Source organism: Flavobacterium sp. CFS9 (assembly GCF_041154745.1).
Taxonomy (GTDB): Bacteria; Bacteroidota; Bacteroidia; order Flavobacteriales; family Flavobacteriaceae; genus Flavobacterium.
In genome coordinates this window covers 1,038,089-1,095,759 of sequence record NZ_AP031573.1, presented here as the reverse complement: position 1 = coordinate 1,095,759, position 57,671 = coordinate 1,038,089, and the positions used below count along the sequence as shown (strand labels likewise).

Annotated in this window: 54 protein-coding genes and 2 tRNA genes (1 of these 56 cut by a window edge); 39 read left to right on the top strand and 17 right to left on the bottom strand. The window is 34.2% G+C overall.

Annotated elements, in window-relative coordinates; translation table 11 throughout:
- From neuC to ACAM30_RS04680, 18 genes are all read left to right on the top strand, one after another.
- Positions 1–581 carry the 3' portion of a UDP-N-acetylglucosamine 2-epimerase gene (gene neuC, locus ACAM30_RS04765; protein ID WP_369617467.1) on the top strand. The gene continues 547 nt to the left of window position 1, outside the view, so only the last 581 of its 1,128 coding nucleotides appear in the window; its start codon lies off the left edge, out of view; the stop codon is at positions 579–581.
- Complete coding sequence (locus tag ACAM30_RS04760) at positions 581–1,522, top strand: polysaccharide deacetylase family protein (protein WP_369617466.1); 942 nt, start codon at positions 581–583, stop codon at positions 1,520–1,522. The genes neuC and ACAM30_RS04760 overlap by 1 nt, the downstream gene beginning before the upstream one ends.
- Positions 1,516–2,310: a hypothetical protein gene (locus tag ACAM30_RS04755; RefSeq protein WP_369617465.1), complete on the top strand. Its 795-nt coding sequence runs from the start codon at positions 1,516–1,518 to the stop codon at positions 2,308–2,310. The genes ACAM30_RS04760 and ACAM30_RS04755 overlap by 7 nt, the downstream gene beginning before the upstream one ends.
- A 66-nt stretch (positions 2,311–2,376) precedes the next feature.
- Positions 2,377–3,285 carry a polysaccharide deacetylase family protein gene (locus ACAM30_RS04750; RefSeq protein ID WP_369617464.1) on the top strand — a complete coding sequence of 303 codons (909 nt, stop codon included), beginning with the start codon at positions 2,377–2,379 and terminating at the stop codon, positions 3,283–3,285.
- On the top strand, positions 3,282–4,118 hold the full coding sequence (locus ACAM30_RS04745) for an N-acetyltransferase family protein (RefSeq protein ID WP_369617463.1): 837 nt from the start codon (positions 3,282–3,284) through the stop codon (positions 4,116–4,118). Before ACAM30_RS04750 ends, ACAM30_RS04745 begins: the two co-directional genes overlap by 4 nt.
- A 6-nt stretch (positions 4,119–4,124) precedes the next feature.
- On the top strand, positions 4,125–5,513 hold the full coding sequence (locus ACAM30_RS04740) for a hypothetical protein (protein WP_369617462.1): 1,389 nt from the start codon (positions 4,125–4,127) through the stop codon (positions 5,511–5,513).
- On the top strand, positions 5,510–6,571 hold the full coding sequence (locus ACAM30_RS04735; RefSeq protein ID WP_369617461.1) for an acyltransferase family protein: 1,062 nt from the start codon (positions 5,510–5,512) through the stop codon (positions 6,569–6,571). Before ACAM30_RS04740 ends, ACAM30_RS04735 begins: the two co-directional genes overlap by 4 nt.
- Positions 6,564–7,652, top strand: a complete 1,089-nt coding sequence (locus tag ACAM30_RS04730) for a glycosyltransferase family 4 protein (protein ID WP_369617460.1) — start codon at positions 6,564–6,566, stop codon at positions 7,650–7,652. The genes ACAM30_RS04735 and ACAM30_RS04730 overlap by 8 nt, the downstream gene beginning before the upstream one ends.
- An 18-nt stretch (positions 7,653–7,670) precedes the next feature.
- Positions 7,671–9,104, top strand: coding sequence for an MBOAT family protein (locus ACAM30_RS04725; RefSeq protein WP_369617459.1), 1,434 nt, complete (start codon positions 7,671–7,673; stop codon positions 9,102–9,104).
- Positions 9,104–9,985 (top strand): hypothetical protein, encoded by an 882-nt coding sequence (locus ACAM30_RS04720; RefSeq protein WP_369617458.1) that lies wholly within the window; start codon positions 9,104–9,106, stop codon positions 9,983–9,985. Before ACAM30_RS04725 ends, ACAM30_RS04720 begins: the two co-directional genes overlap by 1 nt.
- A gap of 3 nt (positions 9,986–9,988) precedes the next feature.
- Positions 9,989–11,140 carry a glycosyltransferase family 4 protein gene (locus ACAM30_RS04715; RefSeq protein ID WP_369617457.1) on the top strand — a complete coding sequence of 384 codons (1,152 nt, stop codon included), beginning with the start codon at positions 9,989–9,991 and terminating at the stop codon, positions 11,138–11,140.
- Positions 11,141–11,144: 4 nt separating this feature from the next.
- Positions 11,145–12,683, top strand: a complete 1,539-nt coding sequence (locus ACAM30_RS04710) for a glycosyltransferase family 2 protein (protein WP_369617456.1) — start codon at positions 11,145–11,147, stop codon at positions 12,681–12,683.
- 3 nt (positions 12,684–12,686) lie between these two features.
- Positions 12,687–13,682 carry a glycosyltransferase family 2 protein gene (locus ACAM30_RS04705; protein WP_369617455.1) on the top strand — a complete coding sequence of 332 codons (996 nt, stop codon included), beginning with the start codon at positions 12,687–12,689 and terminating at the stop codon, positions 13,680–13,682.
- 9 nt (positions 13,683–13,691) lie between these two features.
- On the top strand, positions 13,692–14,246 hold the full coding sequence (locus tag ACAM30_RS04700; RefSeq protein WP_369617454.1) for a serine O-acetyltransferase: 555 nt from the start codon (positions 13,692–13,694) through the stop codon (positions 14,244–14,246).
- Positions 14,246–15,364, top strand: coding sequence for a glycosyltransferase (locus ACAM30_RS04695; protein WP_369617453.1), 1,119 nt, complete (start codon positions 14,246–14,248; stop codon positions 15,362–15,364). Before ACAM30_RS04700 ends, ACAM30_RS04695 begins: the two co-directional genes overlap by 1 nt.
- Positions 15,361–16,446 carry a glycosyltransferase gene (locus tag ACAM30_RS04690; protein ID WP_369617452.1) on the top strand — a complete coding sequence of 362 codons (1,086 nt, stop codon included), beginning with the start codon at positions 15,361–15,363 and terminating at the stop codon, positions 16,444–16,446. The genes ACAM30_RS04695 and ACAM30_RS04690 overlap by 4 nt, the downstream gene beginning before the upstream one ends.
- An 18-nt stretch (positions 16,447–16,464) precedes the next feature.
- Entirely contained in the window at positions 16,465–17,814 is a 1,350-nt protein-coding gene (locus tag ACAM30_RS04685) for an O-antigen ligase family protein (protein ID WP_369617451.1), read from the top strand.
- Positions 17,815–17,870: 56 nt separating this feature from the next.
- Entirely contained in the window at positions 17,871–19,265 is a 1,395-nt protein-coding gene (locus ACAM30_RS04680; protein WP_369617450.1) for a sugar transferase, read from the top strand.
- 1 nt (position 19,266) lies between these two features.
- On the opposite strand, the gene ACAM30_RS04675 is transcribed toward ACAM30_RS04680, so the two are convergent.
- Both ACAM30_RS04675 and ACAM30_RS04670 read right to left on the bottom strand, forming a co-directional pair.
- Positions 19,267–20,403, bottom strand: coding sequence for a DUF4105 domain-containing protein (locus ACAM30_RS04675; protein WP_369617449.1), 1,137 nt, complete (start codon positions 20,401–20,403; stop codon positions 19,267–19,269).
- Positions 20,404–20,440: 37 nt separating this feature from the next.
- Entirely contained in the window at positions 20,441–21,424 is a 984-nt protein-coding gene (locus tag ACAM30_RS04670; protein WP_369618640.1) for a PorV/PorQ family protein, read from the bottom strand.
- Positions 21,425–21,720: 296 nt separating this feature from the next.
- Here ACAM30_RS04670 and ACAM30_RS04665 point away from each other — a divergent pair, with 296 nt between their 5' ends.
- Complete coding sequence (locus tag ACAM30_RS04665) at positions 21,721–22,437, top strand: phosphatidylcholine/phosphatidylserine synthase (RefSeq protein ID WP_369617448.1); 717 nt, start codon at positions 21,721–21,723, stop codon at positions 22,435–22,437.
- Positions 22,438–22,448: 11 nt separating this feature from the next.
- The gene (locus ACAM30_RS04660) at positions 22,449–23,309 is read left to right on the top strand and encodes a glycoside hydrolase family 25 protein (RefSeq protein WP_369617447.1); all 861 of its coding nucleotides are present in this window, start codon (positions 22,449–22,451) and stop codon (positions 23,307–23,309) included.
- An 86-nt stretch (positions 23,310–23,395) separates the two neighbouring features.
- On the opposite strand, the gene lptB is transcribed toward ACAM30_RS04660, so the two are convergent.
- From lptB to ACAM30_RS04640, 4 genes are all read right to left on the bottom strand, one after another.
- Positions 23,396–24,136: an LPS export ABC transporter ATP-binding protein gene (lptB, locus tag ACAM30_RS04655; RefSeq protein WP_017494919.1), complete on the bottom strand. Its 741-nt coding sequence runs from the start codon at positions 24,134–24,136 to the stop codon at positions 23,396–23,398.
- 87 nt (positions 24,137–24,223) lie between these two features.
- A complete protein-coding gene (locus ACAM30_RS04650; protein ID WP_369617446.1) occupies positions 24,224–24,577 on the bottom strand; it encodes a carboxymuconolactone decarboxylase family protein in 354 nt (117 codons plus the stop codon).
- Positions 24,570–25,385, bottom strand: coding sequence for a twin-arginine translocase subunit TatC (gene tatC / locus ACAM30_RS04645; protein ID WP_369617445.1), 816 nt, complete (start codon positions 25,383–25,385; stop codon positions 24,570–24,572). The genes ACAM30_RS04650 and tatC overlap by 8 nt, the downstream gene beginning before the upstream one ends.
- Positions 25,385–26,350: an SIS domain-containing protein gene (locus ACAM30_RS04640; RefSeq protein ID WP_369617444.1), complete on the bottom strand. Its 966-nt coding sequence runs from the start codon at positions 26,348–26,350 to the stop codon at positions 25,385–25,387. Before ACAM30_RS04640 ends, tatC begins: the two co-directional genes overlap by 1 nt.
- Before the next feature lie 87 nt (positions 26,351–26,437).
- Between ACAM30_RS04640 and recQ the strand changes: the two genes are divergently transcribed.
- On the top strand, positions 26,438–28,633 hold the full coding sequence (gene recQ / locus ACAM30_RS04635) for a DNA helicase RecQ (protein ID WP_369617443.1): 2,196 nt from the start codon (positions 26,438–26,440) through the stop codon (positions 28,631–28,633).
- 74 nt (positions 28,634–28,707) lie between these two features.
- Here recQ and ACAM30_RS04630 read toward each other — a convergent pair whose 3' ends face one another.
- Positions 28,708–28,947 carry a hypothetical protein gene (locus tag ACAM30_RS04630; protein WP_369617442.1) on the bottom strand — a complete coding sequence of 80 codons (240 nt, stop codon included), beginning with the start codon at positions 28,945–28,947 and terminating at the stop codon, positions 28,708–28,710.
- A gap of 338 nt (positions 28,948–29,285) precedes the next feature.
- Between ACAM30_RS04630 and ACAM30_RS04625 the strand changes: the two genes are divergently transcribed.
- Positions 29,286–30,845 (top strand): NAD(P)/FAD-dependent oxidoreductase, encoded by a 1,560-nt coding sequence (locus tag ACAM30_RS04625; protein ID WP_369617441.1) that lies wholly within the window; start codon positions 29,286–29,288, stop codon positions 30,843–30,845.
- 124 nt (positions 30,846–30,969) lie between these two features.
- Positions 30,970–32,058, top strand: a complete 1,089-nt coding sequence (locus ACAM30_RS04620) for a hypothetical protein (RefSeq protein WP_369617440.1) — start codon at positions 30,970–30,972, stop codon at positions 32,056–32,058.
- Positions 32,059–32,118: 60 nt separating this feature from the next.
- Here the strand turns inward: ACAM30_RS04620 and ACAM30_RS04615 are convergent, their stop codons facing one another.
- Both ACAM30_RS04615 and ACAM30_RS04610 read right to left on the bottom strand, forming a co-directional pair.
- Positions 32,119–33,078 (bottom strand): quinone oxidoreductase, encoded by a 960-nt coding sequence (locus ACAM30_RS04615; protein ID WP_369617439.1) that lies wholly within the window; start codon positions 33,076–33,078, stop codon positions 32,119–32,121.
- Between the two features lie 141 nt (positions 33,079–33,219).
- Positions 33,220–33,597 (bottom strand): cupin domain-containing protein, encoded by a 378-nt coding sequence (locus ACAM30_RS04610; RefSeq protein ID WP_369617438.1) that lies wholly within the window; start codon positions 33,595–33,597, stop codon positions 33,220–33,222.
- Positions 33,598–34,197: 600 nt separating this feature from the next.
- Here ACAM30_RS04610 and ACAM30_RS04605 point away from each other — a divergent pair.
- Positions 34,198–34,635: an META domain-containing protein gene (locus tag ACAM30_RS04605; RefSeq protein ID WP_369617437.1), complete on the top strand. Its 438-nt coding sequence runs from the start codon at positions 34,198–34,200 to the stop codon at positions 34,633–34,635.
- A 57-nt stretch (positions 34,636–34,692) separates the two neighbouring features.
- Here ACAM30_RS04605 and msrA read toward each other — a convergent pair whose 3' ends face one another.
- Complete coding sequence (gene msrA / locus ACAM30_RS04600) at positions 34,693–35,319, bottom strand: peptide-methionine (S)-S-oxide reductase MsrA (RefSeq protein WP_369618639.1); 627 nt, start codon at positions 35,317–35,319, stop codon at positions 34,693–34,695.
- A 7-nt stretch (positions 35,320–35,326) separates the two neighbouring features.
- Positions 35,327–35,881 (bottom strand): peptide-methionine (R)-S-oxide reductase MsrB, encoded by a 555-nt coding sequence (gene msrB, locus ACAM30_RS04595; RefSeq protein ID WP_369617436.1) that lies wholly within the window; start codon positions 35,879–35,881, stop codon positions 35,327–35,329.
- 292 nt (positions 35,882–36,173) lie between these two features.
- Here msrB and idi point away from each other — a divergent pair, with 292 nt between their 5' ends.
- The 7 genes from idi to ACAM30_RS04560 all read left to right on the top strand — a co-directional run bounded on the left by idi (position 36,174) and on the right by ACAM30_RS04560 (position 39,100).
- The gene (idi, locus tag ACAM30_RS04590; RefSeq protein ID WP_369617435.1) at positions 36,174–36,701 is read left to right on the top strand and encodes an isopentenyl-diphosphate Delta-isomerase; all 528 of its coding nucleotides are present in this window, start codon (positions 36,174–36,176) and stop codon (positions 36,699–36,701) included.
- Positions 36,702–36,723: 22 nt separating this feature from the next.
- Entirely contained in the window at positions 36,724–37,137 is a 414-nt protein-coding gene (locus ACAM30_RS04585; protein ID WP_017494907.1) for a 6-carboxytetrahydropterin synthase, read from the top strand.
- Complete coding sequence (locus ACAM30_RS04580; protein WP_369617434.1) at positions 37,138–37,596, top strand: peroxiredoxin; 459 nt, start codon at positions 37,138–37,140, stop codon at positions 37,594–37,596. It begins immediately after the preceding gene.
- Positions 37,597–37,740: 144 nt separating this feature from the next.
- Positions 37,741–38,007, top strand: coding sequence for a hypothetical protein (locus ACAM30_RS04575; RefSeq protein WP_202702468.1), 267 nt, complete (start codon positions 37,741–37,743; stop codon positions 38,005–38,007).
- A gap of 76 nt (positions 38,008–38,083) precedes the next feature.
- A tRNA-Thr gene (locus ACAM30_RS04570) sits at positions 38,084–38,157 on the top strand.
- A gap of 106 nt (positions 38,158–38,263) precedes the next feature.
- Positions 38,264–38,337 (top strand) — tRNA-Thr (locus ACAM30_RS04565).
- Between the two features lie 304 nt (positions 38,338–38,641).
- Entirely contained in the window at positions 38,642–39,100 is a 459-nt protein-coding gene (locus tag ACAM30_RS04560) for a hypothetical protein (protein ID WP_369617433.1), read from the top strand.
- Between the two features lie 66 nt (positions 39,101–39,166).
- Here ACAM30_RS04560 and ACAM30_RS04555 read toward each other — a convergent pair whose 3' ends face one another.
- The 3 genes from ACAM30_RS04555 to htpG form a co-directional block, all read right to left on the bottom strand.
- A complete protein-coding gene (locus tag ACAM30_RS04555; RefSeq protein ID WP_369617432.1) occupies positions 39,167–39,883 on the bottom strand; it encodes a DUF4369 domain-containing protein in 717 nt (238 codons plus the stop codon).
- Positions 39,884–40,014: 131 nt separating this feature from the next.
- On the bottom strand, positions 40,015–40,848 hold the full coding sequence (locus tag ACAM30_RS04550) for a hypothetical protein (RefSeq protein WP_369617431.1): 834 nt from the start codon (positions 40,846–40,848) through the stop codon (positions 40,015–40,017).
- A gap of 176 nt (positions 40,849–41,024) precedes the next feature.
- On the bottom strand, positions 41,025–42,908 hold the full coding sequence (gene htpG / locus ACAM30_RS04545) for a molecular chaperone HtpG (protein WP_369617430.1): 1,884 nt from the start codon (positions 42,906–42,908) through the stop codon (positions 41,025–41,027).
- 203 nt (positions 42,909–43,111) lie between these two features.
- On the opposite strand from htpG, the gene ACAM30_RS04540 reads away from it, so the two are divergent.
- The 4 genes from ACAM30_RS04540 to ACAM30_RS04525 all read left to right on the top strand — a co-directional run bounded on the left by ACAM30_RS04540 (position 43,112) and on the right by ACAM30_RS04525 (position 46,225).
- Entirely contained in the window at positions 43,112–43,615 is a 504-nt protein-coding gene (locus tag ACAM30_RS04540) for a hypothetical protein (protein WP_369617429.1), read from the top strand.
- 18 nt (positions 43,616–43,633) lie between these two features.
- Positions 43,634–44,329, top strand: coding sequence for an OmpA family protein (locus tag ACAM30_RS04535; protein ID WP_369617428.1), 696 nt, complete (start codon positions 43,634–43,636; stop codon positions 44,327–44,329).
- 105 nt (positions 44,330–44,434) lie between these two features.
- Entirely contained in the window at positions 44,435–45,385 is a 951-nt protein-coding gene (locus ACAM30_RS04530) for an ABC transporter ATP-binding protein (RefSeq protein WP_369617427.1), read from the top strand.
- 111 nt (positions 45,386–45,496) lie between these two features.
- Positions 45,497–46,225: a hypothetical protein gene (locus ACAM30_RS04525; RefSeq protein ID WP_369617426.1), complete on the top strand. Its 729-nt coding sequence runs from the start codon at positions 45,497–45,499 to the stop codon at positions 46,223–46,225.
- Positions 46,226–46,376: 151 nt separating this feature from the next.
- Here ACAM30_RS04525 and ACAM30_RS04520 read toward each other — a convergent pair whose 3' ends face one another.
- Positions 46,377–48,788 (bottom strand): prolyl oligopeptidase family serine peptidase, encoded by a 2,412-nt coding sequence (locus tag ACAM30_RS04520; protein ID WP_369617425.1) that lies wholly within the window; start codon positions 48,786–48,788, stop codon positions 46,377–46,379.
- A gap of 264 nt (positions 48,789–49,052) precedes the next feature.
- On the opposite strand from ACAM30_RS04520, the gene ACAM30_RS04515 reads away from it, so the two are divergent.
- The 4 genes from ACAM30_RS04515 (at position 49,053) to ACAM30_RS04500 (ending at position 52,144) form a co-directional block, all read left to right on the top strand.
- Complete coding sequence (locus ACAM30_RS04515; protein WP_017494896.1) at positions 49,053–50,060, top strand: 3-oxoacyl-ACP synthase III family protein; 1,008 nt, start codon at positions 49,053–49,055, stop codon at positions 50,058–50,060.
- A 299-nt stretch (positions 50,061–50,359) separates the two neighbouring features.
- Positions 50,360–50,683, top strand: coding sequence for a GIY-YIG nuclease family protein (locus tag ACAM30_RS04510; protein ID WP_369617424.1), 324 nt, complete (start codon positions 50,360–50,362; stop codon positions 50,681–50,683).
- 312 nt (positions 50,684–50,995) lie between these two features.
- Positions 50,996–51,667 (top strand): copper homeostasis protein CutC, encoded by a 672-nt coding sequence (locus ACAM30_RS04505; protein WP_369617423.1) that lies wholly within the window; start codon positions 50,996–50,998, stop codon positions 51,665–51,667.
- Between the two features lie 249 nt (positions 51,668–51,916).
- Positions 51,917–52,144, top strand: coding sequence for a SymE family type I addiction module toxin (locus ACAM30_RS04500; protein ID WP_369617422.1), 228 nt, complete (start codon positions 51,917–51,919; stop codon positions 52,142–52,144).
- Between the two features lie 94 nt (positions 52,145–52,238).
- Here ACAM30_RS04500 and ACAM30_RS04495 read toward each other — a convergent pair whose 3' ends face one another.
- Complete coding sequence (locus ACAM30_RS04495) at positions 52,239–54,656, bottom strand: TonB-dependent receptor (RefSeq protein ID WP_369617421.1); 2,418 nt, start codon at positions 54,654–54,656, stop codon at positions 52,239–52,241.
- A 381-nt stretch (positions 54,657–55,037) separates the two neighbouring features.
- A complete protein-coding gene (locus ACAM30_RS04490) occupies positions 55,038–57,452 on the bottom strand; it encodes a TonB-dependent receptor (protein ID WP_369617420.1) in 2,415 nt (804 codons plus the stop codon).
- Between the last annotated feature and the right edge of the window lie 219 nt (positions 57,453–57,671).

Below are 57,671 nucleotides of genomic sequence, written 5' to 3'. Positions count from 1 at the left end.
CGGATTTAGTTACGGTAAAAGAATATTATAAGATTGATTTCGAAAATTATGCAATCGTAATGTTTCATCCTGTAACTACAGAAATCAAAGAAATGCAAAAATATGCCCAAAATTTTGTGTCCTCTTTATTACAGGACGACCATAATTATGTTGTCATTTTTCCGAACAACGATCTGGGAAGTCAGTTTATTATTGAAGCTTATAAGAGTTTAAAAGAAAATCAGAGATTCAGAATTTTTCCGTCTTTGCGATTCGAGTATTTTTTAACCCTATTAAAAAATAGCCAATTTATTATTGGCAATAGCAGCGCTGGAATCAGAGAAGCTCCGTATTACGGAATTCCAATTATTAATATTGGAACCCGCCAGCAAAACAGAGCTGTTCATGCCGATATAATCAACACAGATTATTCTGAAGAAGGTATAATAGAATCACTAGCTGTTATTGATTCGCATAAAATTCAAAATATAGAGGATGATTTTGGAAAAGGAAATAGTAATGTATTGTTTCTTGAATGTCTTCAAAAAGAAGATATTTGGCTATTGAACCACCAAAAACAATTTAGAGATTTATCTAATTAATGAAAGCTAAACTTAAAAGTATATATTATAAGTTGAATAAACTCAAAAACCGATTGCTCTATGGTAAGCCGGTTTTAGTTGCCATGTATCACAGAACCAGTAATGAAGTTAGAAGTGAGTTACAGTATTTAACGGTTGATTTGGTTAGTTTTGAAAAGCAACTTCATTATTTTAAGGAAAATTATCAGATTCTTAGATTATCAGACGATTGGAGCTCATTAAAAAAAACAGGAATAGTCATTACATTCGATGATGGATACGCAGATAATTTAGCGAATGCTTTACCCCTATTGGAGAAGTATGAAATACCGGCTACAATTTTTGTAACGACATTAAATATAAATACTAAAAAAGAGTTTTGGTGGGATCGTTTTGTATTTGACTATAACTTCTGTGATCAGTTTTTCTATCTTCCTGATGTAAAAGAAAAAGCATCAAAAGAAACACATTCGTTTAGCGATTTAAACAAACTTATTGGCAAACTATCAAATGAAGAAAAGGAAATTTGGTTTTTAGATTTTGAAAGTTTAAATAAAATTCCTTTTCACGATACTGAAGATTTCAGATCATTAAGCTATGAAGAGCTTAAACGTTTGTCTGAGCATCCATTAATAGATATTAGTATACATACTCATAATCATTATCCTCTTGGTAATCTAAGTTATGAGGAACAGAAAAAAGAGTTAAGTTCTTCAATTGAAAAATTAGATAAATTGGTTACAAAATCAGTAAAGTATTTAGCATTACCTCATGGATCGTATAATGGTAGTACACTTAGAGTGATCGAAGAATCAGACTGTTTAGGAATTCTGTTAGCAAATAATGATTACTCCAATCATAAAAATAAATCAGGTAAAAAAATAAATCGGATTTTGATTCCTAATATTAAAGATAAAGAACTGGTACAATATATGAATAGATTTGACTTTAAAATATGGTAGATAACAGGTCTGAAATAGCCATACTTTCTACGGTTATAAATTTTGATTTATATTACAAAAGCTCCCCGTTTTTTCCGCAAGATGTTCAGAAATATGTGATAGATGGGAGAAATGGAATGCATGGTTTAAAAAGTATTTTTTATATGATGAAAATGCTGAAAAATAAAAACATTGAATGGCTTATCATGGCAGATGAAGATGTTCTATTTCAGGATTCAGAGATGGTTTTTGATATTATCAATACAATGAAGTCTCAGAATTATATGGTATGTGGTGTGCGGGATGGAGGTATGATTGCGCACAGAACATATAATCCATATGTGATTAATACTTTTTTTTCTATTTTAAATTTTAAAGAACTTGAGAAAATTTGGAATAAAGACGAGATTTTAAAAAGTGATTACAGCTTAGAAAATGAGTTTGATGATGATTTAACAAATCTAAAATGGAATTTTGATACCAAGAGTCTTTATGAACCTTATTACTGCTTTTATCTTTGGTTAAGACGAAAAAATAAAAAGTTTCTCTTTCTGGATACCGAAATGAACGAAGATCAAATTGCAAATTCAATTACTTATAATAATAAAGTACTTTTGCACCATACCTGGTTTGCCAGGGCATATGGTAAAAATGATGAACAAACTCAAAGAATAAATGTGCTATTTGACTTATTGAATTTGAAAGATCGCAGAACCTCCGAACCTGTAATATTTAAGGATAAAACATTTTTCATTATTCAGAAAATAAAAAAGACATACAGAAAAATAGTCATGAGACTTAAACGCTAGACAATGAAAAGCAGAGAAAAAATAATTGAAAACAGCTTCATTTTGAGGGTTTTATTTTAAGGCAACATGCTTACAGTTAGTAATTATCATTACATCAGATCGGATTTTAAGACTAAATATCCCAGTATATTCGGACTGACTCCAAACGAGTTTAGACAACAGTTAATATTGCTGAAAAACCAGGGTAATTTTGTTCGTTCCAATGATCTGGTTTCTGATTTAAATACAATATTAGAATCAGAGGACAACCATTTACTCATTACTTTTGACGACGGTTTAAAAGAGCAGTTCGATCTTGCCTTGCCTGTTTTAGATGAGCTTAACATTCCTGCGGTTTTCTTTGTAAATTCAATTAATTCTGAAGAAAAAAAAGTAACAACCGTACATAAAATTCATCTGTTAAGATCGATTATTTCGTCTTCGGAATTTTTAGATAAATTTATTGATGTGCCTTTTTCTCAGTCAGAAAAGCAAAATGCTCAAAGCATTTACAGGTATGATGATGAAAAAAGTGCAGTCTTAAAATACATCTTAAATTTTAAATTAGATTTCAAACAACAGGAACAAATTGTCAATAGGTTATTTGATTTTTATTTTGAAGAAGCTGCAATTTTTGAATCGCTCTATATGACAGAGCAGAATTTACAGGAATTGGCCAATAAGAGTTATTTGGGTAGCCATACACATAGTCATTATCCGTTAGGATTATTAGACGATGAAACCATAAAAAAAGAACTTGAAAAAACAAAAACATATTTAGATACCTTAACTCATTCCAATATAAAGATAGTTTCCTATCCGTATGGAACCCCTGAGGTTTGTACAAATCTGGTAGCAGATCTGGCTCAGGAAACCGGATACAAAATAGGTTTTACAACCAAAAGAGGTATTAATACTGCAGAAGAGAATCCTTTGTTACTAAACAGATTTGATTGTAACGATTTGGCAGGAGGAAAAAATTATAAAAAAATATGATCACCAGAGAAGCAACAACAGAAGATTGGGAAATTTTATGCTCATTTTTCAAAATAATTTACAGGGAAAATCATCCGCTACATCACAAAGAATTTTGGGAATGGCAGTTTGGAAATAAAGAGTATGGACGCTCTTTTATTTGCTTAAACGAAAAAGGTGAAGTGGTAGGACATGTTGGAGCCAATTTTGGAGGTGGACTGGCGTGGATCATTAATGTATATCTTAATGAAGAATGCAGAGGAAAGGGAGTGTTAGGAAAACTATATGGATTGGCCCGAAATTATTATCCTCTTGCGGCAACAGCAGCAAATGAAGCAGGCTTAGGATTGTATAAAAATATGCGCTGGATCAGATATTATGATTTAGTTCGCTATGTAAAAATAAACCCTGATCTCGTTGAAACCGGTTTTGAGGCAGTCTGCAGGAAAGTTGAGGTGAATGTAGATCACTTAATAAAAAAAGACACGCATTATTTTCAGCAACCTTCGATAAAAGGAATTGTTTTAGAAGATGGCTCCAGAGCGGTAAGTCAGGAAAATGTTGGCGGGCTAAGAATTACGGATATTGAAAATCTGGGGAAATTAGAAGCACAAGCCTGGCAATTAGGATATTTATGGATAGATTATATAACATCCTGGAATGACCTGAAAACAAAAGATCTGGAGAAAAACGGCTGGGCTTTAGATTACAAAAATACCGTGCCGTGGAGGTTAAATCCTGTTGAAGAAAAATATTTTTGCGATATAACATTTCTTTCAGAAAAGCCTTTGGATAATGAATTTATAGTACATAGATCTTACTCAGATCATGGCAGAATAGGAAGCTTAAAATAATAACTGATGAAGAATTTAGGAGTTGTCATAACTGATGGGGTTGGGTTTCGTAATTTTATATTGAGCGATTTTATTCAGGAAGCTAAAACCAATTTTAATGAGGTAATCATTTTTTCATGTTTACCCAAAACGGTTTATAAAGATTTTGATTTAAACTGTAAGATTATAGAATTAGAAGTTTTTGAAGAATCATTTTACACCTGGTTTTTTAGAAAAGCCAAAGAAGTTACCCATTTGCAGTTGCATGCAAAAGGCAATTTTGGTATTGCAGATAATTTAAACATTACCCAATCAAAAGCCAGAAATCCCAGAGGTTATGCCACGAGATTTATACATCAGTACTCCAAACTATTTCATTCTGAAAACTGGATACTTCGATACAACAAATGGCAACAGCAAACCTTTAAATCTAATGCTATTACTAAACAATATTCGGAACTGTTAAAAGAAAATAACATTTCGTTATTGTTTTTTACACATCAGCGTCCACCATTTATAGCACCGCTTATATATGCTGCCGAAAAATTAAAAATTAAAACATCGGCTTTTATTTTTAGTTGGGATAACCTCGCATCAAAAGGAAGAATGGCCGGTAATTTTGATTTTTATCTTGTTTGGAGCGATTTGATGAAACAGGAATTATTAACTTTTTATCAATCGATCAAAGAAAATCAGATCGCTGTTGTCGGAACCCCGCAATTTGAGCCTTATATTTTGAATAAATATGGTTATGACAAAGAAACGTTTGAGAAAAGATTTAAAATAGACCATAATAAGCCAACTATATTTTTTACATGCAATGACGCCAGTAGTGAGAACGATCCTGTTTATTTAGAAATACTGGCAGAGTTTATTACACAACAAAAACTCGTGAAAGAGGTTAATCTTATTGTGAGAACATCTCCGGCAGAAGAACCTCTAAGATTTAAAAAATATATTGAAAAATATCCTTTCATAATATGGAATTTTCCGGATTGGAACATTAGCAGAGAAGGGCATCAGGAAGCATGGACGCAAAGAGTTCCATCTGTTGCGGATCTCAATGATTTAAAATCTTTATTACAGCATTGCGACTTGTCTGTAAATGTTTTGTCAACCATAACATTGGATGCTTTTATTTTTGATAAACCTGTGATAAATCCCGTTTTCGGGAGTGAAACAAACGGATGGTTTGATGATCAGAAGTTTTTAAAGTATGAACATTTATCCAAATTAGTAGATTCAGATTCGACTGATATTGTGAAAAATGATGAAGAATATCTGGAAGCTATCAACAAAATTTTGAGTCATATTGATTCTAAAAAAGAGGAGCGTGCAAAATTTATAACGCTTCAAATTGGAGGTGCCTTACAAGGGACGAGTCAAAGAATCTCTAAAATTTTAGGAAAAATATGATCAATAATAGGAGAAGCAGAATTTCTATTCTCGATGGTTTTAGGGGCATAGCAATTCTATCGGTTATTTTGTATCATTACTTTTATCGCTGGAATGACTCAAGATATCCTTATTTTGGTGGAAATTACTTTCATTATGGATTTAAAGGGGTTCCCTTTTTCTTCATGATAAGTGGATTTGTAATATGTTATTCACTAGAAGGTACAAAGGACTTTATCTCTTTTTGGAAAAAAAGGTTCATTCGCTTATTTCCTTCCGTATTAGTTGCTTCTGTATTTACATATTGTATTCTATTAATATTTGATTACTATAATACATTCCCCGATAATCATTTTAGAAATTTAATCATCAGTATTACTTTTATTCCCCCTAATGTTTATAATTTAATTTCTGGAACTCCGGAGCACTTTAGTTATATCAACTACGATTATTGGAGTTTATGGCCAGAAATTCAGTTCTATCTCTTTACCAGTATTATTTATTTTTCTAATAAAAGAGAATTTAAGAGAAATTTTATCATAGCATGTTTTGCATTCTTACTTTTACATTATGTATTACTTTTGTATGGCTTAGATCAAATTAAAATTGTAAGTAAGTTTTTTAATCTGTTTAATCTTATAAAGTATCTTGTTTTTTTTCTATGTGGAGCATTGTTTTATATGTTGTATAATAATAAAACATTTAAACTATACATACTTTTACTAATAGTAAGTTTTTTAATTATTAATCATGTTTTTGATTTGTTAGAACTTATTTCAGTAACAATTATGTTTTTATTATTTTTTTGTTTCATTTACTGTCCTAAATCCTTACGATTTTTAGAAAATAGATTTATTCTTAACATCGGATTGTCGTCTTATTTTCTTTATCTTATTCACGACTATATTGGAGTAGTGTGGATTAAGAACATCGTTGGTTATTTTTATCCGAACAGTTTTATCGCCCCAATCTTAATTATGATTGTAATGATTACTTTAAGTATTTTTTACACAAAAAAAGTAGAAGCTAAGATTAGTAAATATTTACATAAATGTTTAGTAAATAAGAATAATGATTAAGGTAGCTGTAATTTGTAATTATAAATTATTTCCGGAAAGAGTAGGAGGTATGGACTATTTTTTCTGGGATTTTGATACGAAATGTAAAGAAAATAACATTGAGGTCGATTGGTTTTTTCCTAATAGTTCCAATCATGGTAGTTACTCGAATCTAACTATATATAGTAGTAAAGAACTAAGGCTGGAAAGTAATTTTATTTCTTTTTGCAAAGAACATAAACCGGAGTATACACATATCATTACTCATTTTGTAGAATTGTGTACGTCTTTTTTTTATAATGTAAAGAAAGTTTCAAATGCTGAGGTCATTGCTGTAGATCATAATCCAAGACCTTTAAATGGATATTCATTAAAAAAGAAAATAAATAAAAGACTTAAAGGAATTCTGTTCTCAAGATATATTGACGTTTTTGTCGGAGTATCCAACTATACTGTAAAAGAAATTCTAAATGATTTCGGAACTCATTTAAAAGCAAAAACGATTACTATTTATAACGGAGTGATCATAGATTCAATTTTAACGAGAACCAACAGAGCGACTACTAGGCCAGTTTTTTTAGTTGCTTCCCACCTTAGGGAATCTAAAGGTATTCAGGATTTAATTGAAGCCGTATATCTTCTGCCTGCTGAGATAAAAAATCAGATTAAAATAACGGTATATGGTGAAGGGCCTTACGAGCAGCATCTGTCAGAAAAAGTAAAAGAATGCAAGGTAGAGGATTGTTTCATTTTTATGGGGAGTAAGCCTAATTTAAATGAAATTTTTTCGCAATATGATTATATGTTACAGCCCACTCATATGGAATGTTTCAGTTTGTCAATTCTGGAAAGTCTTGCAGCAAACGTTCCTGTAATTACGACTAATGTAGGAGGGAATACTGAAGCAATAACCTCAGGAGAAAATGGATATATTTTTGAGGCCAAAAACGTAAAAACACTGGCAGCAATTCTTGAAGATATTTATTCGGGGCAAAAAAAGATATCTGTTAATACAAGAGAATTAATTGCTAATTCCTTTTCTTTGCCGAAAATGGTTGAAAATCATTTTGCACTACTCAGACAAAATGAGTTAAAATTTTAAATCATCGTAAACGAAAATATGTTTTTTAATTCCTTAGCATTTGCTATTTTTTTACCAATCGTTTTCTTTCTGTATTGGTTTGTATGCAACAAAACAAAAAAAGCTCAAAATGCTTTATTAATTATCGCAAGCTACTATTTCTATTCTTGTTGGGATTGGAGATTTTTATTTTTACTCATTTTCTCGACTTTTTTAGATTATTATACCGGAATTCAAATCGAGAAAGGAAAATCAGAGCAAAGCCGAAAGTTTTGGTTTTGGCTCAGTATTTTAGTCAATTTAGGTTTTTTGGGAGTTTTTAAATACTATAATTTTTTTGCGGCATCTTTCTCAGAATTAGTAAATTCGGCAGGACTCAAAGCAAGCCCGATATTATTGAATGTCATTCTTCCTGTCGGAATTTCATTCTATACTTTTCACGGACTATCCTATGTTATTGATATTTATTATAAACGTATTAAGGCTGAATATAACTTTGTTGATTATTCATTGTTTGTGAGTTATTTCCCGTTACTGGTTGCCGGACCAATAGAAAGAGCGACTCATTTATTGCCTCAGGTAAAAATTAAGAGAGAATTTAATTTTCAAATCGCAAAAGAAGGTGTTTATCAAATCATTTGGGGACTAATCAAAAAAGTAGTTATCGCCGATACCTGTGCTACTTATGCCAATGCTGTTTTTGATAATTATTCTTCTATGAATTCATTGTCGCTTATTTTAGGGGCAGTATATTTCGCATTTCAAATTTACGGTGATTTTTCCGGATACTCCGATATTGCATTGGGAGTCTCAAAATTGTTTGGATTAGATTTACTTAGAAATTTCAACTATCCATATTTTTCAAGGGATATTGCAGAATTTTGGCGTCGCTGGCACATCTCTCTTTCTTCATGGTTTCGCGATTATTTGTATATTCCTTTAGGAGGAAGTAAAGGAGGTATTTGGATGAAAATCAGAAATACGTTTATCATTTTTATAGTAAGCGGATTTTGGCATGGAGCGAACTGGACTTACATCACCTGGGGATTTATAAATGCCATTTATTTTTTACCCTTACTGTTATCCAATAGTAACCGTAATAATATAGACGAGATTAAACTTACTTTTAATACAGATTCTGTAAAGGTGATATTTAATATTCTTTTTACATTTTTTATCACTTGTATAGCCTGGGTATTTTTTAGAGCTAAAACAATTACGGATGCTGTATCCTACTTAAAGCGAGTAATTTTTAATGGGGATTTTTATGCTCAATATCTCGATAACGAACGGTATAATTATGAGGTATTGCCTATGATAATATTATTTGTTTTAGTCGAATGGAATAACAGAACCAAAGAAGAACCTCTGTCAGGTAAAAGAAGTATGCTGAGAGTGATTTTGGCCCTAGGAGCTATACTGGCATTTGGGACTTATTCAGATTACAAAGAATTTATATATTTTCAATTTTAATGAAACGATTTTTAATTTATACAGCCAAAATCTTAATAGCCGTAATTTTGATTGCCGTAATACTGGATGGTTTGTATACCGCTATTTTTTTTCAATCTAAGAACAGAGGGAAGATAGAGTCTGTTTTTAATTCTGAAGTTCGTAAATATGACGTTGTAATTTTAGGTTCTTCGAGAGCCAACAATCATTTTGTTTCTCAGATGTTTGAAGAGAAAGGATTGAAAACATTTAACTACGGTATGAGCGGCGGACATCTGTTTGAAGCCTCATTGATGCTAAAATTAATGATCGAACGAAAATATGAAATCAAAAACGTAATCCTTGAAGCCGATTTGAATCTTTCTAATGATCAGGAATCAGATGGGGTTTCTGCAAAGTTTCTGCCTTATATTCATAATTCAAAACTTATAAAAGATCATTTCTCCGGTCAAAAGAATTTTAACGAACTGTATTACATACCTTTTTATAGATACATAAAGTTTGATTCAAAAATTGGTTTTAGAGAAATTTACAATATAGCAGGAGGTAAAGCAACAAATGCATTAGATAACTTAGGATATTATCCATTAGCAAAACATAAAAATGGGAATATGAAAAACAATATTGTTAACCTAAATCCTTTACCCAAAAATAAATACTACGAAGAAATCAAAAATATTTGTAAAGTCAATAATATAAAATTTATTGCGGTAATGACTCCAATGTGTGAGAATGTGGTGGGGATGAACTATTTTGATAAAGTTAAAAAAGCATATCCGGAAATCCATAATTATGAGAATGTGGTGGTAGAAAATAAATATTTTTCTTCTTGCGGACATATGACTGATGAGGGAGCAAGAATGTTTACAGCCCGAATTTTAAAAGACTTTTTCAATCGATAAATTATGAGAATAGCTTTTCTAACACCGGAATATCCTCACCCTGAAACCGGAAATTCAGGCGGTTTGGGAACAAGTATTAAAAGCTTAGCAATTGGACTTTTAGAAAAAGGAGTTTCAGTTCGTATTTTGGTGTATGGTCAGCATAAAGATGATATTTTTACGGACAATGGCATCATTATCCAACAAATAAAAAATAAGAAATTAAAAGGATTATCGTGGTTTCTGACCAGAAAAAAACTAGAGAAAATAATCAATCAGTTATTTTCTGCTAAAGAAATTGATTTAGTAGAAGCGGCAGACTGGACAGGCATTACTTCTTTTATTCAGCCTAAAAAATGTCCGGTTGTAATTCGACTACACGGATCTGATACTTATTTCTGTCATCTGGATAATCGTCCTGTAAAATGGATTAATAAGTTTCATGAAAAAAGAGCCTTGAAAAAAGCAACGGCCTTATTATCTGTAAGTCAGTTTACAGCAGATACAACAAATATGGTTTTTGGTCTGAGCAAAAAATTTAACGTGATTCCTAATCTCGTTGATATAAATCTATTTCAGCCTTCAGACAATTTGGTTGCTAATGATAAAAGTATATTTTATTTTGGGAGCCTCATTAGAAAAAAAGGACTTTTAGAATTGCCTTTAATTTTTAATGAAGTAATAAAGAACGATCCCGAAGCAAAACTCATTTTAGTAGGGAAAGATGTTCCGGATATTATTTCGGGTAATTTGTCGACCTGGCAAATGATGCAGAATCTTTTTTCAGAAAGAGCCCAAGCAAATGTTTCTTATTTAGGGAGTGTTCCTTACTCCGAAATTAAGAAGAAGATTGAGCAGGCAACAGTTTGTGTATTCCCTTCTTTTGCAGAAGCTTTTCCTGTTTCCTGGCTTGAAGCTATGGCGATGCATAAAGCAATCGTAGCATCTGATATTGGTTGGGCAGGAGAAGTGATTATTGATGGGGAAAGTGGTTTTTTAGTTGATCCAAAAAATCATAGTTTGTTCGCTGCCAAAATTGCTCAGTTTCTCGATAATTCGAGATTGACAAAAGAGACAGGAGAAAAAGCAAGAAGCAGAGTTGAACATTTTTTTGGCACTGATAAAATAACAAATGACAATATTAATTTTTATAAAAAAATAATCAATCCGGAATAAAGAAATGAAATTGAATGAGTTTAGAACAAGGAGTGGAGAGATTATTCTTTACAATGGGCAACCTGACTTAGAGAAACTGGAAGTTTTGTGTTCTGGCGCCGGAGATATTTGGCATAGTTCATTTGAACAAGGTTATAAAAATGCATTCCCGGAACTGGTTTATCAAACTGCGACTTTTTTTTGGTACATCAATGATTTTGACCATCTGGACGAGTGTGTGAGCTGGCGAATTAATTCAAATTCATTTGCCATTCGAAAGTCTGTCTGGGAAACTCTAGGCGGGTTTGATACAGAATATCAAAATCATCAAATTGAGGCATTAGATTTTGGGTATAACGCATTACGAAATTCTGCTGCAATTCCCCTTTATATAAAAGGGTTATTTATAGATAATGTCAAGGAGAAAATAAATATAACTGCAAAAGACCGATACATTTTTTTTAGAAAAAACTTTAAAAAAGAGCATTCCTTATTCATGCTTTATCGGGAAGGTTTCTGGAAATGGAAAGAATGGAATGCTTTTTTTTATGCTGCGAAAAATTTTAAAAGAAGCTCTGAAAAACCAGTTATTAAACCTCGTGACTTAAACCGTATCGAAGGTAAACCATCTGTTAGTTATATTATTCCAACAATGATGCGTCAGGATTTTACGTTACAATTGTTAGAAGATCTGAGTGTACAGAGTTATCCCGTTTCGCAGGTAGTTGTAGTCGATGCAACTCCCGAAGCCCTCAGGAATGAAAAAATGTATTATGAAAGACGATTTCCTTTTGAGTTAATTGTAAAATGGCAGGAAACAAAAGGAAGCTGCAGAGCCCGTAATGAAGCTATAGAGTTGTGTACGGGTGAATATATCGTTTTTGGAGACGATGATGTTCGGGTACAGTCGAATTTTATTGAAAATCATATTCGGTTAATGCAAACCTATAAGGTGAGTGCCTGCAATGGCTTAGATATCAGAGCAGATAATGAACAGCAGGAATTAAAAGATTTAGAAGTTAAACTTGAAAAATTAGGAGAGAAAAGATGGAAATCCGGCGCATCCTCAACTTTTAGCAATGCCAATTCCTGTGTAAAAACCGAATACGTCAGAAAACTAACAGGCAATGATATTAACTTTGACGGAGGTTATGGTGAAGATACTGATTTTGGAATATCGCTGGCTAAATTAGGGCAGGTGGTTATCTTAAATCCTTTTTCTCCAAATTTGCATCTAAAACCACCTGCAGGCGGGTATCGCTTTTGGGGAAATCAGGCTAGAATCACAGGGAAAAAGAGAAAAACACAACCATGGGAATTGGATACTCCCGTAAAGATGATTCGTCCCGTACCAAGTCCGACAATTATGTACGGTATTGTAAAGCATTTTACTCCTCAGCAAGTAATTGAATACAAGTACAAATATTTTTTTCTATACCTCTTCAAAGGTTCCAAAAAAAGTCTATTGTACCGATTTTTTAGAATTCCGTACAAAAATCTTCAGTTTAAAAAATCACTGTTTTATGCCAAAAAACTAAAAGATCTGGGGATCAGATATAAATAGAATATGAAATTTTCTTTAATCATTTGTACTTACATGCGTCCTCAGCCTCTGCTGGAGTTATTGCAATCCGTAAAGACACAAACCTTATATCCGGATGAAATTTTAATTATCGACGGTTCTGTAAATAAGGAATCAGAAATTATTTTAAGTGAGAATTCATTTCAAAATTTAAAGTACTTTTTAGTTGATGATCAAAATCGCGGACTTACCAGACAAAGGAATTTTGGTATTGGTAAAGTTGGTCAGGGTATTGAAGTTGTTTGTTTTTTGGATGATGACACAATTCTGGAGTCAGATTATTTTGAAAATTTATTACAAACCTATAGCGTGTTTCCTGATGCTATGGGCGTAGGAGGTTATATTACGAATGAAGTAAAATGGGAAAAAGCAACCCAAAATTACATTCCTCAGATTAATGAATTTTATTTTGACGGATGGAAACGCAAAGACGGAAGCAGGTTTGTTTTGCGAAAAAAACTTCATTTAGACAGTAATTGTCTCCCTGGTTTTTCTCCTTTATTCTCACATGGCAGAAGTATTGGTTTTTTGCCACCCAGTGGTAAAATATATGAAGTTGAGCAATTAATGGGAGGCGTTTCTTCCTTTAAAAAATCAGTTTTTGAGAAGCTGTCATTTTCTACCTATTTTGAAGGTTATGGTTTATATGAAGATGCTGATTTTACTTTAAGAGTCGCAAAGATTGGTAAACTTTATATCAATACAGCCGCAAGATTAGGTCATTTTCATGCCGAAACCGGAAGACCCAACCGGTATTATTATGGAAAAATGGTAGTTAGAAACGGATGGTATGTCTGGCGTGTTAAAAACCCCAATCCGGATTTTAAGAATAGATACAAATGGAATGCAATTACATTACTTTTGACATTGGTCAGATTTAGTAATACATTTACCTCAAGTAACAAAAAAGCCGCTTTTACAGAAAGTCTTGGTAGAATTTTAGGCTGGTTTAGTTTAATTTTTAATAAACCTGAAGAATAAAATAGTTAGATGAATTTATTTCAACTTATAAAGTCAGATTATAGAAAATACCGCAAATATGGCGGTCATTTCTTTGTAATTGTATTTTTTACTCAGGGCTTTTGGGCCACTTTTCAATATAGGATTGCCTATTACATTTATACTAATATTACCTGGAAATTATTTAGACTTCCTCTGTTGTTTTCTACTTTGGTATGGCAAAAAACGATCGAAATTGTCACAGGGATTTCGATAGCATCTTCTGTAAAAATCGGGCATTCCTTTTATATAGGTCATTTTGGAGGTATTATTATCAATGCAAAGGCTATTATTGGAGATAATTGTAATATATCACAAGGCGTTACTATTGGTGTATCAGGTAATGGCGAAAAGCGAGGAATACCAGTTTTAGGGAATAATATATATATTGGAGCCAATGCAGTAGTTGCCGGTAAAATTACTATTGGCAATAATGTACTAATCGGTGCCTGCTCTATGGTTAAAGATTCTTTACCGGAGAATGCTGTTGCAATGGGGGTTCCGGCTGTAATCATTTCTCAAAACGGCTCAAAAGGATATATTTAATGAAATTATTAATTGTCTCATCAGCGCCATTAATTTATAAAAATCAAATTCCATTTGCTTATAGTCCTTATGTGAAGGAGCTAATTATTTTAGAGCAGTTTAGCGATGATTTTATTTTCTGCTGCCCGGTTTGGGAAAAAGACAGAGGACTTTTAATCACTGAAATTCCCTTTACTTTCAAAAAGCATTTTCAGCTTAAAGATTTTAATTTAAGTTCTTTTTCAAATATTCTAAAATCCTTCTTTTCCAGTTTTTATAATATTTTGGTTTTATTCAAAGCAATGAAAAAGGCAGACCATATTCATTTGCGCTGTCCCGGAAATATAGGTTTGTTGGCATGTTTTGTTCAGGTATTTTTTCCAAATAAGCCTAAAACAGCTAAATATGCGGGTAATTGGGATCCTGAAAGTAAACAGCCCTGTAGTTATAAAATTCAAAAATGGATTTTAAACAATCCTTTTTTGACCCGAAAGATGAAAGTTTTGGTGTATGGAGAATGGAAAAATCAATCACAAAATATTAAGCCTTTTTTTACTGCAACTTATGCTGACGCAGAAAAAGAAAGTATTAAAAAAATAAGTTTTGATAATAGGATAGAATTTATTTTTGTGGGAAGTCTTACTCCGGGCAAAAATCCGTTATATGCATTACAATTGGTTCATGAATTATTAAAAAGAGGAAATAACGTAGTGTTAAGTTTATATGGAGAAGGATCGGAAAGAAATTTTTTAGAAGAATATATTAAAAACAATAGTTTAGAGAAAGAAATTGTTTTGCATGGAAATCAGGATCTGGAAACCGTAAAAAAAGCTTATCAAAAAACTCATTTTGTCATTTTGCCATCAAAAAGCGAAGGCTGGCCAAAAGCAATTGCCGAAGGAATGTTTTGGGGATGTGTGCCTATTGCAACCAAAATATCCTGTGTTCCCTTTATGCTCGATTATGGTAACAGGGGGCTTTTGTTAGAAATGGATTTCGAGAAAGATGTTAATGAAATAATCGGAATACTGAAGAATCAGACGCTCTTTTTTAACAAAAGTAATTTAGCAGGCAATTGGTCACAAAATTATACGACCGATGTTTTTGAAGCCGAAATTAAAAAACTCTTGTTAAAATGAGAATTATACAAATAATAGATTCTTTAGAAGCCGGAGGTGCAGAGCGTATGGCGGTAAACTATGCAAATGCACTATCAAAAAACATAGCGTTTTCAGGTTTAGTTGTTTCCCGAAAAGAAGGATTACTGGTAAATCAGATTGATGATAGCGTTCCCTATTTGTTTTTAAAGAAAAGAAAAAAAATAGATTTACAGGCCGTTTTTACATTGCGTAAATACATAAAAAAGAATAAAGTTGAGGTGATTCATGCTCACAGTTCTTCTTTTTTTACTGCCGTTTTAGTTAAATTGACTTTGCCCAAAATTAAAATTATCTGGCACGATCATTATGGTATTTCGCAAGATTTATACGCCCGGAAAAACTTAAGTTTAAAACTTGGTTCTTTTTTCTTTACTGGGATTATTTCGGTAAATTCAGCCTTAAAAGATTGGGCAGCGTCTTATCTGTGGTGTTCAGATATTGTTTATTTTCCTAATTTTATTGTTGATAGTAAATCCGGCCAGAAACAAAACTTAAACGGATCTGAGGATAAAAGGATTATTTGTGTAGCCAATTTGCGCCCTCAGAAAAATCATGAATTATTACTTGAAGCGGCTAATTTGCTAAAGAACAAGTTTCCGGACTGGACCTATCATTTGTTTGGAAAAGACTTTGAAGATTCTTATTCTAAAATTCTGAAACAAAAAGTTATGGATTTGGACCTTCAGGAGACCATTTTCTTTTATGGAACCACTACTAACGTCGGATCTGCTTTAGAACAATGTCAGATTGCTGTTTTAACATCAGTTTCAGAAGGGCTTCCATTGGCTGTTTTAGAGTATGGATTATATAAATTGCCTGTGGTTGCTACAAACGTAGGCGAAATTTCAAAGATAATTACCTCCGGTAAAGAAGGATTAATAGTAGAACCTGATAACTTAAAAGAGTTTGCCGGAGCAATCGAAAAATTAATAGTATCCGGTAAGTACAGAGATGAAATGGCTTTAGAATTGTATAATAAGGTTCAGCTAAATTTTAGTGAAAGTGCGATTGTAAAAGAATATCTTTTATGGTTGAAATCTTTACTTACTTTTACAGTTTGAAAACAATAGACCTAATAAATGAAAAATAAAAAAGAACATTATATTCTTCTGCTTCTAATTCATGCAGTAATTGCTGTAGTTGTTTTTGCTGTGCCTTTTTTATCGAAAATATATGCGCTTTTAATTCCTGCTGTAGGTCTCTTTATTGTTTACCGGACTAAAAATGTAAACAATGAAGTACTGATAGTTGCGGCATATTTGGTAGGTGTTGAGGTTTTTTTGCGGATGACAGGAGGAAATTTTAACAATGAATATGTTAAAGTCAATGTCATTTTTTTCATGCTGTTGGGTATGATATATAGTAATTTTTCGACAAATGCCTTTATATATTGGGTTTTTCTTGTCTTGCTGATTCCGGGTATCTTAATAACAGCTACCGCTTTTAATCCTTCTATAGATATTAAAAAATCATTGGTGTTTAATTTATCAGGGCCATTGTGTTTAGCAATATCATCAATTTACATGTTTAAAAGAAGAATTTTGTTTTCGAATTTGCAAAATGTATTGGTTGCAATGGGATTACCGATATTGAGCACAACAGTATATTTGTTTTTATTTAATCCCAGTGTTAGAGATGTAGTTACAGGTACACAATCTAATTTTGAAACTTCCGGAGGATTTGGACCTAATCAGGTTTCTACCGCTTTGGGCTTGGGAATGTTTGTGTTTTTTACACAATTGATATTGTTTTCAAAATCGAAAATAAAAATTATTCTAAACGGAGTTTTACTAATATTTGTGACCTATAGAGGTATTGTTACCTTTTCAAGAGGAGGGGTTCTAACAGCTGTGGTCATGATTGTTTGTTTATTATTCTTGTTATATAAGTACTCAAATCTACGAGGGAAAAACAAATTCGTATTGGTTTTTATTCTTACGGGATTAATAGGCATAGGAGTTTGGACGTACTCTTCTTTTCAGACCAAAGGACTTATAGAAAAACGTTATGCAAATCAGGATGCGAGAGGGAGGAATAAAAAAGACCGCTTGGGAGGAAGGGAACAAATTATGAATGAAGAATTTGCCCTTTTTATGGATAACCCCATTTTAGGAGTTGGACCAGGAATGGGAAGGTATGTTAGGGCAGAAAGATTTGGAGATGACGCAGCTTCACACAACGAAATTACTCGTATGTTTAGTGAACATGGTTTGTTTGGGTTTTTTGGACTAATAATATTATTTTTGACTCCTTTTGTCGTCTATATAAGTAACAAGCAACATCTCTACTTTTTGTCATTTTTTGCCTTTTGGTTGTTAACGATTAATCATGCCGCCATGCGTACTGCAGCACCAGCTTTCGTATATGCATTATCATTACTTTTTGTTCAGGTTAAAATTCCTGAAAAAGCAGAAAATTCCGTCGATTAAGTTCTTTTTTTTATAATACATTTGCCTCAAGTTTAAGCCCCTAACAAACTTATTAAATGTTTTCAAAAACTAAAATGCATTTCGAAATTTCGGAAAGGAGAGTCTTACTTCTTCTTTTCGATGTTGTTTTTATTTTGTCCGCATTATATCTGTTAAGTTTAGTATTTCATTATAACTATTTCGTTTTTGATAAGAGTAATTTTCCAAGTATACTTTTACTTCTGACTTATGTGTACGCTTTTGGCGTAATATTCGAAATGTACAATCTACAGGTAGCCAGTAATCAGTTGCAAATTCTTCAAAGTGTAATTTTTACGGCCACAGCTTCAAGTCTGGCCTATTTGTTTACTCCAATTCTAGCCCCAGTATTGCCTAAGCAGCGATTAATTATCGTAATTTTTTATTTTACAATATTGGGTACATTGCTATTGTGGCGTTTGTTTTATGTTTACTTCCTGGCATCGCATCGTTTTTCTCAGAATGTAGTTTTAATTTGTGACCAAAATCAGGTAGAAGAATTGGTTTTAGGACTTGAGAATGTGGATCCGCATTACAAAATTATTGGTTTTGTAAATTCAGATGCAATTTCAGAAGAAGATTCAAATTTTCACTATGTAAAAGAAGTTAAAAAGAAAGATCTAGAGGAGTTTGTGGTGCGTAATCAGGTTTCGGAGATTGTGATTGCTTCTCAAAAAACAGATGGAATCACTGCCGATTTATACCAGCAATTACTTCACTTATTAGAATCAGGAAATATCATCAGAGAGTATACTCAGGTTTACGAAAGTAAAACACAGCGTATTCCGGTACATTATATAGCCCGTGACTTTTATAGATTCTTTCCCTTCAGCAGAAATAATAGCAATAAATTATACTTGTTTTTTGTTCGTTTCATAGAGATGTTGTTCTCCATTACCGGACTATTGGTTTGTTTTCTGTTTATCCCTGTTATTCTTGTTACGAATTTGTTAGCGAATAAAGGAACTTTGTTTTACACCCAGGAACGAGTAGGTAAAAATGGAGTTGTTTTTAAGATCTATAAGTTCAGAACAATGGTCGAAAACTCGGAATCTAATGGAATTGTTTTCGCTACTTCAAATGATAAACGGATTACGCCTTTTGGTAAAATGATGCGTAAATCAAGAATCGATGAATTACCTCAATTTTTTAATATTTTAAAAGGCGATATGGCGGTAATTGGACCAAGACCTGAACGACCATTTTTCGTGGATGAAATTGCCCGTATAATGCCTTTTTATGAGACTAGACACGTTATAAAACCGGGACTTACCGGTTGGGCACAAGTAAACTATTCTTATGGAGAATCTATAGAGGAGAGTTTGATCAAACTGCAATACGACTTATACTATATCAAACACAGAAGTATCTTTCTGGATTTGAGTATTACTTTTAAAACCATTACAACCGTTCTGTTTTACCGCGGACAGTAAATTAGATAATAATCGGAATACGTTTTTTATTTCGGATAGCTACTCTAACCAAAACAAATCCACTAGTTATGATCATTGGCAGAACAATAAAGAAGTGTGCCTTGTTGATCATAAAAAGGGTATAAACAATCAAAAAAAGTAAATGTAGAACCGCGAAACGGTAAGTCCATCTTTTGTTTTTTAAGAGCGAAAAGAGGATTAATACCAATAAAAGCGGACTTAACAAAAGCACATTATAATTCATCGCCAGTTCCTGATGAAGCGAATAAAACCCAACCGTAACAAAAAAGATTCCGATCAACGACAAGATCAAAAGATAGATTTTATCCACCACTTTATGGTGTACCAAAATTACGAAAGCCAATATTAGGAGGTAAGTGTAAATGTTATTCCACCATGAACTTGGAATTTCTTTTTCAAAACTAAGTAGTGTTTTGCTTTTACTTACTAAAGGCTGATTTTGAAAAGTAGTTTTTTCTAAACTGTTTTTCAATTCGAAGGGTAAAAAGATCTTAGTGCCTGCCTGATCTACTTTGGTTCCGAAAATAATACTGGTTCCAAGCTGCTCATAAAAATGATCTTTGAAGTAAGGAAATAAAATAGATCGGTATGTTTCTTCAGTATCTCCTTTTTTCGTTACAATATTTGCATTTAAAGATTTATTGATAACATCTACAACCATCGAAGTACAGTTTTTATCGATAAATTTATAGGTGTAATAGCGATCCTCAGAGAATGCAGCGGCATTTAAGTTGTCAAAAAAATTTTGTTTTAAATCCTTAGAGATCAAAAGTTCCTGTTCGAAAACACTTCTTTTTTCATTAGTATAATCGTTGATAAACTCAGGAAACGATCGTACGCCAACAAAATATTGTAAATCTCCCTTTGCGAACTTAGCAACAAAATTGGGTGTTCTAAAATCAAAATTACCGTAATTATAGACAACATCAATATTATTAGACGGATCAACAACACGAATGGCAGTATGACCAAAATAAGAATAGCTTTCATTACCCAGCCCGCAGGTAATAACGCTTATTTTAGCCTCTTTTGATAACGGTAGATTTTGACTATAACCTAAAAAACTTAGTAATAATAGTAAACTAAAAAGTGTTTTTTTGAAAAGGACATTTTTCATAATTTAAAATTTTAAGAAGTTTAATGGTTAACAAATATTATCTAAAGATACCTAAATCTACTTTTAATGAAAAAATATTAGAGTATAAAGCAGTGCTTTGATTTCCTAAATCAGTCAGTGCATAATCGACCTGAATGCCTTTGTATTTAAAACCAAGGCCTATGTTAGGCTGAAAGTTGAGCTTTTCGGTATTATCCAGCTGAGTTACATTTTGAAAATTTCCTGCTCCTGCCCTTAAAAATACAAGATTAGTATAACCAAACTCAAATCCCAAAGCAGGATCAATACTAACTACTTTTGACGAAATGATATCATTGGTTTGCTCGAAACGTATGTTTAAATTGGTGGCTACCAAAAGACTGTAATCGCCATGAAACTCGATTTTTTTAGAAACTCCCAGTTGAGCTTTTGGTAACGTAATCTCGGTACTTTCCGGTAATTCGTTGTTTTCTCCCGGGATGGCATTGGCAATTTTTTTGTATTCTTCTTCATTGATATTCCAAACATTATAAGTAGTGGTAATATCCCGAAGCATCAAACCAAAGTTCCATCCGTTTCTCTCAAATTGAAGACCAAAGTCAAAGCCAAAACCCCAGGAATTGGCAAATTTTCCAATAACCCTTCGGATTACTTTTGCATTTACACCATATTGAAAACCATCTACAGGTAATTTTCTCGCGTAGGAGAAAGTAAAACCATAATCCGCAGTAGAGAACAGTCTGATTCGGTTGTAATCTATATTTCCCTGATTGTCGATCAATTGTGTGGTGTCCATAATATCATCAACTCCAAAACGAATCATCGAAATTCCCCAGGCACTTCTGTCGTCAATCGGGCTGGCATATCCAATGTAATCGTATTGTGCTATATTGGCAAAGTAATTGGCATGCATCAACGAAATTTGATGATCCTCAAGATGGGTCAGACCAGCCGGATTCCAATAAACGGAATTGACATCATTTGTAGAAGCTACAACTGTACCTGACATTCCTAAAGCAGCTGCATCCACGCCAATATTCATAAACTCATTCGAATATTTCCGAACGGTTTGTGCATACTGTAAGGAGCAGCTCCACAATAATAAAAATGCAAAGATTTTCTTCAACGGATATATTTTAGCAAACCGGAGTCTGTTTTAATTTTCATCAAAAATATAATATTTTACTCATCTAATTGAAATTATTGTAAAACTTAAATTTTTCATGAGAAAATGTTTATAAAGCTTTTGAAAGGAGAGAATTTTAATAGAAATTTTTGCTATTAATGTCGCTTATTTATACGAAATTTGCCCTTCACCATTTGTTAAAAATATAAATCATGAACATTAAAAAACACATTCCTAATTTAATCACATTAATTAACCTGTTCTGCGGCTGTATTGCTGTTGTTTTTGTTTCTCAAGAGAACTTTTTAATGGCTTTTTGCATGGTTTCCTTAGGGATCTTTTTTGATTTTTTTGATGGTTTTTTTGCCCGATTGTTCAAAGTTTCAAGTCCGCTTGGATTACAGTTAGATTCGTTAGCAGATATGGTAACCAGTGGTGTTGTTCCGGGTTATGTAATGTACAGTCTGTTCTTAAAAAGTGCTGACCCGAACAATGAAGTTGCCTTAACGATCGTTCCTTTTCTTGGATTTATTGTAACATTAGGTTCTTGTTACCGATTGGCTAATTTTAATATTGATACACGTCAGACGGATTCGTTTATTGGTTTGCCAACTCCGGCAAACGCGCTTTTTATTTTAAGTCTTCCGTTAGTGATCGATTTCTCTGATTCATTAATCATATTTGAAATGTTAACGAATCATTGGATTCTTTTGGGGATTACTTTATGCAGTGCTTATATTTTAAATGCCGAGATTCCATTGTTTGCATTAAAAGTTAAAAAGTTTACTGTAAAGGATAATGTCTTGCAAATTGTATTTTTATTAATTTCTTTGGCTTTAGTGGTGTTATTGCAGTACATGGCAATTCCGTTGATTATTATCATTTATGTGTTGCTTTCAGTAGTGAATAATATCTTTTTGAAAAAGTAGTTTTTATTGGAATGGCAAGAAAAACGACCACTCGAAGAACTTCTAACTCCCGAAAATCGAAACCTCAGAGATCGATTTTAGCGAGCGGACTTCGTTTTATTATTTATTCTTTTTTAGTGCTGCTTTTTTGTGCGACAGTGTATCATTATCGTGATGGACTGGCTTATTATCTGGGCTTTAAATCAAATAAAGTTCTGGAAGAGGATGCGGTAGAAAAACATCTTTCTGATGTTAGAAATGTTCAGGTTCTCGAAAATCACAAAGGAAAAGTAATTGGTATTGATGTTTCTGAATTTCAGGGAACTGTGCACTGGAGTGATGTTGAGGTTTTAGAAGAAAAATATCCGGTTCAGTTTGTTTTTATCAGGGCTACGGCAGGAAATAATAAAGTAGACAGGCAATTTATGCACAATTGGTTAGGTGCAAAAAAACATAAAATTATTCGTGGGGCTTATCATTACTATCGTCCGAACGAAAATTCGATAGAGCAAGCCGATTTGTTTATTAAAACAGTAAAGCTCCAAAAAGGAGATCTGCCTCCGGTTTTAGACATTGAAAGATTGCCTAAAAATCAATCGTTAGACAGTTTGAAGAAAGGGTTAAAACGCTGGTTGAATAAGGTCGAGGCGCATTATCAGGTACGTCCGATTATTTATACCGGAGAGCGTTACTACGGTGATTTCCTAAAAGAAGAGTTTGGAGAGTATTTATTCTGGATCGCCAATTACAATTTCTACAGAGAGAAAATTGAAGAGGATTGGTTATTCTGGCAATTTACGGAAAAAGCTACCTTGCCGGGAATCAAACGAACTGTAGATGTGAATATTTATAACGGAGATTTAGAACAATTGCAGTTTATTACTGTTGAATAGTTTTTTTTGTAAAAAGTAAAATGTGAGATGTAAAAAAGATTACTAACCTTTTACATCTCACATTTTACATCCTACAGATAACATTTTTAAAATTCAAGTTTCTTCTTACGTAGTTCAAAATTTTGTCCCAGGTAAACACGGCGAACCATTTCATCTTCCACTAATTCTTCAGGTACTCCCGCTTTTAAAATTCCACCTTCAAACATTAAGTAGGTTTTATCAGTGATGGCTAAAGTTTCCTGAACGTTGTGATCGGTAATTAAAATTCCTATGTTTTTATTTTTCAACTGGGCTACAATTCTCTGAATATCTTCAACCGCAACCGGGTCAACACCTGCGAAAGGCTCATCTAGTAAAATGAATTTTGGATCTGTTGCCAGAGCACGTGCAATTTCAGTACGACGACGTTCTCCTCCTGAAAGTAAATCTCCACGGTTGGTACGAATGTGTTCTAAGCTGAACTCTTCAATTAAACTTTCCATTTTGGCGATCTGTGCTTCTTTTGATAACTTAGTCAATTGCAAAACACTAAGAATATTGTCTTCAATGCTTAATTTTCTAAAAACAGAAGCTTCCTGTGCCAAATAGCCAATTCCTTGTTGAGCACGTTTGTACATAGGATAATCGGTAATGTTCAGGTCGTCCAGATAAATGTTTCCTGAATTAGGTTTTACCAATCCTACAATCATGTAAAACGAAGTCGTTTTTCCCGCACCATTAGGCCCCAAAAGACCTACAATTTCTCCCTGATTAACTTCAACGGAAATTCCTTTTACAACACTGCGTCCTTTATAGGTTTTTATTAAATTATCGGCTCTTAATTTCATTTTTTAAGTTTAATCGTTTAAACGTGTAAATCGTTTATTCGTTACAAATTAACAAATAAACGATTCAACAAATAAACGTATTAACAATTATTTAGTTTCAGCTTCTTCTAAAGCTTCCCAAAATTCGTATGCTCTTCTTAAATGTGGAATTACGATGGTTCCGCCAACTAAAGTTGCGATCCCCATAGCTTCCATCATTTCTTCTTTCGTAACACCTTCTTTATGGCTGGTTTCAAGATGGTATTTTACGCAGTCATCACAACGTAAAACAGCCGAAGCTACCAATCCTAAAAGCTCTTTTGTTTTTACATCAAGAGCTCCGGCAGCATAAGCATTTGTATCAAGATTGAAAATTCTTTTGACAATTTTATTATTGTCAGCCAGCAATTTTTCGTTCATTTTAGAACGGTAATCGTTAAATTCTTTTATGATATCAGACATTTTCTTTCATTTTATTTCGATAAACAATCTTAGAAATCAGGATACTTACTTCGTAGATAAGCAACATTGGTATCGCTACAATAGTTTGACTTACTACATCCGGAGGTGTTACAATTGCTGCAATGATCAAGATGATAATAACGGCATATTTCCAATATTTTCTTAAGAATTCAGGGGTTACTAATCCTAACTTGGTTAAAAAGTAAATGGCAATTGGCAGTTCAAAAAAGATAGCACTTCCCAATATACTTGTTTTTACCATTCCCATATAAGAGTCTAATGTAAATTGATTCTTGACAACATCACTTACCGAAAAAGTGGCAACGAAATTTACCGACATTGGAATTACGACGAAATATCCGAACAGTACTCCTAAAAAGAAAAGTAAAGAAGAGGTGAAAATAAATACTTTGGCATTTTTTCGCTCTTTTTCATATAAAGCAGGGCTGATGAACTTCCAGATTTCCCATAAAATATAAGGGAAGCTTAAAATAAAACCAGCTAAAAGACACATCCATACAAAGATATTTACCTGACCTTCCATTTCGGTATTTTGGATAATGAAATTCAGCTGTGTGATACAGATACTGTCGGCAAAGCCCAGTTGATGTGATAAATCACAGAACCAGACATAAGTAAAAAAAGTAGGTCGGGTTGGACCAAGAATGATTTCGTCAAACAAATAGTCACTTATGAAATAGGTTACAAACGCCATTATCATAGTTGCCATTGTACTTCTAACCAGTAGCCATCTTAATTCTTCAAGATGATCCAGAAATGACATCTCGCCAAGGTTCTTTTTTGCCATTATACGATTCCTTCTTTTAAAATGTCATGTAAATGTAATACGCCTTTGTATTCTCCATTATCAGCTACGATAAGCTGTGTTATCGAAAAATCTTCTAAGATATTCAAAGCGTCAACTGCCATTGTTTCTGAAGATACTACTTTAGGATTTTTTGACATGATATCTTTTGCAGTTAAATCTGCAATAGAATCTCTGTCGTTCAGCATTCTTCTAATATCACCGTCTGTAATAATTCCAACAATGGTGTTGTTTTCGATTACGGCAGTTACCCCTAGTCTTTTTTCGGAGATCTCAAAAATCGCTTTTTTGATTGAGGTATCTGGAGTAACCATTGGTTTTAACGAATGTTCAATCATGTCTTTAACACGAAGCAGTAGTTTTTTTCCTAAAGCACCGCCTGGGTGATAAACTGCAAAATCTTCAGGCTTAAAATCGCGCATTTCCATCAAACAAACTGCTAAAGCATCTCCCATAACAAGTTGAGCAGTGGTACTGTTGGTTGGTGCCAGATTGATTGGGCAAGCTTCTGTTTCGACAGTTGTGTCTAATACATAGTCCGAGCCTTTAGCTAAAAATGAAGTTACATTTCCGGTCATTCCGATTAGGATGTTCCCGAAACGTTTTAACAGAGGAACCAATACTTTTATTTCAGGACTGTTCCCGCTTTTTGAAATACAGATTACGATGTCTTCATTTTGAAGCATTCCCAAGTCGCCATGAATGGCTTCAGAAGCATGAAGGAACATTGAGGGTGTACCGGTCGAGTTAAAAGTAGCTACCATTTTTTGAGCAATAATGGCACTTTTTCCGATGCCGGTAACCACTAATCGGCCTTTTGTTTCGTAAATGCGTTGGACAGCTTCGTAGAAATTTTCGTCCAGAAAATCAATTAGCTTTGTAATTGCTTCACTTTCAGATAGTATTGTTTTTTTGGCGATCGCCAATATATTTTCTTTTGTGATCAAAACAGAATATTTAAAATTTGTATGTATAAAAGAAAGTTGTATCTTTATGTGTTGCAAATTTATACAAAATATCCATTAATATAAAGAATGAATTCAAACGAAATTGAAATACACAAGGAATTAAAGAAGTATTTCGGCTTTAGCCAATTTAAGGGCTTGCAGGAGCAAGTCATTACGAGTATTTTAGAGAAGAAGAATACTTTTGTAATTATGCCAACTGGCGGTGGAAAGTCTCTTTGTTATCAATTACCCGCTTTAATTCAGGATGGAACGGCCATAGTTGTTTCTCCTTTGATAGCTTTGATGAAAAATCAGGTTGATGCTATTCGAAGCCTTTCCTCAGAAAACGGAATTGCCCATGTGTTAAATTCCTCTCTCACCAAAACAGAAATTGCCCAGGTTAAAAAAGACATCACTTCAGGTTTGACTAAACTTTTGTATGTAGCACCTGAATCGTTAACAAAAGAAGAATATGTAGCTTTTTTACAAAGCGTATCTATTTCCTTTGTAGCTATTGACGAAGCACATTGTATTTCGGAGTGGGGTCATGATTTCAGACCGGAATACCGTAATCTGAAAAATATAATCAAACAATTAGGTAAAGTGCCTATTATTGGACTTACCGCCACTGCAACCCCAAAAGTTCAGGAGGATATACTGAAGAATCTTGATATGGCCGATGCCAATACTTTTAAAGCATCGTTCAACAGACCGAACTTGTACTACGAAGTTCGAACAAAAACAAAAAATATAGAGTCGGATATTATTCGATTTATCAGACAACATAAAGGCAAATCCGGAATTATTTACTGCTTAAGCCGTAAAAAAGTAGAGTCGATTGCCGAAGTTTTACAAGTTAATGGGATCAGTGCCGTACCATATCATGCAGGTTTAGATGCTAAAACCCGTGCTAAACATCAGGATATGTTCCTGATGGAAGACGTTGATGTGGTAGTGGCAACTATTGCATTTGGAATGGGGATTGATAAACCAGACGTTCGATTTGTAATTCATCACGATATTCCAAAATCACTGGAGAGTTATTACCAGGAAACAGGTCGTGCCGGCCGTGATGGAGGAGAAGGACATTGTTTGGCTTACTACTCCTATAAAGATGTAGAGAAGTTGGAGAAATTCATGTCCGGAAAGCCGGTTGCAGAACAGGAGATTGGATTTGCTCTTTTGCAGGAAGTAGTAGCGTATGCCGAAACTTCAATGTCACGCCGAAAATTTCTATTGCATTATTTTGGTGAAGAATTTGACAGTGAGACCGGTGAAGGAGCCGATATGGACGACAACGTTCGTAATCCTAAAACAAGAATTGAAGCCAAAGATCAGGTGGTTAAATTGTTGGAGATTGTTCGGGATACGAAGCATATTTATAAATCAAAAGAAATTGTATTTACCTTAATTGGACGTGTAAATGCCGTAATTAAAGCGCATAAAACAGATACTCAATCGTTTTTTGGATCGGGTTCTGACCACGACGAGAAATATTGGATGGCTTTGCTTCGACAAGTTTTGGTAGCGGGTTATCTGTCAAAAGATATTGAAACTTATGGTGTGGTGAAAATCACTAAAGAAGGTTTGAACTTCATTAAAAAGCCGGTTTCGTTTATGATGTCGGAAGATCATGAGTACAGTGAATCTGAAGATGAAGCAATTGTAACCGGAGGAAAATCATCAGGAACGGCCGATGAAGTTTTAATGGGTATGCTGCGCGAATTGCGTAAAAAAGTAGCTAAAAAGTTAGGAGTTCCTCCGTTTGTTGTTTTTCAGGATCCTTCTCTTGAGGATATGGCTCTTAAATATCCAATCACTTTAACCGAGTTGTTTAATATTCACGGTGTAGGTGAAGGAAAAGCTAAAAAATATGGTGGTGATTTTGTTTCTCTAATCAGTAGATACGTAGAGGATAATGATATCGTTCGCCCCGATGATTTAGTGGTGAAATCTACCGGAGTCAATTCAGCTAATAAATTATATATCATTCAAAACATCGACAGAAAATTGCCGCTAAGTGATATTGCTTCTGCAAAAGGACTTTCGATGGATGCTTTGATCAAAGAAATGGAGCAAATTGTGTATTCAGGTACCAAGCTAAATATTAAATACTGGCTGGATGACATGCTGGATGACGATCAGCAGGAAGAAATCCACGATTATTTTATGGAATCAGAATCGGATAAAATCGAAGATGCTCTTAAAGAATTTGACGGCGATTACGATATTGATGAATTGCGTTTGATGAGAATTAAGTTTATCAGTGAAGTAGCTAATTAGTTATAAGTTAAATGTGAGATGTGAAATGATGTGCTAAAACCACATTTTACATCTCACATTTTACATTCAACATCTTACTCCGTATAAACTTCCCCACGATGCGGCTTCAAAGCATCTCTTACAGGAATCATATTTTCATCGGTTACAACCATAAAAGCGATGGCATGCATATCGTTTATGATTTTAAATCCGGTAATGTTTAAAGGCAGCTTTTCGATTGCTATATATTCTTTAAGGTGTATTTCATGATGTTCGGCTGTTTTAGCAGAAGCAGGACCACGGAAATCCCAAATTAGTTTTATTTTTCTAGACATTGTTTTATAGGTTCAAAGGTTCAGAGAGGCAAAGGTACAAAGTCTATTTTGAAAAAAAAGCATCTAAGTTTCTGAGATGCTAAGGCTCTAAGTTTTTTTAAAGAGGGGGAGCATTGTATTTTATTTTAAATTTATCTTATTGTTCGTTCGAGCGAAGTCGAGAACCGCGCATGCATTTCGACTGAGGTTTATTTTGAGCGAAGATGTATGGACTAATATGGCAAAACAGGGTATAGAATGGTGTAAATTTTAAAGGACAGATAAAATTTCATTTCAAAATAGTACTTTTGCATGCTCTTTTCATAGACAGAAAAGCTAATTTGAATAAATAAAATACAATGCCAAGAGAACTTTTACTTCAGGTAACGCCGGAAATAGCAGCAAATGAGTTGTTGCTGAAAGACCATTTGTCTAAACAAATAAAAGTTTCTCCCAAAGAAATTCAGCACGTTTCGATTCTGAAACGATCTATAGATGCGCGTCAAAAAGCGATCAAAATCAATTTAAAAGTCATTATCTATCTGAAAGGCGAGCCTTTTCAGGAAACTAAAATAGAGTTGCCGGTATATAAGGATGTTTCATCTGCACAAGAAGTAATTGTGGTTGGAGCAGGTCCGGCAGGGCTTTTCGCGGCACTTCAATTAATTGAGTTGGGTTTAAAGCCAGTTGTACTCGAGAGAGGAAAAGATGTTCGCGGACGCCGTCGTGATTTAAAAGCAATAAATCGTGAACATATCGTTAACGAAGATTCTAATTATTGTTTTGGAGAAGGTGGAGCGGGAACCTATTCAGATGGAAAATTATATACGCGTTCTAAAAAACGTGGAGATGTAACCCGAATCTTAGAGTTACTTGTCGCTTTTGGGGCTTCTGAAGATATTCTGGTAGAAGCACATCCACACATTGGAACCAATAAATTGCCAAAAATTATTGAAGATATCCGTAATAAAATCATAGAGTTTGGCGGTCAGGTTTTGTTTGATACACGTGTTACTGATATTTTGGTAAAGAATAATGAAGTTGAAGGTGTTGTTACTCAAAACGGCGACAAGATTCTGGCAAATAAATTGATCCTGGCAACAGGACATTCAGCACGTGATATTTTTGAGTTACTGGATAAAAAGAAAATTTTTATAGAGGCGAAACCTTTCGCTTTAGGAGTTCGAGCAGAGCATTCTCAGCAATTAATTGACAGTATTCAGTATAGTTGTGATTATCGAGGGGAGTATCTGCCTCCTGCGCCATATTCTATTGTGAAGCAGGTTAACGGTCGCGGAATGTATTCGTTCTGTATGTGTCCGGGTGGTGTAATTGCGCCTTGTGCCACGAGCCCCGGCGAAGTGGTAACTAATGGATGGTCACCTTCAAAACGAGATCAGGTTACAGCAAATTCAGGAATTGTAATTGAATTAAAGTTGGAAGATTTTAGACCTTTTGCAAAATTTGGAGCTTTGGCCGGAATGGAGTTTCAAAAAAGTATCGAACAAAAAGCCTGGCATTTGGCAGGACAGACTCAAAAAGTTCCGGCTCAGCGAATGGTCGACTTTACACAGAATAAAGTTTCAGCAGATATTCCGAAAACTTCTTATGTTCCCGGAACAACATCAGTTGAAATGGGGCAGGTTTTTCCGGGATTTTTATCTCAAATCCTGCGCGAAGGTTTTAAAGAATTTGGAAAATCAATGCGTGGTTATTTGACCAATGAAGCAATTTTGCATGCTCCTGAAAGCCGAACATCATCGCCAGTTCGAATTCCGAGAGATCCTATGACTTATGAACATTTACAAATTAAAGGACTGTATCCGTGTGGAGAAGGTGCGGGATATGCCGGTGGTATTATCTCTGCAGCTATCGATGGGGAAAAATGTGCTTTGATGGCTGCTGAAGCTTTAAAGTAAATGTATAGTCTGGTGATTTGAATTTCACAAAAAAAAACATTTTAACGGTATAATGAAATGAAGTTTTGAATAGTCAAATGAATAAAAAGGACTATTTTAGACTCAAAAACTTATAACGTTTAAAATGAAAAAATTTTTTGCTAACTTCTTTGGAAGAAATAACGATCCGAAATCAATCATGTCTTTTGATGTTATTGATTCAATCTATAGCCATTTATACCATGACTCTAATAGCATAGAATTCAAAGTAAAAGGAATTCATGATACGGTGACTGTAAATCTGTATTCTGTACCTTCCTCATTGGATCACGAAGAAGGAAGAGCAGAAGTTAAAAAAGCAGGATTCAATAATGCTTATGAAGTTCTGAATGAACTTTATAAAAAGCTGAATATTGGAGTCTTGTCAGAAGAAGCGATGCAGGATGATTTGCAATATGATTTTATTCATATTCAATTTTTTTCAAGGCCAAGTGAGGAAATGAAAAAACACTTTACAAGCGTTCTTAATAATTTCATGATTTTCTTTTGCTGTACTAATAGTTTAGAAATAAACGATTTTAGAATATTATATTCTAGCAGTCATTTTTCTGATTATGTAAAAGGTTTGCTGGATTCAGAATATCTTGATTTTAAGAATCCTCAAAATGAAAGTCAAGAAATAGGAATTAAAGATTTAAAAAAAGTTTTACAAGCCATCTGTCAATACTTTAATGTTGAAATTCCTGCTGGTGTTGAGCTTGCGTCTTCAGAAAATTTGTTGTTGGATGATAAGGTAGCTGTGGAGGATTTTGAAGAGTTTGTTAAATTGATTTCGAGAAACGGTATTGAAGAAAGTGATGTGAAAAAATATTCGGAAAAACTTTTTGAAAGCTTCAATAATGAAAGTAAAACATATTACGAAACTACAGAAGATCATTTTAGTTTTTTCGAAGAAATAAATACATGGCACAGCGATTGGAAATTTGATCCTGAAGATGCAGAGTATTTTATTTCTGAAATGCTTGGCGAAGATTTTAAATTTGATTTTCCCGAAGAAACATATAGTCATGATTTGTTTCCTTATATTCAGTCAGAATTAGAAAAATCAAATTTGGAGTTATTGACTTATGAAACTTATGGAGACAGTTATTTGTTTTTTCTTGCAAACAAAGATGAAGTTGAAAGGATTTTAGAATTGTCTGACCGGACAAAAATTGAGGTTACTCAGTTGTAAAATATAACCACGAATTCACGAATTTTATTTTAAATAATTTGTGAATTCGTGGCAAAAAAATCAAGGAATCAAAATAATTTTTCCGGTGCTTTTTCGGCTTTCCAGATAGTCATGAGCCAATTTTCCTTCTGATAATTTAAAAGAAGCTGGTTCTGAAAGTTTGATTTTTCCTTCTGAAATCCAGTGGAACAATTGTGTTGCTCGTTTGATTCTCTCTTCTTTAGAATTCAGGTAGCTCCATAAATCTCCTCCGGTTAGGGTTTTAGAACCGTCCATTAACATTCTCGGATCTACAAATGCAGGATCACCGCCAGCCATTCCGAAGAAAACAACTTGTCCGCATTCTTTTGTGACTTCGAAACTTTCAGATAAAGTGCTTCCAATGCTGTCGTAAACCACATCAACGCCTTTTGGAGTCGTTTCGAAGACTTGTGATTTCCAATCGTCATTATAAAGAAAGACATGATCGGCACCTTGCTCAAAGGCTACTTTTGCTTTTTCTGAAGATGAGGTTAAACCAATTACTTTCGCACCTAAAAGCTTGCTGATCTGCGTTAGAATTTGTCCGACTCCACCGGCAACCGCATGAATTAATACTGTTTCTCCTTTTTCGGTTTTATGGCTGTCGGTGGCTAAATAATGAGCCGTCAAACCCTGAAGTAAAACAGATGCTGCGGTTTCAAATGAAATGGCGTCAGGCAGCGGTAAAACATGATTTATGTTTACGGCAACCAATTCTGCATTAGCAAAAGGAACGTCGGCGAAAGCCACACGATCACCAACTTTATACTCCGGATGATTATTAGCATCTATTACTATTCCGGCACCTTCGTAACCGGCAATAAAAGGAGGAGTTCCTTTTAAATGGTAGTTTCCTTTTCGTCTGTAAACATCAGCAAAATTTAATCCGATGGCTCTCATTTCAACAAGAATTTCATCATCTTTTAAGGATGGATTGGGAATTTCAATGTATTCCAAAACATCAGAATTTCCAAAAGAAGAAAAGGTAAGTGCTTTCATTTTTAGTTTTTTTAAGGATACAAAGTACGGAAAATATATTGGCTCTCTTTTAAAGATAATCTTAAAAATAAAAAAAGTAACAACTTGAATTCAGGTTGTTACTTTGGGTTAAATTAAAAAGGTTGAGATACCTGTAATGGTTTATTTTTTAGTTTTTATTTCTGTTACAATCAAACTCACAGTTGTATCTCCTAAATTTTTTGCCATATGAGTAACTGCGGGTATGTACATGGCATCTCCAGCTTTAATATCCATAATGATGGGAGCTTTGCCTTTATCGGTTATTTCAATTTTTCCATCAGCCAATGCATAGATGGTGTGGTCAGGATGATGATGCCATGGAATTGTTTCTCCCGGAGTAATCTCAACTTGCATTATTCTTACTCTCTCATTTTCAAGAAGTACTTTTTTATATGCGTTAGGCGCTGCCTTTAAAGGGTCTTGCGCATAGATATTCATACTTAATGTTAAAAATAATAGTATGAATAGGGACACTAAATTCTTTTTAGTTGTTTTCATTTCATTTCTTTTTTATTGGTTAAATTTTCCCAGAATTGTTTATTGCATATTTTTTTAGAACTTTATCGTGGTTTCGTTTGATGAAAACAACAAAGTTCTTTTGCAATGCATTTTTTTAATTAATGAGAAGAGGCAGATTTTTCCTAATTCGAAAAATTACGGTTAGGATATTTAGCTAGAAAATTGGATTTCATTTGCAGATGTGAGATCCTTAGATTTAGGTGATGTAGATTCCCATGTGGTCTGTTTGAATCCGCCGTTTTTTTTCGGCTTACCTTCACTGATTTGGGAAATTGAAGTGCGATAAATAGGGTCTGTTTTGGGACTACTAATTTACGAAAAAAAATCATTTTTTTATTGATGATTTTTGGTTTTTTGATTCATTCAAAATACAAAAAAATGCTGCCTTTGTTTTGTTTTAAACATTTGAGCGATAAAAATTTAAACAAATTAGAGTAGCTTAGTTACAGAAAGTAGAGACTTATGCTGAAAACAAAATTTCGATAAGCATGTAACTGGGTATGAATATTGAGAAAAGAATTTTTATAGAATCACTTTAAATTTCAAAAAGCAAATTATAAATCTTTAAAATCCATTTTTATGAAAAAATACACATTTGCAGCTCTTTCAGTTCTAACTTTATTATTCGCTTCATGTTCGGCATCAAAATCTGCTTCAAGCGGAGATGATTTGTTTGGCACAGCTTGGGAATTAGAATATGTCTCGGGACCAAGAATTGCGTTTAATGGATTGTATCCAAACAAAAAACCTCAAATTACTTTTGATAAAAAAGAAACGAAGGTTTATGGAAATAATGGATGCAATGGTTACAGTGCGACATATACTCTAAACGGAAAATCTTTGACTTTTGGAGAAGCTGGACCGACTACAATGATGTATTGTGATGGAGGAGGAGAAGAAGTATTTCTAAAACAAATAAAACAAATTACAAGCTATAGCATTGATAAAGATGGAAAACTAAGTTTAATTCAGGGAGATATTCCAGTAATGAGATTTAAGAAAGTGGCTAAACAATAGTTTAAAAGCAATATAGAAAAAGGGGAAATAATTTTTTATTTCCCCTTTTTTGTGCAATTATGCCTTTTGTTTGTTTTTCAATTTATCCTTAAAAACTTTTTCAAATTTTTCTATTTTGGGCTGAATGACCATTTTGCAATACGGCTGATTTTTATTATTGGCATAATAATTTTGATGATAATCTTCGGCTTTATAAAAAACTTTAAAAGGTTCCACCTTTGTTACAATCGGATTATTGTAGACTTTTGCTTTGTTTAGTTCAGCAATAATACTTTCGGCAGCTTTTCTCTGTTCTTCATTTTTATAAAAAATAACAGAACGATACTGAGTACCAACATCAGCTCCTTGTCTGTTTAAAGTTGTTGGATCGTGAACGGTAAAGAAAACTTTGAAAATTTCATTGATATCCGTTACGTTTTTGTCGTATGTAATCTGAACTACTTCGGCGTGACCTGTTGTTCCTGTGCAAACCTCTTCATAGGTTGGATTAGCTACTTTTCCTCCTGAAAAACCGGAGACTACAGATTTTACCCCTGCCAGATTTTCATAAACGGCTTCAACACACCAATAGCAGCCACCGCCAAGTGTAATGGTTTCCAGATTTGCGGAGCTTTTTGTTTTATTGCTTTGAGCAAATCCGTTTAAGGACAATGCTAAAAGGCCAATTAAAAATAAGTTTTTCATCATTAGTTTATTTAGTATCGGGAATAAAGTCAAGTGCAATCGAATTCATGCAGTAACGTTTTCCGGTTGGTGGAGGTCCGTCATCAAATAAATGGCCTAAGTGTCCACCGCAACGTCCGCATAGGGCTTCAATTCTTTCCATGCCGAGAGAATTGTCATTTTTGTAAACAACACTTTTCTTGTTGTCTTGTTCGAAGAAACTAGGCCATCCGCAGCTGCTGGCAAATTTAGCTCCTGAGCGAAAAAGTTTATTGCCGCAGGAAGCACAATAATAAGTTCCTTTTTCATCTGTTTTCCAGTATTTTCCGGTAAATGGTCTTTCTGTGTCTGCTTCGCGCATTACAGCATATACATCTTCAGGGAGTACTTTTTTCCATTCGGCATTACTGACGTTGAGTTTAGTCGTGTCGGTATTGGAATAATAAGGATTTCCGGGCTTGCTGATTTTATTTTCCATAACTGCCGTTGTTGTATTTTGTTTTTTTGCATTTTGTCCGCATGCTTGTAGAATAAAGAGCGGAATTAAAAAGCAAAGGCTGAGAAATTGAGTTTTTGTTTTCATTGTTAGGAATGCTTTAATTCTGTATTCCAAAGATACGGTTAGATTTCGCCTGGAAATGTCGTGTAGTTTACAATTCAGATTTTTTTAAGTATGTTTTAACTTTTACTATTTACGTAAAACAAAGGAATTAAGTTTTAAGGCTTGTATTTAAAGAGTTTTGAAGATTAATTGTATTGTATTTTATTGATAGCTAGTTTCTTGTGTGGTTCTAAGCTCGTTAAACTTTTCACAATCTCTTTCAGGATTTTCAAGCCATTTCTTTTTTCGTATTTTTGTTTAATCAATAAGCCCTATGATAGAAGAAAACGTAATACTAGTAAACCAACAGGATGAACAAATTGGCTTAATGCCAAAATTGGAAGCACATGAAAAAGCGATGTTGCATCGTGCTTTTTCGGTTTTTGTCTTAAATGATAAGAATGAAATAATGTTACAGCAACGTGCTCATCAAAAATATCACTCACCTTTACTTTGGACCAATACATGCTGTAGTCATCAGCGTGAAGGAGAAACAAATGTCCAGGCCGGAAGCAGGAGGCTTTTTGAAGAAATGGGGTTTAAGACAGATTTAAAGGAACTCTTTCATTTTATTTATAAAGCTCCTTTTGATAATGGCTTAACAGAACACGAGCTCGATCACGTTATGATTGGATATTTTAATGATGATCCGGCTATCAATAGAGATGAAGTGGAAGATTGGAAATGGATGAAAATAGAAGATGTAAAAGAAGATATTCAACAACAGCCCGAAATTTATACCGTATGGTTTAAAATAATATTTGATGAATTTTATCATTATTTAGAAGACCATAAACTTTAAACGAAACCAACCACCAACCAAAATGAAAGTAACCATATCAAGAAAAGCACATTTTAATGCTGCACATCGATTGTACAGGAAAGATTGGACATTTGAAAAAAACGATGCTGTTTTCGGAAAATGCAATAATCCCAATTTTCATGGTCATAATTATGGTTTAACAGTAAGTGTTACAGGAAAAATTGACCCCGAAACCGGTTTTGTTCTGGATGTGAAAGTATTAGCGGATATCATACGTGAAGAAGTAGAGATTCCGTTCGATCACAAAAACCTGAATCTGGATGTTCCCGAATTTCAGGATTTGAATCCAACAGCGGAGCATATTGCTGTTGTGATATGGAATAAAATTAAAAAGAGAATTCAACCCGATTTCGATTTAGAAATCGTTTTGAATGAAACCGACCGCAATTTTGTAACTTATAAAGGAGAAGAATAAATGTCATTAAAAATAGGAGATATAGTTCCGAATTTTACTGCTAAAGATAATCATGGAGAAGTTTTCGAAAGCCAAAGTGTTTTGGGGAGAAAGCCGCTCGTGATTTATTTTTACCCAAAAGACAATACACCGGGATGTACGACAGAAGCCTGCAGTTTTAGAGATCAATACGAAGATTTTAAAGACTTGGGTGCTGAAGTTATTGGTATAAGCAGTGATAGTGTGAAATCACATCATAAATTTGCCAATAAGCATCAATTGCCTTTTATACTGTTGTCTGACCAGGATAAAAAATTACGACATCTTTTTGGGGTGCGTAATACACTATTTGGTCTTTTGCCGGGAAGAGTAACGTATATTATTGATAAGAATGGAGTGGTCATTCTGATTTTTGATAGTATGAATGCGGCAAAACACATTCAGAAAGCAATGGAAACAATTAAAGAACTGGTATCGTAGAAATAAAAGCGGTATTGAATTCGAACTGAGATAAATGTATTTCTTTTAGATGGAAATGCTTCAATTTTAGAAAATTACATTTCATAGCGCGTAATAAAAAGATTATATGTACTTTTGCAGTCGCAAATTAAAATTAAAATAAAAATGGCAAACGTTAAAAACTTAAAGAAAGATATCAATTTCGTATTAGGAGATATTATTGAGGCAATTTACTTATTTGAAATGTCAACTACAGGAAATCCTACTCCTGAAACGAATGCTTTAGTGGATCAGGCGATCGCTGCATTTGATACTTTGATCACAAAAGTAAACGCTAAGAATGTTGAAAACAAAAAAGCGCACTTCAAACAAATCAATATCGAATTGGAAGAAACTGCTAATCAATTGATTGCTAAAATCAACGAATTGTAAGCAAAAAAAGTATAAAAAAAGTGCAAATTTATTTTGGGAAAACGAAAAACCGCTCTATATTTGCACCCGTATTGAGGCCGATGTAGCTCAGCTGGCTAGAGCAGCTGATTTGTAATCAGCAGGTCGTGGGTTCGAGTCCCTCTATCGGCTCAAGATAAAACCACCTACTTTGTGGGTGGTTTTTTATCAAAAAAATTGCAAAATTATTTTGGAAAATATAAAAAACTATTGTAGTTTTGCACTCGTTAAAAAAAAGGCCGATGTAGCTCAGCTGGCTAGAGCAGCTGATTTGTAATCAGCAGGTCGTGGGTTCGAGTCCCTCTATCGGCTCAAAAACCATTCACATTTTGTGAGTGGTTTTTTTTTTGCTCTAAAGTGAAATCTATCCCCGGATATATGTTTTCGTGAAATAGAATCTCTATAATCTGTGTTTTTTTTAGCTGCAAAGCGCGCGGATGCATTAATGGAGGTGTCTATAAAAATCTGCGCGATCTGCGAAATCTGCGCGAAACAAGCATGGGGTCGGATGAAACGTAATTGAAGCTGTCTTTTTTGTATCTGACTTATTTTTGATGGATGTATTTGTAATACTATTTTTCTTATGTTTGTTGCTTAACCAAAAAACATATTAATAATGGAAGAAACATCAGTTTTTGAAAAATTTGAATTGCAGCTTGACCAAACTGCGAAAGACTTTTTAAAGGAAACCGCCAAGTGGGCTTATTTCTTGTCTATTTTAGGATTTGTAGGGATTGGGTTGATGGTTTTAATTGCCGTTTTTGCGGGAACTATCTTTTCGGCTATGGGAAATAGTATGGCGGGAATGGGAGGTTTTGGAGGCTCTTTTGGAGCTTTAATGGGATTTGTCTATATTTTTATTGCGGCGATTTATTTCTTTCCGGTTTATTATCTGTACAAATTTGCTGCAAATACAAAGAGAGCTTTTAGAGAGAACGATTCAGAGTTGTTGACCAGTTCTCTGGGGTATCTTAAATCACATTATAAATTCATAGGCATTTTCATGCTGGCTATTCTCGCATTATACGGACTTATATTTGTATTTGGAATTTTGGGTGCTCTGCTTGGAAGATAGGAGTTAAAGCGATGAAAATTATATAAAAAAAATGTCCTGACTAGTCAGGACATTTTTTGTTGGATTTTATTTTTGTTGCTCTTTCTTGATGTCGGCAACGTATTTTGTTAGCTTTTTACCGTACAATGAATTGGCTACTTTTGGTGTCATTGATTTCTGAATCGTATCCAAAAACTTAACATTGATATCGTAAATTTCAGCTAAAGCAATATAAGGAGCGATTTCATGATCTTTGTTGTTTAGGGCGAAGTTAGTAGCGTATAAGTACTTTCTTTTGATGTTCGATTCTTGTTTGATATTAATACTGTCAATGGCTTTCTGGTCTTGTCTTTTTACAGCTTTGAATCTCGATTCTACCATAGCAAGGCTTTCTTCGTTGAAACGAGAATTTATTTTTTTATACTCATCGTACAATTCCTGATTTTTAGATCCAGTAATTTTTGCACCATAAATGAAGTTATCCAGATTCGTGTCGATATTGATGTTTCCGGGTTCTGCGAAAAACATAACATTGTTGTCTAATGAATTGGTTACTCCGCGATCCAGAAATAAATATAACATTTCAGGAGATTCCAGTTTTATGTTTGTCTCAAATGCAGAATTTCCGTCTATTTTAATGGTGTCAATAGCAACAAGTGAGGTGTCAACGATTCTCTGAATGTATAAAGTTCCGTCTTTTAATCCTTTTATATTTCCTGTAAGGTGCAAACCGTCGGTTGATTCTTTTTTGCTGCAGGATGCCAATAGGGCAATAGCAACAAAAGCAATAATTGATTTTTTCATTGGTTTTTTAGATTTTGCTGCAAAATAAAGAAAATAGTTTGAATGTACTGTGGTGGCATTTAAATTTTGCGAAAAAATAAATCCCAATCTATTTCTAAATTGGGATTTGATATTTTTGGGAATATAGAGGATTACATTGAGAGATTAAATGTAGTTCCGTTTTGGTTTGTGAAGGTGAATTTTTTGTCGCAATCATTATTGCCATAATCAACTACTCCGTTTAGTAAATTACTTTGAACTTTCAGTTTTCCTTTGGAAACAAAATCGCAGGAATATTTCTTAATCAATGATTCCTGAACTGTTAGGGTTAATACAGCTCCATTTGCACTGGTGATGGTGTGGTTTCCTTCTGTCATTTCATATGTATTGTCTTCCAGGACGTAAGGAGTATCAACACCTGCAGTTTGTTTTACAGTCCAGTTTCCGGAGTTAAGATAAACTCTGCCTTCTAAATCAGTGAACTTTCCGTTGGTTACTTTTCGGCTCCATTGTGGTACGGTTGCCACAGTTGTTGCATTGGTGTATTCGATTGTTCCTTCCAGTTTTATTCCGTTAAGAGAATAGTCGATTCTTTCGATAGTTATTTTACTTCCGGTAGTAGTTATTGGTCCTGAAAGTGTGATTTTTAATTTTCCTTTTCGGATGATTAGATTGTCGGTGCAGCCAGTTGCGCCATAATCAACTGTGAAAACTTTTGGGTAAGAGGTTGGGCTTTGTTGTGTAATTGTAATCGCTGCACAAATTCCTGGTGTTGTCTCTTTTGATTTTGCTGAAGAGGTGTTCTTTGTTGTAACGATTAGCCCGGTTTTAATGTCCATATCATTAATAGCATCAATAGTGAGTGAAGCTCCAACTGAAGTGACGTCAGATTCAGATTGGTTTTTTGTGTCATCATTGCCTGAACAGGAAACTTGTGTTAGTGCTGTTGCGCAAATGGTTAAGAATAAAAAAGCTGTCTTTTTCATAGTAGTTTTGTTTTATGATTAGATTAAAGGGCAATCAAATGTAATGAAAAAAATGAAATGCAATAAAAAAATCAATTGGATTCAGCAGGCCTTGATTGGGGGGTCTAAAATAAAAAGCCCTGCAAGTTTACTTGCAGGGCTAATTTTAGTATCGAAAACTTAAATTGCTAAAAGTTTTATTTAATCATTTCAAAACTTCTTTTTACGAAAGCAGTTAAAGCTTCTCCTTTTAACAAGTTTTGTGACAATTTAGCTAAGTCTAGAGCTTGTTTAACCAAGTGCTCCTGATGTGTTTTGTCTTCTGTGTTCAGGATGCTTGCCGCTAAGTCCGAATTGGTATTTACAATCAGATTGTACATTTCCGGCATATTGCCCATTCCGAACATTCCGCCTCCGCCTGACTGGCTCATTTCTTTCATTCTTCGCATGAATTCAGGTTGCGTGATGATAAACGGAGCTGCCTGGCTGTCCATTGCTTCCAATTGTACAGAGTATGCTTTAGGGATGTAAGTTTCTAAAGATGTTTTTAAGGTTTCTTTTTCTTCATCCGATAATTTGGAAATAGTATTCTCTTCTTTCTTGATTAAATTATCAATGTGGTCAGAATCTACACGTACAAAAGTCAAACCGCTGTTGTCGCCTTCGATTTTCTGAATTAAGTGCGAGATAATAGGTGAATCTAAAAGTAATACTTCGTATCCTTTTTCTTTTGCTGTTTCAATATAAGAATGCTGCGCATCTTTATTTCCGGCATAAAGAACGATTAGTTTTCCATCTTTATCGGTCTGGTTTTCTTTTAATTTTTCCTTTAACTCTTCCAAAGTAAAGTACGTATCGTCAACTGTTGGATATAGTACAAATGCACCTGCTTTTTCGTAGAATTTATCTTCAGAAAGCATTCCGTATTCTAAAACGATTTTAATGTCGTTCCATTTTTGTTCGAAATCAGTGCGATTTTCATTGAACAAAGCTTTTAATTTATCAGCTACTTTACGAGTAATGTAGTTTGAGATTTTTTTAACGGCACCATCAGCTTGTAATCCTGAACGGGAAACGTTCAATGGAATATCCGGAGAATCAATAACACCTTTTAACATTGTTAAAAATTCAGGTACAATTCCTTCTACGTTATCTGTAACGTAAACCTGATTTTGGTACAATTGAATTTTGTCTTTTTGAATTTGCATGTCCGAACCTAACTTAGGGAAATACAAAATTCCGGTTAAGTTAAATGGGTAATCTACATTTAAGTGAATGTTGAACAATGGCTCCTCAAACTGCATTGGGTATAATTCTCTGTAGAAGTTTTTGTAGTCTTCATCAGATAATTCACTTGGTTGTTTCGTCCATGCCGGATTTGGATTGTTGATGATATTGTCGGTTTCAACAGTTTCATTAACATAGTCTTCAGGAGCATCTTCCGGTTTAGGAAGTGTTTCTGTTCTGGTTCCAAATTTAATTGGCACAGGCATAAATTTGTTGTACTTGTTCAATAGTCCGCTGATTTTTGAATCTTCTAAAAATTCAAGAGAATCTTCAGCAATATGCAGGATGATTTCAGTACCACGTGAAGTTTTATCAGCTGGTTCTAAAGTAAATTCAGGGCTTCCGTCACATGTCCAGTGTGCAGCCGGTTCGTCTTTGTATGATTTTGTGATGATTTCTACTTTTTCTGCAACCATAAAAGCAGAATAAAAACCAAGACCAAAGTGACCAATAATTCCTGAATCTTTAGCAGAATCTTTGTATTTGTCCAGAAATTCTTCAGCTCCAGAAAAAGCAACCTGATTGATGTATTTTTCTACTTCGTCAGCAGTCATTCCAAGACCCTGATCGATAATGTGAATTTTTTTACCTTCTTTATCTACTTTGATTTTGATAACCGGATTTCCGTATTCTACTTTAGCTTCGCCAATACTAATAAGGTGTTTTAGTTTTAAAGTAGCGTCGGTTCCGTTGGAAACAAGCTCACGCAAGAAAATTTCGTGATCGCTGTATAAGAATTTTTTGATTAAGGGAAAGATGTTTTCTACTGAAACATTAATTTTACCTGTTGTCATATTTTTTTATTTTTTAGTTTAATGTGATGATTTTCATTTCTTCAAATAGAATACCAATTGTTTTTTGGGTGACAAAATGGCGTAAGTGTTAATTTTGAAAGAAAATAATTAGATTCTGAAACCCGAGATATTCCTATGAATCGTATCTTTGTGGTATAATAATTGTTAAACGTGTCAGTATTAACTCAAAAAAAATGTACAAAATGAAGAAAATTATTTTCATTTGCATGATGGCCGCGATGTTTTTTGCGTGTAAATCAGCTTCGTCTACAACAGCTTCAAATGGAGCAACTACACTATCGACTAAACTTGACAGACCTACTCAGGTAGCTATTAAAGGAAATTGGGTTTTAACCAATGTTTCTTATCCCGGTTCTGAATATATCAAGGTAAATTCTTTTGATCTTGCAGATTCTAAATGCTTCATCGGAAGTACGTGGAATTTCATTTCAAATAACAACAAAGGTTCAATGGCTTTGACCGCACCAAGCTGCACCGGATTTAATTCACCAATTGTTTGGAGTGTTAATAATCAGGGAATGTTTGTTCTTAAAATTCTTGATGCTGGGATAAAAGCTAAAAAAGTAAGAGATGGATACCTGTTAAAAGTAGCAGGTTTGACCGATAATTCATTTCAGTTGATCGATAACATTAATGTAGGTGGACAAACAAAAGATGTAGTGTACCAATTTCAAAGAGCCAATTAAAAATAAAAATATAGAAAGATGAGAAAGATATCCGTTTTAAGTTTGAGTTGTTTACTAGTAGTAGCAAGTTTTTTTACAAGCTGCGATTCAGTAAAAAATGCAAATAACACACAAAAAGGTGCCGGAATTGGAGTAGTTGCCGGTGGTATCATAGGTGCTGTTTTAGGGAATAACATAGGAAAAGGCGGAAATGCTGCTTTGGGAGCTGCAATTGGAGCTGCTGTAGGTGGAGGAACCGGTGCTCTTATTGGAAACAAAATGGACAAACAAGCCCGTGAAATTGACCAGGCTTTACCAGGTGCAAACGTAGAAAGAGTAGGAGAAGGAATTCACTTAACTTTAAATGAAAATGCAGTACGTTTTGATACTAATAAGTCTTCTTTAACACCTCAGGCTAAAGCAAATTTAGATAAATTGGTGCCAGTATTTAATGAGTATGGAGATACTGATATTCAAATTTTTGGATATACTGATAATACAGGAAGAGCGGAATACAATTTGACACTTTCAGGACAAAGAGCTGCTTCGGTACAGGCTTATTTAGTTTCAAAAGGATTAAAATCAAGCCGTTTCAAAACTTCAGGTTTAGGTATTGTTGATCCAATTGCAACAAACGACACACCGGAAGGAAGAGCTCAAAACCGTCGTGTAGAGTTTTCTATCACTGCAAATGACAAAATGGTAAATGATGCTAAAGCTCAGGCTGGAAAATAGTTTCAAACTACAATAAAATTTCTTAAAAGCTGTTTCATAATTGAAGCAGCTTTTTTTTGACTTTAGAAATTAAACATTGTAAATTTGGACTTTCAAATATAACCCATGCTCGACATTCAAAATATCTCTTTTTCGTACACCGAAAACCCTGTTATAAAAAACGTTTCTTTTACCATAAATAAAGGTGAGAATATTGCCATTATTGGTGAAAGCGGCTGTGGAAAAAGTACACTTTTAAAACTTATGTACGGCTTGTACAACCTGGATGAAGGCAAGATTTTTTATAATGAGAAGCCTGTTTTAGGACCAAAATATAATTTGATTCCCGGAATGCCATTTATGAAATATCTGGCTCAGGATTTCGATTTGTCTCCTTATGAAACAGTGGCTGAAAATGTTGGGAAGTTTCTTTCGAATGGTTTTGCGAACATGAAAAAATTGCGTGTTCAGGAATTATTGGAAATGGTAGAAATGGAGCAGTTTTCAAATGTGAAAGCTAAATTTTTGAGTGGTGGTCAACAGCAGAGAGTAGCTTTAGTGAGAGTCTTGGCATTAGAACCAGAGGTGATCTTATTGGATGAACCGTTCAGTCAAATCGATGCTTTTAGAAAAAATGCATTACGCCGAAACCTATTTCGCTATTTGAAGCAAAAAGGAATTACCTGTATCATTGCTACACACGATAGTACAGATGCTTTGTCATTTGCCGACGAAGCGATTGTAATGCGAAATGGAGAGGTCATCATTAAAGATAATCCAACAAAAATTTACGAAGATCCTGAAACGAAATATGTAGCTTCGCTTTTTGGAGAGGTAAATGAAGTTCCTACTCATTTATTGGTTCCGTATGAAGATCAAATGCATAAAACTCTGGTATATCCGCATCAGTTTAAAATGGTTACCGAGTCTAATTTACCGGTAAAAATCAGAAGGACTTATTTTAGAGGGAACCACTATCTTATCGAAACGGTTTATAAAAGACAATTAATCTTTTTTGAAAGTGAAATTGATCTGCCTTTGGAGCAGGAAATATTTTTAGGTTTGAATTATTTATAAATAAGGAGGAAAAGGTTGTTTGTGTAAAATTTTCACTAGTTTTAGAAAAAAAATGTAGGAATATTCTAATAAAAACAAGATATTTGTTTTTGTAATTTTAATATTTTGATCATGATTTTTAATCAAAGAACCGATAGTTCTAAAATAGAAAGGATTAGTTATCTGAGATTGCGAAAAGCGATTGGAGTTCTGGCTGGTTTTTTACCATTGACGTTTATAACTGCGTCCTTATTGAGTGGCCCAAATTATCTAACTCTTCAGGTATCTTTTAGTGCATATTACTACACAAACTTAAGAGACGTATTTACTTGTAGTCTCAGTGTTCTGGCACTTTTTTTAATTACATACAAAGGATTTGGAAGTTCTGTATGGTGGAAATTCTGGAAAAATGACAATTTTCTTTCTAATCTTGCAGGGATTGCATTTCTTTTAGTAGCGCTATTTCCTACTAATCCGACTCATGGCAAAATAAAGATTTATTCTCTTATTCCGACTGATCTGCCGTTTTTAAGTCAGATGCACAATTATCTCGCTGTAATAGCTTTTACTTGTCTGGCTATAATTTCTATTTTTGTATTTACAATAGGGCAGCAGGAAAATAAAAAAATCCCTATTCATTTTTTAAATGAGAATTACCTCTACATTGTATGTGGGTCATTGATGGTATTAAGTTTTGTCGTTTTATTGCCTTTAATACGGCATTGGCATGTAAAGCAAGCCATGCTCATCAGTGAAACTTGTGCATTTATTAGCTTTAGTATATCATGGTTAGTGAAAGGCCGGGCACTGGGATCAAATGGTAGAATAGGAAGGATCTTATACAGGGAAGATAATCCGTAACAGAAAGAATTTGAATCAGAATAAGCCGTTTCAGGTTTGAACTATCTATAAAATAATAGCCCTAAACTTACGAGTTAAGTTTAGGGCTTTTTTTATTATTAAACCGGACAGGTTTCAAAAACCTGTCCGGTTTGTTTTTTTATAGATTGATTTAGTTTTTAAGATATTTTTCTAAAAACTGATCTTGTTCCCAAAGCAAGTGAAAAATGTTTTCTTTGGCAACATAACTATGTGCTTCTTTCGGTAGGATAACCATTCTTGCAGTCGCTCCTAAGCCTTTCAAAGCCTGATAGTAACGCTCTGTTTGTAAAGTAAAAGTTCCCGGATTATTATCGGCCTCACCATGAACTAACAAAAGAGGTGTTTTCATTTTGTCGGCATTCATAAAAGGAGACATTTTAGTATAGACATCCGGAACCTCCCAATAATTACGTTGTTCTGTTTGGAATCCAAAAGGAGTCAGCGTTCTGTTATAAGCACCGCTTCGGGCAATTCCACAAGCGAAAAGGTTTGAGTGTGTTAGTAAATTAGCAGTCATAAAAGCGCCATAAGAGTGACCTCCAATAGCTACTTTTTTACGGTTAATGTATCCTAAAGCATCAACAGCATCAATAGCAGCTTCTGCATTGGCTACCAATTGTGGCATAAAGTTATCGTTAGGTTCAGTCGTTCCTTCACCAATAATTGGGAAAGCAGCATCATCAAGAACAACATATCCTTTGGTTACCCAGTACACGAACGATCCGTAATAAGGAGTTGTAAATTCATTTGAATTTTGAGTCGATTGCCCAGCGCTGTTTCTGTCTTTGTATTCAGCTGGATAAGCCCAGATTAATAAAGGTAATTTTTCTTTTTTCACTTTATCATAACCTGCCGGTAAGTATAAAGTTCCTGAAAGTTCAACACCATCCTTACGCTTGTATTTGATCACTTCTTTGCTTACATTTTTAATACTTTCAAACGGATTTTTGAAAGAAGTAATTGGTGTTAAGCTGTTTTGTTTTTTGATATTTCTGAAGTAGTAATTCGGATATTCACTCTTAGACTGAATTTGTACTAAAACTTTTCCTGATTTAAAATCTTCAATTTCAAGTAAATCTTCTTTTTTGTCTTTATATGGAGAAGTGTAAATACGCTTGGATTGTAATGTTTTTAGATTGAATTCATCAATAAAAGGGAATTGTCCTTCTTTGGTGTATCCTTCTCCAATACGATAAGCATTGTCTTTCTCAATCGCCAGAACATATTTGTTGTATTCGTTTTTTCTGGTTTCGAAAACTCCCGGATCTGAGTAAACATCTTGTTGGTTTCTGTCTGTAATTACTTTTGGCTGTTGAGCTGGGTTTGCCGGATTGATCAGGTAGGTTTTAGTATTACGGGTGTCGTACCATTGGTCCGTTAGAAAAGCGGTATTATCATTACCCCAAATAATATCGTCGTAACGTTGTGGTACTTTTACTAAAGAAGTCGCGTCACTTGTAAAAGGAGCATTCCAAAGAAAAACTTCATCTCTAAAATCAACTTTATTAGCAGGATCACCCTCGTCTAAAGCCACAACATAAGATAAGGTTGCCGGTTTATCATTTCTCCATGCCATTTCTCTTTTTCCTTTTCGAACAGCCATAAAACCTTTTGGTATTATTTCGTTTAACGGAACTTCATTCACTATTTTAATTTCTTTTCCTCTTGCATCATAAACAATAGTTCGGGATGGGAATCGGTATAAAGGAACTACATAAGAAAATGGTTTTTGAATTGTTGTCAGCATAATATAATTACCGTCTGGCGAAATCCTTTCTCCGTAATACATTGCAGCTTCTTTAAACAATGTAGCATTTCCGTTAAGGTTAACTTTGTAAAGTTCAGAAGTGGTAATGTTTTCAAAATTAATTTCGTCATTTTGATTTTTCAACATATCAGGAAATGTTCTGTTTTGAGATTTTGTTCCTGCCGTATTAGAGATAATTGGACCAGTTGGTAAATCATTTTTAGGATCTAACAATGGTTTTCTGTTTTTTGGAAGCATTTTTACCAAAATAGTCTCATTGTCTAAGAACCAGCTAAACGGATTTCCTAAATTGGCATTAACAGTTGCCTCGGTAAGTTTTGTTGCTTTTGCAGTTTCAACATCCAGAAACCAAAGTTCAACACCGGAACTTGTGGTGTGAGAGAACAGTATTTTTTTATCATTTGGAGACCAAAGGATGTTGCTTATTTTTGGATTTTGAGGTAATCCTGAAACCTGAACTTCTTCCTTACCACTAATTTTTCTTAGCTTTAGATTCGTTGTATAAGTTACAGAGCTGGAAATGTTTGTGACCGGATTAATTCTTAAACCTCCTAAGCGAAGTTCGTCCTGGTTCAAATCATCGAGTGTTTTATATGTACTCCTGTACATTAATAGCATATTCTCTTTTTTAGTATCCATCGATACTGTAGGAGCTTTTTCGTAATCGGCTAAATCTAAGATAGATTTTGATGGTTTTTGGTAAGTGAGATTTTCCTGTGCAAAGGCAAAAAAGCCAATGTTAAGAAATAGCAGTAATGTAACCTTTAATTTCATAATTTGAATTTTAGGAGTTTAGAGTTTGGTATTCCTATATGTTTGACTAAAATACTTCAAACTTGTTACATTCTATATGTTATTTTTGATACTTTTCACATTTTTCAGGCGAAAACTGTTTTTTCAGAATATAAACTGTCAGAATCCTATTTATAATTAAAGTATATTGAATTGTCAATTACGAAAAAAATACTAATTTGGACGTTAATGTTTTAAAGTATACTTAAATTTGCATTACAATTTTTTAACAAATAATAAAACAATATGTATCATTCAAAAATAGCGGGCTTAGGATATTATGTCCCTTCAAATGTTGTGACCAACGATGATTTGTCTAAGATAATTGATACCAATGATGAATGGATTCAGGAGAGAACTGGAATTCAGGAGCGTAGACATATTATTCGTGGAGAAGATACCACAACTACAATGGGTGTAAAAGCAGCTAAAATTGCTATAGAACGTTCTGGCGTAGCCAAAGAAGATATTGATTTTGTAGTTTTTGCTACCTTAAGTCCGGATTATTATTTTCCAGGACCTGGAGTTTTGGTACAGCGTGATTTAGGATTACGCACTGTAGGAGCACTTGATGTTAGAAATCAATGTTCAGGTTTTGTTTATGCATTGTCGGTTGCCGATCAGTACATCAAAACCGGAATGTACAAAAACATCCTTGTTATTGGTTCCGAAGTACATTCAACAGGACTAGACATGACTACTCGTGGTCGTGGAGTTTCGGTAATTTTTGGAGATGGAGCAGGAGCGGCAGTTGTAAGCCGTGAAGAAGATTTGACCAAAGGAATCTTATCGACACATTTACATTCAGAAGGACAGCATGCCGAAGAATTGGCTTTGCAGGCACCGGGAATGGGAGCACGTTGGGTAACCGATATTATAGCTGATAATGATCCGAACGATGAGAGTTACTATCCTTATATGAATGGACAGTTTGTATTTAAAAATGCCGTGGTTCGTTTTGCTGAAGTAATCAATGAAGGATTAGAAGCAAATGGTTTGCAGGTTTCAGATATTGATATGTTGATTCCTCATCAGGCGAATTTAAGAATTTCACAATTCATTCAAAACAAATTCAAATTGAGTGACGATCAGGTACACAATAATATTCAGAAATACGGAAATACCACAGCAGCCTCTATTCCGATTGCTCTGACTGAAGCTTGGGAACAAGGAAAAATCAAATCCGGAGATACAGTGGTACTGGCTGCTTTTGGTAGCGGTTTTACCTGGGCAAGTGCAATCATTAAATGGTAAATTAATTCATCTTGCATTATATTTCATAACCTGCTCTTTTTTAGAGCAGGTTTTTTTGTGCTTTGTATTGTCCGGCTAAGCAAAGTTGAAGCCTTTGCTGTTTATATGCCTTCCACTCCGCTCAGGATGACATTAGGGTTTTGTTTGTAACTTTTGTGATCACTGTCCAGTTAAGCAAATCCAAAGCATTGTCCGGCTGAGCGGAGTCGAAGCCCCCCGTTCCAATAGGAAAATCAGTTATATTATAAGTATATTTTTTTTAAAAGATTTTTCTTACTTTTAGTTAAAAGAAATATATTATGAAATTGTATTATGTTTATATCCTGAAATGTTCTGATAATAGTTATTACACCGGAGTTGCAAATAATATTGAAAGAAGATTGAACGAGCATCAATCGGCTTTAAATAAGAGTTGTTATACTTTTAATAGAAGACCTTTAGAGCTGGTTTTTTATACTGATTTTAATGATGTTCTTCAGGCTATTTCATTCGAAAAACAAGTAAAAGGCTGGAGTCGAAAAAAGAAAGAAGCCATTATAAATGATAAATGGGATGATTTGAAACAGCTGGCTGAATGCTTAAATGAAACGAGTCATATGAATTACGTTAATAAGAAGTCATAGTGTAAATAAGCCTTCGACTCCGCTCAGGGTGACACTAGGACTATGTTTGTAACTTTTGCGATCACCATCCGACTGAGCGAAGTCGAAGTCTTTACGGTTTGTGAGCCTTCGACTCCGCTCAGGGTGACACTCGGGTTTTGTTTTAGTGGCAATGTCCGGCTCAGCGAAATCGAAGTATTGTCCTGCTAAGCGAAGTTGAAGTATTGTCAGGCTGAGCGAAGTCGAAGCCCCCTCCACATTCCAATTTTAATTCCTATTTTTGTTCAGGAGCATTGTGCTGATTGAAGCCGATGCATTCTTTAAATCAATCTAATGAAAAGAAATCAACTGGAAATAGCCTGTTTCAATTACGAATCGGCAATAATTGCACAGGAAAGCGGTGCAGACAGAATAGAATTATGTGACAATATGCTGCTTGGCGGGACAACACCAAATTTAGAAACAGCAAAAAGAGTACGGGAAAAACTAACCATAAAAATGCATGTGATCATCAGACCTCGTGGCGGTGATTTTGTTTATACGGGGGAAGAGTTTACAGAAATGAAACAGGACATAAAACAACTGAAAGAATTGGGAGTTGATGGTTTTGTTTTCGGAATTCTAAATCAGGATGGGAGTGTAAACAAAGAACAGAATTTGGAATTGGTAAAACTAGCCAGTCCGCTTTCGTGTACTTTTCATCGTGCTTTTGATGTGGTTGATTCAATCGAAAAAGGGCTGGAAGAGGTAATCGAATGTGGTTTTCAAACGATACTCACTTCGGGAAGAGGAAAAAATGTTGAAGAAGGAATTTTGGATTTAGAACTGATTCAGAAATTAGCGGGAGACCGAATCGTAATCATGCCCGGCGGCGGTTTGCGATCTTCAAATATTAAACTGCTACAAGAAAAATTACAGCCTACTTTTTATCACTCTTCTGCCATTACAGGTGGTATAGAGATTGCAGATGCAGATGAAATACAAAAAATAAAAGCTGAGTTCTAATGAATATTAGGCATTTTTCTTGATGCCACAGATGATATAGATTAAAATGATTTTTTAAATAGTATTTTTTTTGAAAGAATTATCTTATGTTTGAATCGCGAATCAATATAAGAGAAATTTCATGATTAATTTATCAATTTTAAAAATCGAAGATAAAGCCTGGTGGAGAGCGTGTGCAAGTCCCGTGCTATACAAGTCCTCTTGTTGGTTCGCAGCATCGTCAGGCCTCTTTTTAAAAAACTCAATGTTATGCGAACCAACAAGAGACAAACAATCAGGCGCCCGGATGTGCGCAGTCTGAAAATCCAACCCAAAATGAGATTTAATGAATACAGTCAGAAAAAAGTTCCTGAGATCAAACTCTGCGGAAACTGGCTGCAGAAACTTGGCTTCGAATTTGATGAACGGGTAATTGTAACCTGTATGCCTAATCTGCTTATTATTCGACCAATCGAAGAGTCAAATCAATTAAGTTAACAGAAAATAAAACTCAACAAAAAAGTCCGGAATTTATTAATTCCGGACTTTTTATTTTCAATTGAATAATTAAACTTTAGTGATGAAAAAGGTATTAAAGGACTCCACTGCTGCTCCCGATATTATTTTCTTCTCTTGTTTTACGGTTCATACCAGTGATTTTTGCTCCTCCAAAATTATAAGTCAGACCTAAATAAACGGTTTGGTTTTCCCAGGTATTCTGTCCTGTGTGCGGATAAGGATATTGCGCGTCAAAAGAATATTTCATGGTGTCGAAAATATCGTTAAAACGAAGGCTTATATTCATTTTGTCGTTTAGCAAAGTATAACGGGCGCCTGCATCTATTTTGTACATTTCATGACTGTTGCTTTGCAGGCCATCAGTTGGACCGCTGTAAAATCCGAATAGTAAAAAGCTCATACGCTGGTTCACTTTAAAATTAGAACTGATACGGCTGTTTAAAGCCGAAACCGTAATTTTTCGCTCAAGAGGTATTCCTATATTTGTTGTTGGGTTTAATGAAAAAACAATTCCCTGTTGATCAATGCTTGAAAAGTCGATAGACGGAGAGATGTTCCACCATTTTGTGATTTTGTAATTAAAAGAAGCTTCAAATCCGTAGGCAGTATTACGATTAAAGTTGGTATATGATTCAATTATTTTATTACCGGCGGTATCTGTCTCGTCCGGATATGTTACTCTGCTGATCTGATCGTTGATACTTCTGACGTAAACTCCAAAAGTAAAACTTCCTTTTTCTAAGGTTTTAGTATAATTGAGCTCTACTGAATTGGTAAATTGAGGTCTTAGTTCCGGATTTCCCAATGTAGTAACCAGTGGGGTAGAAAATTCACGAATAGGTCTTGTCTGCTCTAAACTAGGACGATCAACACGACGGCTATAGCTCAATTGTATGGTGTTTTTTGTATTTAGATTATAAGTAAAATAAGCCGATGGATAGAGCGTTAAATAATCATCATTAAACTTATCCTGACCGTAGTTGAAATTAGCAGCTGCTTTATAACTTTCAAAACGAACGCCTAACTGATAACTGAATTTACTGAATTTCTGACCAAACGTGGCATAAGCAGAATAAATATCGGTATCATAAGTATAATGTATCGGTTGATTCCCGGTAAGATCAGTAGGGTTTGTTCGGACATAACTATTTTCTGATTTTGTGATTCTGGCTTCGGCACCCAGTTCGAGAGTCGTTTTTTCGTTTAATGGATTAACGTAGTCCAGGTTGATTGTATTTAAGTTACGATGGCTTTTGTTTAAATCAGTATGGCTTACCTTTTTTACCGTATGATCAGGAGTGCTGTTTTGAGTGTCAAAATTTCCTTGCTGAGTGGCATTGTAAGTACTAAAGTTTCCTTCAATATCTAAAGTGTGGCCTTCTTTTTTAAAGAGGTGTTTGTAGGCCAGATTATAAGTTCCCAGTTTTTGAGGTCCAAAATATCTGGAATTTTGCAAGATGCTGCTGATGTCAGCATTATTATCGTTGAAGTTTATATTGGCGTCAACAAATACATCCTGATTGTATTTACTCTGATTCGTGTAAAAAGAAATAGTGTTTTGTGCGTCAATGAAATAATCCATTCCAATTTTATAAAGATGAGAGTCAGCATTCGATTTAAAGTTTATTTGTTGACGAATATCCTGATCAAATCTTTGAAGGGAACTGTCGAAAAAATAGGTCCCGAAATTTTGACCGGCATTTCCATAAAAATTTACTTTCCCGTTTTTGTAATTTAAATTCAGCGATTGATTGTGTTTCGTAGCTTCTCCAATAGTTATTCCACCGCTGTAACTACCATTAAAACCTATATTGGTGTTTTTAAGTAAAATAATGTTTATGATCCCTGACATGCCCTCCGGATTGTATTTGGCACTTGGATTGGTGATCAGCTCAATTTTTTTAATAGAGGTTGATGGAATTTGTTTTAGCAATTGAGCCGGATCAATATTACTGGGTCTTCCGTCAATCAATACTCGCACGTTATCATTTCCGCGAAGCGAAATTTTTCCGTTCTGATCTACATTGACAGATGGAATATTATTCATAATCTCAGAAGCTGTAGCTCCGGCAGTGGTCAGATCTTTGCCAACCGTAATTACTTTTCGATCCAGTTTTTGTTCAATGGTTGAGCGTTCGCTGATAATATTTACACCCTTAAGTTGTGTGGCTTCTTCTTCAAGAGCAATTTTAAGAATGGCTTCTTTACGATCTTCGCTTAAAATAACAGATCCCGTGTATTTCTTAAATCCGATATATTGAATTTCGATTGTGTAATTTTTTAAAGTCAGATTTTTAAGGGTAAAATCGCCATTATCGTCGGTGTTTACTCCCAAGACAATTTTTCCATTGTCTTTAAGCGAAACTGTAGCATACGAAATAGGAGCATGGTTGGATTTTTCGGTAATTTTTCCGGAAACTGTTCCGGAAGTTTGCGCCTGAAGAGCTGTCATTGTAGTCAGTAAGACTAATAAAAGTAATTTTAATTTCATGAACATTTGATTGATTTGATTGATTTGATTGATGATTGATTCTTTTGAAATATTTCAAAATGTCTAACTAGAGACCATCTTTCCAATCCTATGTTACAGTAAAGAGTAAGGCAAAAATTACCTTTTTTAAGAGGTGTTGTTTACGAGTGGATTAGGTTTTGATTTTGTGATAATTTTAACAATCAGGACCTTTAAATCTTTGATGAATTTATAAAGATAACAGACAGGAGGCTCCGGATTTTCTGGTATCATTGCAAATGCAGCAGGAATAAAGAGCGGCTAACTTTTTAAGTAAAGCTGTCAAATGCCAATAAAAAAAGCCCGAAGTTGGCAGACTCCGGGCTTTTAAAAAACTATTAAAATCGATTGGTAAAAGTTGGATTAGAACAATCCGCCTCCACCTTTATTGGTATTGTCTTCTCTTTGTTTACGTTGCAGGTTTTTGATTTTTGCACCTCCAAAGTTGTAAGTTAAACCTAAATAAACGGTTTGACTCTCCCATGTAAATTGTCCTGAATGTGAGTAAGGATACATAGAATCGAAAGCAAATTTCATAGTGTTAAATACGTCGTTGAAACGTAAACTGATGTTCATTTTGTTGTCTAACAAAGTATAGCGTGACCCCATATCCATTTTGTACATCGCATGACTGTTATTTTGAAGACCTTGGACTTCACCTCTGTAAAATCCGAATAATAAGAAGCTTAATCTTTTGTTTACTTTGAAGTTAGAATTCATACGTCCGTTAAAAGCGGCAACCGTAATTTTTCTGTCCAAAGGATTACTTTTTTGAGTTACCGGATCGTATTCAAATACTACACCTTGCTGGTTGATGCTTGAAAAGTCAATCGATGGTGAAATGTCCCACCATTTTGCAATTTTATAAGTGAAAGAAGCTTCAAAACCATAAGCAGTGTTACTGTCAAAGTTGGCATAAGTCAGGATTTGTTTGTTACCACTTGGGTCAGAATTGTCCGGAAGTAAAACGCGGCTAATTTGATCGTTGATACTTCTTACGAAAACACCTGCCGTAAAACTTCCTTTTTCTAAAGTTTTAGTATAGTTTACTTCAACAGAGTTTGTAAACTGAGGTCTCAAATCTGAATTTCCTAATGCTGTAATCAAAGGAGTAGAAAACTCACGAATAGGTTTTGTCTGCTCTAAACTCGGACGGTCTACACGACGGCTGTAGCTTAACTGTATAGTGTTTTTTTCGTTCAGGTTATAAGTAAAATAAGCCGAAGGGTACAACGTAATATAATCATCGTTGAATTTGTCAAGACCGTGATTCAAATTTGCTACTACTTTATAGCTTTCGAAACGAGCTCCTAATTGGTAGCTGAATTTTTTGTATTTCTGACCGAACGTTACATAAGCCGAGTAAATATCAGTATCATAAGTATAATTGGAAACAGGAAGCTCTGCTACCGGATTTCCGGTGATATAATCGTTGTTAGTTTTTGTAATTCTGGCCTCAGCACCTGCTTCAAGAGTCGTTTTGTCGTTTAACGGATTTACGTAATCAACATTTATAGTGCTCAATTTACGAGTACCTGCAATATAATCGTTATAAGACTGGTTACCGCTCGTATTGTCTTTTTTAGTAATTTGTGTGTCGAAACCGGCATTTTGAGTTTCTTTATTATTACTGTAATTAGCTTCAAAATCTAAAGTATGACCTTCTTTTTTAAAGAGATGTTTGTAAGCCAGGTTGTAAGTTCCTACGTTATCCGGACCGGTATATTTTGATTTTTGCAACATGTTAGCAATATCAGAGCTGCTTACATTGCTGTAATCAATATTCGTATCTACAAAAAACTTACCGTTTGATTTGTTCTGATTGGTATAGAAAGATAAAGTATTGTGGTCATTGATAAAATAATCCATTCCGATTTTATACAGGTAAGAATCATTTTCGTTTACAACATCAATTTTTTGACGAATGTCCTGATCGTATCTGTTGATGAAACCATCATTATAGTAAGTTCCAAAGTTTTGTCCTACGTTTCCAAAGAAATTTACTTTTCCTGTTTTATAGTTCAAATCTAATGACTGATTGTATTTGGCTACTTCTCCAAAAGTGATTCCGCCACTGTAACTTCCGTTGAAACCTGTATTAGAATTTTTGTGCAGGATGATGTTGATGATACCAGACATTCCCTCAGGATTGTACTTCGCACTTGGATTGGTGATCAGTTCAATTTTTTTGATTGACGTTGACGGAATTTGTTTCAACAACTGAGCAGGATCAATGTTTGAAGGTCTTCCGTCGATCAATACACGAACGTTATCGTTTCCGCGAAGCGAAAGTTTACCATCCTGATCTACGTTTACAGATGGAATGTTGTTCATGATGTCAGAGGCAGAAGCACCGGCAGTAGTTAAATCTTTTCCGACAGTAATTACTTTTCGGTCAATTTTTTGCTCGATTGTCGAACGCTCGCTCACAATGTTCACTCCTTTAAGCTGAGTAGCTTCTTCTTCAAGTGATACATTAATGGTTGCTGTTTTTTTGTTGTCACTTAAAATTAAAGAGCCTACATATTTTCTAAATCCAATGTATTGAATTTCGATAGTATAACTTTTTAAAGCCAGATTTTTGATAGAGAAATCTCCGTGATCATCAGAATTAACTCCTGCGACTACTTTTCCGTTTTCTTTAACCGAGATGGTTGCGTAAGAAATAGGAGCGCTGTTTGATTTTTCAGTAATTTTTCCGGAAACACTTCCTGAATTCTGTGCATTTGCCGTTGTTATTACACCCAGTAATACAAACAGAAAGAATTTTAGTTTCATAATGTAATAATGATTTTTTGATGGATTGATGATGATTGTTTTCTTGTTTTTGTTTTTTACCCTCAAACTAATTTGAAGTCTCTATTAAGACTCATTTGCTAAGGATATGTTACAAGAAAAAGCGAAAAAAAATATTTCTTTCGTAAGATCGTCTGTTTTATAATGAGTTAGGGTTTTGTTTTTTGCATAATTTTAACACTTCAAAGGGGAGGTTTTTTT

Coding starts and splice junctions, on each gene's coding strand:
- ACAM30_RS04760 (WP_369617466.1), top strand. CDS start 581: ATGAAAGCTAAACTTAAAAGTATATATTATAAGTTGAATAAACTCAAA.
- ACAM30_RS04755 (WP_369617465.1), top strand. CDS start 1,516: ATGGTAGATAACAGGTCTGAAATAGCCATACTTTCTACGGTTATAAAT.
- ACAM30_RS04750 (WP_369617464.1), top strand. CDS start 2,377: ATGCTTACAGTTAGTAATTATCATTACATCAGATCGGATTTTAAGACT.
- ACAM30_RS04745 (WP_369617463.1), top strand. CDS start 3,282: ATGATCACCAGAGAAGCAACAACAGAAGATTGGGAAATTTTATGCTCA.
- ACAM30_RS04740 (WP_369617462.1), top strand. CDS start 4,125: ATGAAGAATTTAGGAGTTGTCATAACTGATGGGGTTGGGTTTCGTAAT.
- ACAM30_RS04735 (WP_369617461.1), top strand. CDS start 5,510: ATGATCAATAATAGGAGAAGCAGAATTTCTATTCTCGATGGTTTTAGG.
- ACAM30_RS04730 (WP_369617460.1), top strand. CDS start 6,564: ATGATTAAGGTAGCTGTAATTTGTAATTATAAATTATTTCCGGAAAGA.
- ACAM30_RS04725 (WP_369617459.1), top strand. CDS start 7,671: ATGTTTTTTAATTCCTTAGCATTTGCTATTTTTTTACCAATCGTTTTC.
- ACAM30_RS04720 (WP_369617458.1), top strand. CDS start 9,104: ATGAAACGATTTTTAATTTATACAGCCAAAATCTTAATAGCCGTAATT.
- ACAM30_RS04715 (WP_369617457.1), top strand. CDS start 9,989: ATGAGAATAGCTTTTCTAACACCGGAATATCCTCACCCTGAAACCGGA.
- ACAM30_RS04710 (WP_369617456.1), top strand. CDS start 11,145: ATGAAATTGAATGAGTTTAGAACAAGGAGTGGAGAGATTATTCTTTAC.
- ACAM30_RS04705 (WP_369617455.1), top strand. CDS start 12,687: ATGAAATTTTCTTTAATCATTTGTACTTACATGCGTCCTCAGCCTCTG.
- ACAM30_RS04700 (WP_369617454.1), top strand. CDS start 13,692: ATGAATTTATTTCAACTTATAAAGTCAGATTATAGAAAATACCGCAAA.
- ACAM30_RS04695 (WP_369617453.1), top strand. CDS start 14,246: ATGAAATTATTAATTGTCTCATCAGCGCCATTAATTTATAAAAATCAA.
- ACAM30_RS04690 (WP_369617452.1), top strand. CDS start 15,361: ATGAGAATTATACAAATAATAGATTCTTTAGAAGCCGGAGGTGCAGAG.
- ACAM30_RS04685 (WP_369617451.1), top strand. CDS start 16,465: ATGAAAAATAAAAAAGAACATTATATTCTTCTGCTTCTAATTCATGCA.
- ACAM30_RS04680 (WP_369617450.1), top strand. CDS start 17,871: ATGTTTTCAAAAACTAAAATGCATTTCGAAATTTCGGAAAGGAGAGTC.
- ACAM30_RS04675 (WP_369617449.1), bottom strand. CDS start 20,403: ATGAAAAATGTCCTTTTCAAAAAAACACTTTTTAGTTTACTATTATTA.
- ACAM30_RS04670 (WP_369618640.1), bottom strand. CDS start 21,424: ATGAATATTGGCGTGGATGCAGCTGCTTTAGGAATGTCAGGTACAGTT.
- ACAM30_RS04665 (WP_369617448.1), top strand. CDS start 21,721: ATGAACATTAAAAAACACATTCCTAATTTAATCACATTAATTAACCTG.
- ACAM30_RS04660 (WP_369617447.1), top strand. CDS start 22,449: ATGGCAAGAAAAACGACCACTCGAAGAACTTCTAACTCCCGAAAATCG.
- lptB (WP_017494919.1), bottom strand. CDS start 24,136: ATGAAATTAAGAGCCGATAATTTAATAAAAACCTATAAAGGACGCAGT.
- ACAM30_RS04650 (WP_369617446.1), bottom strand. CDS start 24,577: ATGTCTGATATCATAAAAGAATTTAACGATTACCGTTCTAAAATGAAC.
- tatC (WP_369617445.1), bottom strand. CDS start 25,385: ATGGCAAAAAAGAACCTTGGCGAGATGTCATTTCTGGATCATCTTGAA.
- recQ (WP_369617443.1), top strand. CDS start 26,438: ATGAATTCAAACGAAATTGAAATACACAAGGAATTAAAGAAGTATTTC.
- ACAM30_RS04630 (WP_369617442.1), bottom strand. CDS start 28,947: ATGTCTAGAAAAATAAAACTAATTTGGGATTTCCGTGGTCCTGCTTCT.
- ACAM30_RS04625 (WP_369617441.1), top strand. CDS start 29,286: ATGCCAAGAGAACTTTTACTTCAGGTAACGCCGGAAATAGCAGCAAAT.
- ACAM30_RS04620 (WP_369617440.1), top strand. CDS start 30,970: ATGAAAAAATTTTTTGCTAACTTCTTTGGAAGAAATAACGATCCGAAA.
- ACAM30_RS04615 (WP_369617439.1), bottom strand. CDS start 33,078: ATGAAAGCACTTACCTTTTCTTCTTTTGGAAATTCTGATGTTTTGGAA.
- ACAM30_RS04610 (WP_369617438.1), bottom strand. CDS start 33,597: ATGAAAACAACTAAAAAGAATTTAGTGTCCCTATTCATACTATTATTT.
- ACAM30_RS04605 (WP_369617437.1), top strand. CDS start 34,198: ATGAAAAAATACACATTTGCAGCTCTTTCAGTTCTAACTTTATTATTC.
- msrA (WP_369618639.1), bottom strand. CDS start 35,319: ATGAAAAACTTATTTTTAATTGGCCTTTTAGCATTGTCCTTAAACGGA.
- msrB (WP_369617436.1), bottom strand. CDS start 35,881: ATGAAAACAAAAACTCAATTTCTCAGCCTTTGCTTTTTAATTCCGCTC.
- idi (WP_369617435.1), top strand. CDS start 36,174: ATGATAGAAGAAAACGTAATACTAGTAAACCAACAGGATGAACAAATT.
- ACAM30_RS04585 (WP_017494907.1), top strand. CDS start 36,724: ATGAAAGTAACCATATCAAGAAAAGCACATTTTAATGCTGCACATCGA.
- ACAM30_RS04580 (WP_369617434.1), top strand. CDS start 37,138: ATGTCATTAAAAATAGGAGATATAGTTCCGAATTTTACTGCTAAAGAT.
- ACAM30_RS04575 (WP_202702468.1), top strand. CDS start 37,741: ATGGCAAACGTTAAAAACTTAAAGAAAGATATCAATTTCGTATTAGGA.
- ACAM30_RS04560 (WP_369617433.1), top strand. CDS start 38,642: ATGGAAGAAACATCAGTTTTTGAAAAATTTGAATTGCAGCTTGACCAA.
- ACAM30_RS04555 (WP_369617432.1), bottom strand. CDS start 39,883: ATGAAAAAATCAATTATTGCTTTTGTTGCTATTGCCCTATTGGCATCC.
- ACAM30_RS04550 (WP_369617431.1), bottom strand. CDS start 40,848: ATGAAAAAGACAGCTTTTTTATTCTTAACCATTTGCGCAACAGCACTA.
- htpG (WP_369617430.1), bottom strand. CDS start 42,908: ATGACAACAGGTAAAATTAATGTTTCAGTAGAAAACATCTTTCCCTTA.
- ACAM30_RS04540 (WP_369617429.1), top strand. CDS start 43,112: ATGAAGAAAATTATTTTCATTTGCATGATGGCCGCGATGTTTTTTGCG.
- ACAM30_RS04535 (WP_369617428.1), top strand. CDS start 43,634: ATGAGAAAGATATCCGTTTTAAGTTTGAGTTGTTTACTAGTAGTAGCA.
- ACAM30_RS04530 (WP_369617427.1), top strand. CDS start 44,435: ATGCTCGACATTCAAAATATCTCTTTTTCGTACACCGAAAACCCTGTT.
- ACAM30_RS04525 (WP_369617426.1), top strand. CDS start 45,497: ATGATTTTTAATCAAAGAACCGATAGTTCTAAAATAGAAAGGATTAGT.
- ACAM30_RS04520 (WP_369617425.1), bottom strand. CDS start 48,788: ATGAAATTAAAGGTTACATTACTGCTATTTCTTAACATTGGCTTTTTT.
- ACAM30_RS04515 (WP_017494896.1), top strand. CDS start 49,053: ATGTATCATTCAAAAATAGCGGGCTTAGGATATTATGTCCCTTCAAAT.
- ACAM30_RS04510 (WP_369617424.1), top strand. CDS start 50,360: ATGAAATTGTATTATGTTTATATCCTGAAATGTTCTGATAATAGTTAT.
- ACAM30_RS04505 (WP_369617423.1), top strand. CDS start 50,996: ATGAAAAGAAATCAACTGGAAATAGCCTGTTTCAATTACGAATCGGCA.
- ACAM30_RS04500 (WP_369617422.1), top strand. CDS start 51,917: ATGCGAACCAACAAGAGACAAACAATCAGGCGCCCGGATGTGCGCAGT.
- ACAM30_RS04495 (WP_369617421.1), bottom strand. CDS start 54,656: ATGAAATTAAAATTACTTTTATTAGTCTTACTGACTACAATGACAGCT.
- ACAM30_RS04490 (WP_369617420.1), bottom strand. CDS start 57,452: ATGAAACTAAAATTCTTTCTGTTTGTATTACTGGGTGTAATAACAACG.